At 73.6% G+C, this 56,543-nt stretch carries 49 protein-coding genes and 1 pseudogene (2 of these 50 cut by a window edge); 29 read left to right on the top strand and 21 right to left on the bottom strand.

Annotation, left to right across the window (positions count from 1 at the left end):
• The 7 genes from NQZ70_RS47025 to NQZ70_RS46995 all read right to left on the bottom strand — a co-directional run.
• On the bottom strand, positions 1–177 hold the start of the coding sequence (locus NQZ70_RS47025) for an exo-beta-N-acetylmuramidase NamZ domain-containing protein (protein WP_129580052.1). It extends 1,029 nt beyond the left edge of the window; the window shows 177 of its 1,206 coding nt (coding positions 1–177); it begins with the start codon at positions 175–177; the stop codon falls past the left edge of the window.
• Between the two features lie 79 nt (positions 178–256).
• On the bottom strand, positions 257–1,759 hold the full coding sequence (locus NQZ70_RS47020) for a trypsin-like peptidase domain-containing protein (protein WP_129580051.1): 1,503 nt from the start codon (positions 1,757–1,759) through the stop codon (positions 257–259).
• Positions 1,760–2,121: 362 nt separating this feature from the next.
• Positions 2,122–3,039, bottom strand: a complete 918-nt coding sequence (truA, locus tag NQZ70_RS47015; RefSeq protein ID WP_129580050.1) for a tRNA pseudouridine(38-40) synthase TruA — start codon at positions 3,037–3,039, stop codon at positions 2,122–2,124.
• 21 nt (positions 3,040–3,060) lie between these two features.
• Positions 3,061–3,471, bottom strand: coding sequence for a hypothetical protein (locus NQZ70_RS47010; RefSeq protein WP_272827065.1), 411 nt, complete (start codon positions 3,469–3,471; stop codon positions 3,061–3,063).
• Between the two features lie 10 nt (positions 3,472–3,481).
• A complete protein-coding gene (locus NQZ70_RS47005) occupies positions 3,482–4,099 on the bottom strand; it encodes an AgmX/PglI C-terminal domain-containing protein (protein WP_129580049.1) in 618 nt (205 codons plus the stop codon).
• Between the two features lie 176 nt (positions 4,100–4,275).
• Positions 4,276–4,821, bottom strand: coding sequence for a 16S rRNA (guanine(966)-N(2))-methyltransferase RsmD (gene rsmD / locus NQZ70_RS47000; RefSeq protein ID WP_129580048.1), 546 nt, complete (start codon positions 4,819–4,821; stop codon positions 4,276–4,278).
• Between the two features lie 49 nt (positions 4,822–4,870).
• Positions 4,871–6,019 carry a PEGA domain-containing protein gene (locus NQZ70_RS46995; RefSeq protein WP_237244686.1) on the bottom strand — a complete coding sequence of 383 codons (1,149 nt, stop codon included), beginning with the start codon at positions 6,017–6,019 and terminating at the stop codon, positions 4,871–4,873.
• 200 nt (positions 6,020–6,219) lie between these two features.
• Between NQZ70_RS46995 and NQZ70_RS46990 the strand changes: the two genes are divergently transcribed.
• From NQZ70_RS46990 to NQZ70_RS46975, 4 genes are all read left to right on the top strand, one after another.
• On the top strand, positions 6,220–7,638 hold the full coding sequence (locus tag NQZ70_RS46990; protein ID WP_129580047.1) for a phosphomannomutase/phosphoglucomutase: 1,419 nt from the start codon (positions 6,220–6,222) through the stop codon (positions 7,636–7,638).
• The gene (gene prmC / locus NQZ70_RS46985; RefSeq protein WP_129580046.1) at positions 7,635–8,519 is read left to right on the top strand and encodes a peptide chain release factor N(5)-glutamine methyltransferase; all 885 of its coding nucleotides are present in this window, start codon (positions 7,635–7,637) and stop codon (positions 8,517–8,519) included. Before NQZ70_RS46990 ends, prmC begins: the two co-directional genes overlap by 4 nt.
• A gap of 189 nt (positions 8,520–8,708) precedes the next feature.
• The gene (locus tag NQZ70_RS46980) at positions 8,709–9,092 is read left to right on the top strand and encodes a phage holin family protein (protein ID WP_129580045.1); all 384 of its coding nucleotides are present in this window, start codon (positions 8,709–8,711) and stop codon (positions 9,090–9,092) included.
• A complete protein-coding gene (locus tag NQZ70_RS46975; protein ID WP_129580044.1) occupies positions 9,089–9,547 on the top strand; it encodes a hypothetical protein in 459 nt (152 codons plus the stop codon). The genes NQZ70_RS46980 and NQZ70_RS46975 overlap by 4 nt, the downstream gene beginning before the upstream one ends.
• Before the next feature lie 117 nt (positions 9,548–9,664).
• Here the strand turns inward: NQZ70_RS46975 and NQZ70_RS46970 are convergent, their stop codons facing one another.
• A complete protein-coding gene (locus NQZ70_RS46970; protein WP_129580043.1) occupies positions 9,665–10,474 on the bottom strand; it encodes a hypothetical protein in 810 nt (269 codons plus the stop codon).
• Positions 10,475–10,935: 461 nt separating this feature from the next.
• Between NQZ70_RS46970 and NQZ70_RS46965 the strand changes: the two genes are divergently transcribed.
• The 16 genes and pseudogenes from NQZ70_RS46965 (at position 10,936) to NQZ70_RS46890 (ending at position 33,401) form a co-directional block, all read left to right on the top strand.
• Entirely contained in the window at positions 10,936–13,065 is a 2,130-nt protein-coding gene (locus tag NQZ70_RS46965; protein WP_129580042.1) for a prolyl oligopeptidase family protein, read from the top strand.
• 180 nt (positions 13,066–13,245) lie between these two features.
• Positions 13,246–14,055: a hypothetical protein gene (locus NQZ70_RS46960; RefSeq protein WP_129580041.1), complete on the top strand. Its 810-nt coding sequence runs from the start codon at positions 13,246–13,248 to the stop codon at positions 14,053–14,055.
• 18 nt (positions 14,056–14,073) lie between these two features.
• Complete coding sequence (locus NQZ70_RS46955; RefSeq protein ID WP_129580040.1) at positions 14,074–17,397, top strand: hypothetical protein; 3,324 nt, start codon at positions 14,074–14,076, stop codon at positions 17,395–17,397.
• A 118-nt stretch (positions 17,398–17,515) separates the two neighbouring features.
• Positions 17,516–18,148 carry an OmpA family protein gene (locus NQZ70_RS46950; RefSeq protein WP_129580039.1) on the top strand — a complete coding sequence of 211 codons (633 nt, stop codon included), beginning with the start codon at positions 17,516–17,518 and terminating at the stop codon, positions 18,146–18,148.
• A gap of 378 nt (positions 18,149–18,526) precedes the next feature.
• Positions 18,527–19,339, top strand: a pseudogene (locus NQZ70_RS46945) (DUF2894 domain-containing protein); the annotation flags it as partial.
• Between the two features lie 13 nt (positions 19,340–19,352).
• The gene (locus NQZ70_RS46940) at positions 19,353–19,796 is read left to right on the top strand and encodes a hypothetical protein (RefSeq protein ID WP_129580037.1); all 444 of its coding nucleotides are present in this window, start codon (positions 19,353–19,355) and stop codon (positions 19,794–19,796) included.
• Between the two features lie 334 nt (positions 19,797–20,130).
• Complete coding sequence (locus NQZ70_RS46935; protein WP_129580036.1) at positions 20,131–20,949, top strand: Stp1/IreP family PP2C-type Ser/Thr phosphatase; 819 nt, start codon at positions 20,131–20,133, stop codon at positions 20,947–20,949.
• Positions 20,950–21,064: 115 nt separating this feature from the next.
• Entirely contained in the window at positions 21,065–24,094 is a 3,030-nt protein-coding gene (gene uvrA, locus NQZ70_RS46930; protein WP_207217658.1) for an excinuclease ABC subunit UvrA, read from the top strand.
• Positions 24,095–24,649: 555 nt separating this feature from the next.
• A complete protein-coding gene (locus NQZ70_RS46925; protein WP_237244685.1) occupies positions 24,650–26,332 on the top strand; it encodes an IgGFc-binding protein in 1,683 nt (560 codons plus the stop codon).
• Positions 26,333–26,403: 71 nt separating this feature from the next.
• Positions 26,404–27,318 (top strand): DMT family transporter, encoded by a 915-nt coding sequence (locus NQZ70_RS46920; protein WP_129580034.1) that lies wholly within the window; start codon positions 26,404–26,406, stop codon positions 27,316–27,318.
• A gap of 339 nt (positions 27,319–27,657) precedes the next feature.
• A complete protein-coding gene (locus tag NQZ70_RS46915) occupies positions 27,658–29,028 on the top strand; it encodes a phenylacetate--CoA ligase family protein (RefSeq protein WP_129580033.1) in 1,371 nt (456 codons plus the stop codon).
• Positions 29,029–29,250: 222 nt separating this feature from the next.
• Positions 29,251–29,976, top strand: coding sequence for a ClpXP protease specificity-enhancing factor SspB (locus NQZ70_RS46910; protein WP_129580032.1), 726 nt, complete (start codon positions 29,251–29,253; stop codon positions 29,974–29,976).
• 47 nt (positions 29,977–30,023) lie between these two features.
• A complete protein-coding gene (locus NQZ70_RS46905; protein WP_129580031.1) occupies positions 30,024–31,256 on the top strand; it encodes a branched-chain amino acid ABC transporter permease in 1,233 nt (410 codons plus the stop codon).
• Positions 31,253–32,059 carry an ABC transporter ATP-binding protein gene (locus NQZ70_RS46900; protein ID WP_129580030.1) on the top strand — a complete coding sequence of 269 codons (807 nt, stop codon included), beginning with the start codon at positions 31,253–31,255 and terminating at the stop codon, positions 32,057–32,059. Before NQZ70_RS46905 ends, NQZ70_RS46900 begins: the two co-directional genes overlap by 4 nt.
• A complete protein-coding gene (locus tag NQZ70_RS46895) occupies positions 32,056–32,814 on the top strand; it encodes an ABC transporter ATP-binding protein (protein WP_129580029.1) in 759 nt (252 codons plus the stop codon). Before NQZ70_RS46900 ends, NQZ70_RS46895 begins: the two co-directional genes overlap by 4 nt.
• Positions 32,815–33,026: 212 nt before the next feature.
• On the top strand, positions 33,027–33,401 hold the full coding sequence (locus NQZ70_RS46890; protein WP_129580028.1) for a response regulator: 375 nt from the start codon (positions 33,027–33,029) through the stop codon (positions 33,399–33,401).
• A gap of 92 nt (positions 33,402–33,493) precedes the next feature.
• On the opposite strand, the gene NQZ70_RS46885 is transcribed toward NQZ70_RS46890, so the two are convergent.
• Positions 33,494–34,534 carry a hypothetical protein gene (locus NQZ70_RS46885; RefSeq protein ID WP_129580027.1) on the bottom strand — a complete coding sequence of 347 codons (1,041 nt, stop codon included), beginning with the start codon at positions 34,532–34,534 and terminating at the stop codon, positions 33,494–33,496.
• Positions 34,535–35,025: 491 nt separating this feature from the next.
• Between NQZ70_RS46885 and NQZ70_RS46880 the strand changes: the two genes are divergently transcribed.
• The 4 genes from NQZ70_RS46880 to NQZ70_RS46865 all read left to right on the top strand — a co-directional run bounded on the left by NQZ70_RS46880 (position 35,026) and on the right by NQZ70_RS46865 (position 38,296).
• The gene (locus NQZ70_RS46880) at positions 35,026–36,591 is read left to right on the top strand and encodes a glycosyltransferase (RefSeq protein WP_129580026.1); all 1,566 of its coding nucleotides are present in this window, start codon (positions 35,026–35,028) and stop codon (positions 36,589–36,591) included.
• A gap of 379 nt (positions 36,592–36,970) precedes the next feature.
• The gene (locus NQZ70_RS46875) at positions 36,971–37,276 is read left to right on the top strand and encodes an integration host factor subunit alpha (protein ID WP_012241218.1); all 306 of its coding nucleotides are present in this window, start codon (positions 36,971–36,973) and stop codon (positions 37,274–37,276) included.
• 11 nt (positions 37,277–37,287) lie between these two features.
• Complete coding sequence (locus NQZ70_RS46870; protein ID WP_237244684.1) at positions 37,288–37,653, top strand: MerR family transcriptional regulator; 366 nt, start codon at positions 37,288–37,290, stop codon at positions 37,651–37,653.
• Positions 37,634–38,296 (top strand): hypothetical protein, encoded by a 663-nt coding sequence (locus NQZ70_RS46865; RefSeq protein ID WP_129580025.1) that lies wholly within the window; start codon positions 37,634–37,636, stop codon positions 38,294–38,296. The genes NQZ70_RS46870 and NQZ70_RS46865 overlap by 20 nt, the downstream gene beginning before the upstream one ends.
• 36 nt (positions 38,297–38,332) lie before the next feature.
• Here NQZ70_RS46865 and NQZ70_RS46860 read toward each other — a convergent pair whose 3' ends face one another.
• Entirely contained in the window at positions 38,333–38,956 is a 624-nt protein-coding gene (locus tag NQZ70_RS46860; protein WP_129580024.1) for a single-stranded DNA-binding protein, read from the bottom strand.
• Positions 38,957–39,177: 221 nt separating this feature from the next.
• Complete coding sequence (gene mgtE / locus NQZ70_RS46855; protein WP_129580023.1) at positions 39,178–40,563, bottom strand: magnesium transporter; 1,386 nt, start codon at positions 40,561–40,563, stop codon at positions 39,178–39,180.
• 737 nt (positions 40,564–41,300) lie between these two features.
• Between mgtE and NQZ70_RS46850 the strand changes: the two genes are divergently transcribed.
• Positions 41,301–43,688 (top strand): hypothetical protein, encoded by a 2,388-nt coding sequence (locus tag NQZ70_RS46850; protein ID WP_129580022.1) that lies wholly within the window; start codon positions 41,301–41,303, stop codon positions 43,686–43,688.
• A 147-nt stretch (positions 43,689–43,835) separates the two neighbouring features.
• Entirely contained in the window at positions 43,836–44,528 is a 693-nt protein-coding gene (locus NQZ70_RS46845) for a response regulator transcription factor (RefSeq protein ID WP_020741161.1), read from the top strand.
• Here NQZ70_RS46845 and NQZ70_RS46840 read toward each other — a convergent pair.
• Complete coding sequence (locus tag NQZ70_RS46840; protein ID WP_207217657.1) at positions 44,510–45,451, bottom strand: M23 family metallopeptidase; 942 nt, start codon at positions 45,449–45,451, stop codon at positions 44,510–44,512. The two genes, NQZ70_RS46845 and NQZ70_RS46840, sit on opposite strands and share 19 nt — an antisense overlap.
• Before the next feature lie 157 nt (positions 45,452–45,608).
• Here NQZ70_RS46840 and NQZ70_RS46835 point away from each other — a divergent pair, with 157 nt between their 5' ends.
• Together NQZ70_RS46835 and NQZ70_RS46830 are read left to right on the top strand one after the other, a co-directional pair.
• Complete coding sequence (locus NQZ70_RS46835; protein WP_129580019.1) at positions 45,609–46,289, top strand: HEAT repeat domain-containing protein; 681 nt, start codon at positions 45,609–45,611, stop codon at positions 46,287–46,289.
• Complete coding sequence (locus NQZ70_RS46830) at positions 46,289–47,116, top strand: class I SAM-dependent methyltransferase (protein ID WP_129580018.1); 828 nt, start codon at positions 46,289–46,291, stop codon at positions 47,114–47,116. The genes NQZ70_RS46835 and NQZ70_RS46830 overlap by 1 nt, the downstream gene beginning before the upstream one ends.
• A 55-nt stretch (positions 47,117–47,171) precedes the next feature.
• On the opposite strand, the gene NQZ70_RS46825 is transcribed toward NQZ70_RS46830, so the two are convergent.
• Both NQZ70_RS46825 and queD read right to left on the bottom strand, forming a co-directional pair.
• Positions 47,172–47,456 (bottom strand): (2Fe-2S)-binding protein, encoded by a 285-nt coding sequence (locus tag NQZ70_RS46825; protein ID WP_129580017.1) that lies wholly within the window; start codon positions 47,454–47,456, stop codon positions 47,172–47,174.
• Positions 47,457–47,461: 5 nt separating this feature from the next.
• Positions 47,462–47,824, bottom strand: a complete 363-nt coding sequence (gene queD / locus NQZ70_RS46820; protein WP_061621487.1) for a 6-carboxytetrahydropterin synthase QueD — start codon at positions 47,822–47,824, stop codon at positions 47,462–47,464.
• A gap of 134 nt (positions 47,825–47,958) precedes the next feature.
• On the opposite strand from queD, the gene NQZ70_RS46815 reads away from it, so the two are divergent.
• Positions 47,959–48,084 (top strand): hypothetical protein, encoded by a 126-nt coding sequence (locus NQZ70_RS46815; RefSeq protein ID WP_257792751.1) that lies wholly within the window; start codon positions 47,959–47,961, stop codon positions 48,082–48,084.
• A gap of 27 nt (positions 48,085–48,111) precedes the next feature.
• Here the strand turns inward: NQZ70_RS46815 and NQZ70_RS46810 are convergent, their stop codons facing one another.
• The 7 genes from NQZ70_RS46810 to hemE all read right to left on the bottom strand — a co-directional run.
• On the bottom strand, positions 48,112–49,695 hold the full coding sequence (locus tag NQZ70_RS46810) for a GAF domain-containing protein (protein ID WP_129580016.1): 1,584 nt from the start codon (positions 49,693–49,695) through the stop codon (positions 48,112–48,114).
• A gap of 147 nt (positions 49,696–49,842) precedes the next feature.
• Positions 49,843–50,964 carry an acyl-CoA reductase gene (locus NQZ70_RS46805; RefSeq protein WP_129581996.1) on the bottom strand — a complete coding sequence of 374 codons (1,122 nt, stop codon included), beginning with the start codon at positions 50,962–50,964 and terminating at the stop codon, positions 49,843–49,845.
• Entirely contained in the window at positions 50,964–52,154 is a 1,191-nt protein-coding gene (locus NQZ70_RS46800; RefSeq protein ID WP_237244682.1) for an acyl-protein synthetase, read from the bottom strand. Before NQZ70_RS46800 ends, NQZ70_RS46805 begins: the two co-directional genes overlap by 1 nt.
• A 29-nt stretch (positions 52,155–52,183) precedes the next feature.
• Positions 52,184–53,542 (bottom strand): aspartate aminotransferase family protein, encoded by a 1,359-nt coding sequence (locus tag NQZ70_RS46795; RefSeq protein WP_129580015.1) that lies wholly within the window; start codon positions 53,540–53,542, stop codon positions 52,184–52,186.
• Between the two features lie 43 nt (positions 53,543–53,585).
• Complete coding sequence (locus NQZ70_RS46790; protein WP_020741151.1) at positions 53,586–54,485, bottom strand: GGDEF domain-containing protein; 900 nt, start codon at positions 54,483–54,485, stop codon at positions 53,586–53,588.
• Positions 54,486–55,546: 1,061 nt separating this feature from the next.
• Entirely contained in the window at positions 55,547–56,326 is a 780-nt protein-coding gene (locus NQZ70_RS46785) for a class II glutamine amidotransferase (protein WP_129580014.1), read from the bottom strand.
• 45 nt (positions 56,327–56,371) lie between these two features.
• Positions 56,372–56,543 carry the 3' portion of a uroporphyrinogen decarboxylase gene (gene hemE, locus NQZ70_RS46780; protein WP_129580013.1) on the bottom strand. The gene runs 878 nt beyond the window's last position, so the window shows 172 of its 1,050 coding nt (coding positions 879–1,050); its start codon lies beyond the right edge, outside the window; its stop codon occupies positions 56,372–56,374.

Here is a 56,543-nt window from a genome sequence, read left to right as displayed (position 1 = left end):
GTAGCCGTGCTCCGGGCCGAAGAAGAGGCGCGGGCGCACGCCGAGGCGCTCGAGGACGAACGCGATGTGGGTGAGCTCGCGGTCGACGCTCGCCGGGTGCGCGAGGACCCCCAGGCGAGCCGACCGGATGCGCTGGAGCTGCGAGAGATCCGGGAGACGGTCGAGTCCGACGTGCACGGTACCCTGACTACCAAGGCGAGCGCGGGCAGTCCATTTGTCCGCGTCGGATTTTCCGGGGGCGCTGCGCCGGCGCGGGTCAGCGCTTGAGGGCGGCGTAGAACGCCGCGCCCCGGCGCTGCACCCGGACGAGGAGCTCGCCGTCGCGCGCGGCCTCCTCGACCTCGGCGGCGGTGGGCGCGCGGCGGCCGTCGGCCTCCAGGATTACGTCGCCTGGACGCAGGCCCGCGCGCTCGGCGGGCGAGTCGTCCGCCACGAAGGCCACGCGCGCCAGCGAGCGGCCCTCGCCGCGCTCGCCACGCTCGCCGCGCTCGCCGCGCTCGCCGCGCTCGCCGCGCTCGCCGCGCTCGCCGCGCTCGGCCGGCGCGTCGCGCAGGGTGAGGCCGAGGCCCGCGTGCGGGGCGGGCGCGCGCTGGACCGGCAGCGCCGGCGGCGGCGGCTCGCTCCGCGCGGCGAGCGTCACCCGGGTCTGGTACCGCTGGCCGCCGCGCGCGACCTCGAGCGTGAGCGTCTCGCCGACGTTGTGGTTGAAGAGCTCGCGGATGACGTCCTGCGCGTCGCGCGCCGGCCTGGCCGCGACCGACGTGATCACGTCGCCCGGCTGGAGGTTCGACCTGGCCGCGGGGCCGCTCGGGTTGACGGCGTTGACGAGCGCGCCGGCGCGGGGCGCGTCCGGCATCACCGCCGCGAGCTGGGGCGTGAGATCCTGCAGCCCGACGCCGATCCAGGCGCGCTCGACGCGGCCGTGCCGGAGCAGCTGCTCGGCCACGCGCCGGGCCATGTTCGCCGGTACCGCGAGCCCGATGCCCTGCCCGCGGCTGACGATCATCGTGTTGATGCCGAGCACGCGGCCGTCGAGGTCGACGAGCGGGCCGCCCGAGTTGCCGGGGTTGATGCTCGCGTCGGTCTGGAGGTAGTCCTCGACGTCGTTCACGCCGACGCCGCCGCGCCCCTTGGCGCTGAGCACGCCGGTGGTGACCGTGTGCCCGAGGCCGAAGGGCGAGCCGATCGCGACCACCCAGGCGCCGACGCGGGCGGCGTCGCTGTCGGCGAACGTCGCGGTGGGCAGGCCCTTCGCGTCGATGCGGAGCACGGCGAGATCGGTCGCGGGGTCGCGGCCCGCCACGCGGCCGGCGAACATGCGGCCGTCGCGGAGCCGGACGGTGATCGCGCGGGCGCCGTCGATGACGTGGTTGTTCGTGAGGATGCCGCCGTCCGGGGAGAAGATGACGCCCGAGCCGAGCCCGCGGCGCTGGCCGCCGTCGCGGAACCAGCGCAGCGGCGAGGAGACGTCCTCGCCGACGGCGACCTCGATCTGGACGACCGCGGGGCCGACCTTGTCGGCGACGTCGGCGAACGCCTCGCCGAGGCGGCGCAGATCGGCGGCGCCGGCGGCCGCGGCGGCGCTGGAGGCGGCGGCGCCGGACGGCGCGGGCGAGGGCGCCGCCTTCGGCAGCGCCGAGGGCGCCCGGAGGGTGGGCGCCGGCGCCGGCGCTGCGGACGGCTGGGCGCCCGCGAGCGACGGGAGCGAGAGGGCAGGGACGAGCAGGGCGAGGGATGCAGTCAGCCGACGCGAGTTCATGCTTCCTCCAGCGCGTGGGAGAGGTCCTGTCCGCGGTCCGCGGAGCGGGGGGCCCGGCAGCGAGGCAAGAGGTAAGACGGGAAGCGCTCGCGAACGCAACCTCCTGGCGTGCGAAAGCGCGCGGGTCGCGGATCGGGCCGCAGGGGCGCGCCCGCTCGGGCAGCGCGCCGCCGCGGGCCGTGCGCAGGCCCCAGCTCCGCCCGCTAGAAGTCCGACCAGGGATCCGGGAGAGAGTTCAACGCAAAGGCGCAAAGAGCGCAAAGGCGCAAAAAAACAAATGCATCTTTGCGCCTTTGCGCCTTTGCGTTGAATTTCTCTCCTCTCGCGAGGCAGATTCCTGGCAGGGGTTCTGACCCGCGGTCCTACGTCCCGGCGCCCGCTTCGGGCCGCGCGCCCGCCTCGTCCGCCGCCGGCGAGGCCTCGTCCGCCGCCGGGGCGCCCTCCGGCGCGGCGTCGTCCGTCGAGGGGCCGTCCGATGGCCCGCCGGGCCAGGGATCCTGGCCGTCGTCGCGCAGGTGGATGTGCTCCAGGTAGAGCCCGTCCGGCGGCGCCGTGATCCCGGCGTCGCGCCGGTCGCGCGACGCGAGCGCGCGGGCGATCGCGCCGGGGGCGAGGTGGCCGCGCGCCACGTCCATCAAGGTGCCGACCAGGATGCGCACCATGTTGTGCAGGAACGCGTTCCCCTCGACGTCGATCCGGACGAGGCGCGGATCCGCAGGGTCGAGCGACAGCTCGACGCCGTACAGCGTGCGCACCGTGGTCGTCCGCTCGTCCGCGCTCGTCCGGAACGCGGCGAAGTCGTGGGTGCCCTTCGCGGCGAGCGCCTCGGCGCGCGCCCGCTCGATCGCTTCGTCCGTGAGGCCCTCGACCCGCCACGCGCGCCGGCTGAGGAACGGATCGCGGACCAGATCCCGGAGGATCAGGTAGCGGTAGCGCTTGCGGAGGCTCTCGAAGCGGGGCGAGTACCCGACGCGCACCACGGCGGCGCGACGGATCACGATCTCGTCCGGCAGGTGGCGCGCGGTCGCGAGGACCCAGCCGCGCGGCGGCAGCGGCGCCGCCGTGTCGAAGGCGACGCGCTGGTCGCGCGCGTGGACGCCCGCGTCGGTGCGGCTCGCGCCGCGGATCTCGCGGATGGCCGGATCGATGGCGCGCAGCGCGCCGAGCAGCTCGCCCGCGACCGTGCGCTGGTCGCGCTGACGGGCGAAGCCCGCGAACGGGCGCCCGTCGTAGGCGACCGAGAGCAGGATCCCCCGCGTGGAAGCGGCGCTCCTCGCCACGGCGCGATGGATGCGCGCGGCCTAGCCGCCGCTCCCCCCGCCGCCGCCCGAGCCCCCGGCGCCCGCGCCGCCCGAGCCCCCGGCGCCCGCGCCGCCGCCGCCGCCCGAGCCGCCGTTCCCGCCGTCGCCGCCGCCGGAGCCGCTCGCCGACGTCGTGGTGGCCGAGGAGGTCAGGGACGCATACCCCCTGGCGCACGCCAGGTTGACCATGCCCTCCGCGTTCTTGCAGCACTCCTCGGGGGCCGCCTGCTTACCGTTCACCATGCAGTACGGGAGCTGATGGCACCCGTCGGGGTCCGTCACGATCCCGTGCTCGGGGTCGAGGTTGTCCTTGCAGCTCGGGGTGGTCCCCTCCTCGACGCGGCACGCGGCGCTCGGCAGCGCGAGCGCGAGGAGGAGCAGGCTGGCCATCCGGAGGGGGAGCATTCGCATCGGCTGCTTCCTATTGCTTGATGGTGAAGTTGATCGGAACGTTCACCACGACGCATCCGCTCTGCGGCGGAGGCAGTGATTTGCCGCGGAAACGTCCCAGAACGCAAGACGAGATCTCGCCCGACCCCACCGTGTCGTTGAGAATCGAGGCGCCGCACACCGCGCCCGTCGAGGCGACCTGCACGCTCACCGTCAGCTTGCCGGAGACCTCCGAGGTGCGCAGCGCGCGGTTATAACAACCCTGCGCCGAGCGGGCGAGCGCGAGGACGGCGGAGTCGAGCGCGGGCGAGGTGGCGCCGTCGCCGCACTTGGCGGAGCAAGGCGACTTGCCGGTCGTGGCCGGGCCCTGCCCCGACGCGACCTTGCCAGCGTCCACCCCGGCGTCCTCGACCTCCTCGACCGGCGGCGGCGGCGGGGGCGCGAAGAGCGGCGGCGGCTCCGCCGGCTTCGTCTCGGTGCGGGCAGCAGCGGTGGGCTCCGCGGGCGGCGCCTCCGGCTCCGGGCGCAGCTTCCAGTAGAGCAGGCCCGCCGTGAGCGCGGCGAGGACGACCATTCCTGCGATGTAGATCCCAGAATTGCCGGATTTCCCAGGGATCTGCTGGGACGACGGGGGCATCGATGCGGACACGTTGAGAAGTCCTCCCGGAGAGGCACGCGGGGCCGGCCGCGTCGGCGGGCCCTGTGCGCCGGAGCCGAGACGCGGGCGCGTCCGGCGGGGGGCGAGTCTACAAGGGTGGCCAGGGAAGCGCGCCAGGAAACTGGATGCGCCCTGGATGAACATGTTGGCTCCACGCGGACGGCCGTTCAGCGCTCGTAGAACGACACCGCGGTGTCACCGTAGGTGCGGATGGCGGCGCAGGTGAGCCCGGCGATCTCCGGCGAAGGATCGCGGCGCGCGTGCTCGAGGACGAGGCGCCCGGTCGGGGCGAGCAACCCGAGCGGCCCGGCGAGGCGCGCGGCCGCGGCGGCGGCCTTGGCCAGGGCGGCGTACGGCGGATCGAGCAGCGCGAGATCGAAGGGGCCCTCGTCGGCGAGCAGGTCGAGGGCGCGCTCGACCGGGAGCGGGACGACGCGCGCCGCGTCGGCGAGGCCGAGCGCGGCGAGGTTCTCGCGGAGCGTGGCGAGCGCGGGCCGGCCGCTCTCGACGAAGACCGCGCGCCGCGCGCCGCGCGAGAGCGCCTCGATGCCGAGCGCGCCGGTGCCGGCGTAGAGGTCGCAGACGAGCGCGCCGGTGATGTCGCCGAGCGAGGAGAAGAGCGCCTCGCGCACGCGGTCCGCGGTCGGCCGCGTGCCCTCGCCGCGGGGCGCGGCGAGCCGCCGCCCGCCGAGCCGGCCGGCGATCACCCGCATGATCGTCGCCCTTCCCCGGGCCCCCGGCGCGCGGAACGGGCGGCGCGGCTCACCAGCGGTAGGTCACGTCGAGGCCGCCCGCGCCGAGGCCGACGCTGGGCTGCACGGTCCAGCCGGCGCGGTCCCCGCTCCGGCTGTCGCTCGTCACGAGCAGGTAGGCGCCGAGGCCCGCGGAGACCACGGCCAGCGGGTAGAAGACGTACTGGAGCCCCATGAACGTGTCCGTCTTCTCGCAGAGCCGGATGCCCGCGTCGGCCGTCCTCGCGTCGGCGGTGATGTCGCCCCGGATGGCCTCGCGCTGCTCGAGCGCGCACACGTCGCCGACCTCGGTGGTGAACAGCGCCCGGTAGGCCTTGTACTGCGGGTCGCTCTGGATGCTGGCGACCTGGACGGAGCTGATGACGGCGACGGTCCCGAACGCCGCCCCCGCGCCGAGGCCGATGAACCCGCCGATCCGCCTCCAGTTGGACTGCGACGGCTCGGCGGGCATCTGGCTGAGCGCGAGGTCGGTCGTGGCCACGGGCACGACCACGACCGACGCCTCGGAGTCGAGGAACCCGGCCGATTTCACGCGCACCCGGTGCGGCCCGGCCGTGACCGGGAAGGTCCCCTCGCCGTTCTGCACGTTGCCGGCCGGCTTTCCGTCGATGAGCACGCTCGCCTGCGCGGCGCCCGTCCTCACGCGGAGCGACCCCATCGGCGGTCCGCCGGTCAGCGACGCGATCGCGTCCGCCGCGATCTTCCGGAGCGGCTCGTCGTTGGCCTCGGTGAGGTTCGCGCTGTACTTCACCGGGACGCTCGCGGTCGGCTTCCCGCGGGTCCAGAGGTTCAGCGAGCCCTCCACGTTGGTGTCGCTCTTGCGGAGCACGCCCCAGAGATAGCGGTCGCTCCGGATGTGGTCGGCGATGCGCGTCTGGCAGCCGTCGTCGGGCACATCGGGGCATTGCAGCGAGAGCGTCAGGACCTCGAGCGAGAAATCCCCCTCGCCGACCGACCACCCCCGGGCTTCCTTGATGGCGGAGCGGAGCGCCTGGGTCAGCGCGCCCGCCTGGTCGTACGCGTCGTCGGTCCGGATGGCGACGACCGTGATCGGCAGGGCGGCGGGCGACGGCTCCGCCGCCAGCGCGACCTCGCTGCAGGCGAGGCAGGCGGAGAGGGCCAGCACGGCGGCGAGACCGGTCCTCTGTGCGCGCGTCATCAAGCGGTCCTGGGCTCCCACGGGGCCCAACTTACCCGGCCGGCGGCCAGGAACGCAATCTGGTGGGCCGGCGGGCCGGCGCGCCGGAGGCCCGCGCCGCGGCGAGCGTTTTTCGTTTCACCCACGATCGCGCCGTGTCAGAGCATCCTCCGCGCCGGCCGGCGCTGCAGCGCGTCGCCGAGCGTTCCTCCGCGTGGTCTATGAAGGTCCCCCGAACCATCTTCCGCGAGTACGACATCCGCGGCGACGCCGAGCGCGACCTATCGAGCGAGCTCGCCCGTGAGCTCGGCGCCGCCTTCTCCCTGCTCCTCGGCCGCGAGCTCGCCGCCGGGGCGCCGTCCGGCGGCGCCCGCCCGCGGGTCGCGGTCTGCCGGGACGGCCGCCTCTCGAGCGGCCGGCTGTTCTCCGCCCTCACGGAGGGCCTGCTCGCGGGCGGCGCCGACGTGATCTCGGCCGGCGTCGGGCCGACGCCGCTGCTCTACTTCGCCGCGCACCACCTCCACGCCGATGGCGCGATCATGATCACCGCGAGCCACAACCCGGCGCCGGACAACGGGTTCAAGCTCATGCGCGGCAAGGCGTCGTTCTTCGGCAAGCAGATCCAGGCGCTCGCCGATCTCATCGAGGAGGGCGCCGCGGGCGCGCCGGCGGCGGTAAGGGGCGCGCTCACCGAGGTCGACCTCGCGGCCGACTACATCGAGGCGGTGCGCGCGGCGGCCCGCCTGTCGCGCACCGACGTGCGCTTCGTGGTCGACGCCGGCAACGGCGCGGCCGGCCCGCTCGGCGTCCGCGCGCTCACGGCGCTCGGCTTCTCGCCGGACGCGCTCTTCTGCGACATCGACGGCCGGTTCCCGAACCACCACCCGGACCCGACCGTGCCCGAGAACCTCGAGGCGCTCCGCGCCCGCGTGCTCTCGACCGGCGCCGCGCTCGGCATCGCGTGGGACGGCGACGGCGACCGGATCGGCGTCGTCGACGAGCGCGGCGAGGTGATCTGGGGGGACAAGCTGCTGCTCCTGTTCGCGCGGTCGCTCCTCGCGGAGCGCCCCGGCTCGGCCGTGCTCGGGGAGGTGAAGTGCTCCGAGACGCTCTACGCGGACGTTGCCGCGCGCGGAGGGCGCCCCATCCTCTGGAAGACGGGCCATTCGCTCATCAAGACCAAGATGAAAGAGGAAGGCGCCCTGCTCGCGGGCGAGATGAGCGGGCACATGTTCTTCGCCGACCGGTGGTTCGGGTTCGACGACGCGGTCTACGCGTCGGTCCGCCTGCTCGAGATCGTGGCCCGGGCGCAGCGGCCGCTCGGCGATCTGCTCGCCGACGTGCCGGAGACCTTCGCCACCCCCGAGATCCGGGTCGACTGCCCCGACGCCGTGAAGTTCGAGGTCGTGCGCCGCGTGACCGAGCACTTCCGCCGCGTCCGTCCGGTCGTGGACATCGACGGCGCGCGCATCGACTTCGGCGGCGGGGCCTGGGGCCTCTGCCGCGCTTCGAACACCGGTCCGATCCTCGTGCTGCGCTTCGAGGCCCGGTCGGCCGCGGATCGCGACGCGATCCGCGCCGAGGTCGAGGCCGTCGTCTCCGCCGCCGTCCGCGACGCCGTCGCTGTCCCGCTCCCGTGACCAAGCCCGACGTCGAGCCGCAGAACGAGCCCTGGACGATCCGCCGCGTGATCGCGTGGGCCTCGGGCGATCTGAGGAAGCGCGGCGCGTCCTCGGCGCGCCTCGACGCCGAGCTCCTGCTCGGCAAGGTGCTGGGCATCGATCGCGTCGGGCTGCTCATCGACGCCGAGCGGCCGCTCGACAGGGCCGAGCTCGCCGCTTACCGGGAGCTGCACCAGCGCCGCCGCGCCGGCGAGCCGGTCGCCTACCTGCTCGGTGTGCGGGAGTTCTACGGCCGCCCGTTCCGCGTCGATCCGCGCGTGCTCATCCCGCGCCCCGACACCGAGATCCTGGTCGAGGTCGGCCTCGCCCGGACGAGGCAGCTCGCGCTCTCCGCGCGCGTGCTCGATCTGTGCACCGGCTCCGGCTGCGTCGCGGTGAGCCTCGCCTGCGAGCGGCCCACCAGCCGCGTCCTCGGCATCGACATCTCGGACGGCGCGCTCGCCGTCGCCCGCGAGAACGCGCTCCGCCTCGGCGCCGTCAACGCGGGGTTCCTGCGCTCGGATCTGTTCGCCGGCGTGCCGCCCGGCCTCCGCTTCGACCTGATCACCGCGAACCCGCCGTACATCCCGGACCAGGACGTGGCCGCGCTGCAGATCGACATCCGCGGCTACGAGCCCCACCTCGCGCTCGCGGGGGGCGCGGACGGGCTCGCCTTCACGCGCCGCATCGTCGCGGGCGCGCCGGCGCGGCTCGCCGGCGGCGGCGTGCTGGCGGTGGAGGTCGAGGCCGGCAAGGCGGGCGAGGTCGCCGAGCTCTTCGCGGCGGCGGGGTTCGTCGATGTCGCGAGGCACCTCGACTACGGCGGCCACGAGCGCGTCGTCTCCGGCGTCCTGCCCTGAGCGCCCGCCGCGGCGGGCGGGCGCTGGCCGGCGGCCGCGCAGCGCGCGCGCGCCTGCGCGAGGATGGGGCTGGCGTGCCGTATGCACCGCGTGGCGCGGTCGGAGGCGGGGGCTCCGCGGCGACCGTGCGCTGGCGGCTGCCTGCTCCGCTCCCGAGCGCGTTCATCCTGTGAGGCGGAGAGGTGTCCCATGAGGCAGGTGGATCCCAGGCCCGAGAGCTCGACGGCCGATCTCGTGAAGGAGGCGATCGCCGAGGCCAGGGAGCTGATAGAGGTCGAGGTCGCGCTGGCGCGCGACGAGATCAACCAGGAGATCTCGCGGGCGAAGACGTCGGGCGTCGCGCTCGGCGCGGCGGCGGCCGCGGCGCTGCTCGGGGTGGCGCTGGTGCTCGTCGCGATCGCGCTGGCGATCTCGCCGGGGCCGCTTCCGGCGCTGCTGATCGGGCTCGGGCTCATCGCGCTCGCGGTCGTGGTGGGCGTCGTCGGCTACGGGCGCGCGCCGAGGAGGCCGCTCGAGCGGACGCGCGGCCGCCTCGGGTCGGACGTGCGGCTGGTCCGGGAGCGCGTCGTATGAAGGGGTTGAACGGTCAGCGGGAGGAGTTCGAGCGGAAGGCGGACGAGCTGCGCGACCGGCTGCTGCACACGATCCAGGTGATCGATCGGCGGCGCCACGCGCTCCTCGACGTGAAGACCCAGGTGCGCCGGCACGGGGCCGGGGTGGCGGCCGGAGGGCTGCTGCTCGCGATCCTGGGCGGCGCGGCGGTGATCGCGCTGGTCCGGGGGGCGCGGGCGCGCGACGAGCGGCTGCGGGCCGAGCGCGTCCGCGCGCTCGTGCGCTTCTGGCGGCACCCGGACTGGGTGGCGCCGCGCGGGAAGCCGAGCGTGCCGCGCGAGATCGGGCGGAAGATCCTGGTGGGGGCGGCGTACTTCGCGGCGATGCAGCTCATCCGGCGCGGGATCCGGCTCACGCTGGCGCCGCCGGGGCGGGAGGCGCTGGTGCGGCGGCGGACGCCGGAGCTGCAGGCGTAGACCACGACCAGGTCCCCCGAGGGCCTACGGTTGTCGAGGAGTGCGGACGACGTGCGGACGTGAGCGGTGAGGGGGAGCGCCGACGTGTGATGCGGGGGCGGGGCAGCGGCGATCGGGTCAGGGCCCGGTGTACAGGGCAGTGCGCCAGCCGAGGTAAAGCCCTGGCTGGCGGACGGACGTGCTCCAGGTGTAATCGGCGTAGAGCCACGGGCCCATCGACACCTTCCAGAGCCGGATTCCTTCGTAGAACACGCCGCCGCCGATGCGGGCCGGGAGGGCACCGTCGATGACGTCGGTGTCGCTGCCGTCCGCCGTCGTGTAGGCCACGCCGGTGCCAGCATCGACGATGACACCCACCTCTCTCCAGCGCTCCCCGAGCGAGAAGAGCGGGAATACCTCGGTGTGGAACATGACCCCGCCAGCCAGGGTGCCATGCTCCGCGGCGCTCAGGCCGTGCCCGCCGAACGCCAGGCCGAACGTGAGCCAGTCCGCGAGCACCCCGCCGAGCCAGACGTAACCGCCGCCGCCGATGCCGACGCCGGTCTCGGTGTAGTAGCGCTCGTATCCTATCTTCTGAACATCATTGGGGAATCCGGCGGCGCTCCCGAGCGTGAGGCCTCCCGCGACGCCGGCGGCGAACCCGCTGCGCCGCACCGCCTTCGTTGGCGCGAACAGCGGGTCCGCGGTGGGCGCATCCCCGGCGAGTCGCGGGGCCGTGCCGGGTTGCGGATCCGCGCCGCCGGGGTCGGGGACCGCATTCCCCGGCGGCGGCGCGGCCGCGGCGGCGGCGCTCGCGTCCCTCGCGGGCGGTGGGCTCTCCGCGCCCCCGGGCGCCGCCTCCTGCGCCGATGCGGTGGAATGGAGCAGGCCGAGGCCGAGGAGCGCCGGCAGCGCGGCCGCACGCCGCAGGGGGAGGGACGTCGCCATGGGCTCCCTTTCCTATACGATGACGGGGGCCTCCGGCATCGCAATCCGATGGCCTCTCCCGATCGGCGCGCCCCCCGACGCCGGCGCGGGGCGCGCCAGGACCGCGCGCTCTCGTCGTCGACGCGCGGGCGGGCGCCGCGCGTCGGCGCGGCGCGGCGCTGCCGCAGCATCCAGCCCTGCGACGGATGGCATGTCGGGACAGAACGAGAAGCATGCTTGAAGCGAGTCCATCGGAGATCCGGTTCGCCGGATGACGTGCCGGCGGCACGACGCGGCGCTCGCCAGGGGGCGCGTCGCGCGAGGGGCGCTCGATCCTCGATCGCGCGCGGCGAACTCGCCTGCCCCCGTCGCCTGGGGCACGGTATGCTCGCCGTCCCATGAAGGCCTCTCCCTGCCTGCTCCTCACGGCGCTCCTCGCTGGCGCCTGCGGAGGTGCCAAGGCACATCGAACGGGTCCCACCATGACCGCAAGCTCCTCATCGCACCCCGCTGCGGCCAGCGCCGCGCCGACGCCCGCCGATCCTCTCCGCCCCGCGTACCCGCTCACCCGCGCCGTTTCGGTGAAAGACGCCGTCCAGGGAGTCGAGATCGCCGACCCGTACCGCTGGCTGGAGGACGGCGGCGCGCCGCACGTGAAAGAGTGGATGCAGGCTCAGGACGCGTTCACCCGCGCCGAGCTCGCGCGGCTCCCCGAGCGGGACGCGATCGCGTCGAGGCTCAAGCAGCTCTTCTACATCGATGCGGTGTCCGCGCCGCGCCACCGCCGGGGTCGATATTTCCTGAGCCGGAGGCACGCGACGAAAGAGAAGTCGATCGTCTACTGGAAGGAAGGAAAGAGCGGCGAGGAGCGCCCGCTGCTCGACCCGAACAGCTGGTCTGACGACGGCAGCGTCTCGCTGGGCGGGTGGGAAGTGTCGTGGGACGGCAAGAACGTCGCCTACAAGGTCCAGAAGAACAACTCGGATGAAGCGACCCTCCATGTGATGGATGTCGCGTCCGGCAAGCGCTCCGAGGTGGACGTCATCGAAGGGGGCAAATACGCGTACGCGTCGTGGACGCCCTCCGGCGACGGCTTCTACTACGTCTGGCTCCCCACCGACCCGTCGATCCCGGTCGCCGATCGGCCCGGTTACGCGGAGGTTCGCTTCCACCGGCTCGGCCAGGATCCGAAGCAGGATCGCGTGGTGCGCGGCAGGACGGGCGATCCGAAGACCTTCCTCGGCGCGCTCCTGTCCAAGGACGGCCGCTTCCTGGTGCTCACCGTCGCCCACGGGTGGACCTCGACCGACGTCTACTTTCGCGATCTCCGCAGGCCGGGCGGTCGGGACGTGGACAAGCCGCTCGCCGTGGGGCGCGACGCGCACTACAGCGTCGAGGTCTACAAGGATCGGTTCTACGTCCACACCGACGACGGCGCGCCCCATTACCGCCTCTTCGAGGTCGACCCGGACAGGCCCGAGCGCGCCGCGTGGAAGGAGATCGTCCCGGAGCGCCCCGACGCCATCCTGGACAGCGTCTCCATCCTGGGTGGGCACCTCGCGCTGAGCTACCTCAAGGACGCCTCGAGCCGGGTCGAGGTGCGCACGCTCGACGGCAAGCTGGTCCGCGAGGTCCCGTTGCCCGGCATAGGCACCGTGGGCGGCCCGTCCGGGCTGCCCGACGAGGACGAGGCGTATTTCTCGTTCGAGTCGTTCACCTCACCCCAGGAGATCCACGCGACCTCGATCAAGACGGGCCGGACCGAGCTCTACGCGCGCGTCGAGGTGCCGGTCGACCCGTCGCAGTTCACCGTCGAGCAGACCTTCTTCCCGTCCAAGGACGGCACGAAGATCTCGATGTTCATCGTCCGCCGCAAGGACATGAAGAAGGACGGGAGCTCCCGCGCGCTGCTCTACGGCTACGGCGGCTTCCAGATGTCGCAGACCCCGGCGTTCACCGCCTCGATCTACCCGTGGCTCGAGCGGGGCGGGGTGTACGCGGTGGCCAACCTGCGCGGCGGCGGCGAGTACGGCGAGGCGTGGCACCGGGACGGGATGCTGCTCAAGAAGCAGAACGTCTTCGACGACTTCATCGCCGCGGCAGAGCACCTGGTCCGCGAGGGATACACGCGCCCCGAGCGGCTCGCCATCCAGGGCGGCTCGAACGGCGGCCTGCTCGTCGGCGCCGCGCTCACCCAGCGGCCGGAGCTGTTCGGGGCCGTCCTCTGCGGCGTCCCCCTGCTCGACATGGTGCGATACCACCTGTTCGGCTCCGGCAAGACGTGGATCAGCGAGTATGGGTCCGCCGACGATCCAGCGCAGTTCAGGGCGCTCTACGCCTACTCCCCGTATCACCACGTCAAGCCGGGGACGAGGTATCCGGCCGTCCTCCTGCTGTCGGCCGACAGCGACGATCGGGTCGATCCGATGCACGCGCGCAAGTTCGCCGCCGCGCTCCAGGCGGCGAGCGCGGGCGGCCCGGTCCTGCTCCGCATCGAGCGGAACGCCGGGCACGGCGGCGCGGACCTCATCAAGGCAGCCGTCGCGAAGGGCGCCGACCAGCTCTCCTTCGCGCTGTGGGCCACGAACGGGCAGGCGCCGACCAACAGGTGAGCGGCGCGAGGCGCGAGGGGCGACAGGCGCGGCGGGCGCGAGGGACGACAGGCGCGGCGGGCGCGCAGGCGCGGGGCGCGGGGCGCGACGGACAGGCTTGCGGCTCCGCGCCGCGACGGCTAACAACGCGCGGCCGTGCGAATGCTTCACCCCGGAGCCGGGTCCTCGCGGCCCGGGCCTTTGATCTCGCGTCCCCTCGCTGCCGCCGCCTCGGCGCTGGCGGACGGGACGCGCGCGCCGCTCGCGGAGCTCTCCGATCCGGCGGCGGTCCTCGCCGGGCTCATGGATCTGCACGGGAGCGTCGCGCTCGCGCGCGAGCTCTCGCTCCTCGACCGGCCCGCCGCCCCGCCGCCCGCGGCGGCTTCCGGCGCGCGCGCCGAGGTCCGCGCGCTCGCCGCGGATCGCCTCGGCGAGCTCGCGGCGGCGCTCGACCACGTGTTCGCCACCCCGTTCCACCGGCGCAACAAGCTGCCCGACGCGGCGGCGGTGCTCGCGACGCTGGAGCAGACCGGGGTGCTGGCCGCGCGCGCCGCCCGCGAGCGCGGCGGGCGCCCGCTCGCGTCCGCGGCCGGCCAGCTCTGGGAGCCGTTCGGCGAGCTCGCGAGCCGCCACCTCGGCCGCATCCGGCTCGAGACGCGCGCGCTGCGCGAGGAGCTCGCGCCGTCGCTGCGGGCGCTCGGCCCGGACGCGGCGCGGCTCGAGCGGCTCGACGCCGCGATCGCCGCCGCCACCCAGAAGCGGCGCGAGCGCGCGCTCGCGGAGCTCGTCCCCGGCCTCGCGCGCGCCTTCGCGCGGGGCCTGCGCGCGGCCGTGGGCGCGCTGCCGGAGGCCGTCGACGTCGAGCACGTCGCGGCCTGGTTCGCGCAGGAAGAGTGGCTCCGGCGGGAGCTCCAGCGGATGGAGCTCGTGGTCCAGGCGGTGCTCGCGCACGAGGCGGGCCGGCTCCTCTCGCTGGTCGACGGGGCTGCGGCGGCGGGCGCGCCGGCGTAGCCCGCGAGGGGCTTCACGATGCGGCTCGCGACGGCGCGGCAGTGGACGACGCGGCTCCTGGTGCTCCTCACCGGGGGGATCGGCCTCGCCCTGGTGGGGCGGGCGGCGGTCGTCTACCGCGGGACGGACCCGCTCGCGTACCGCCTCGTTCTGCTGATCGCGCTCGGGCTGGTGTTCGGCACGCTCGAGCTGTTCGCGCGCGCGGGGCGGGCCGCCCGGATCGAGCGCGAGCTCGCCGCGCTGCCGCGGCCGGCGACGCGCGCCGCGATCGAGCAGAGCAGCGCGCCGCTCCGGGCGCTGCTCGAGGCGCGGATCGCCGGCGCGGCGCTGCCTCCGGCCGGCGCGACGTTCGCGTCGTACCTCGTCGGGCTGCTCGTGATGATCGGGCTGCTCGGCACGTTCCTCGGCCTGTTCGAGACGCTGCGGGGGGCGCGCGAGGCGCTGACCCTGAGCGCCGACGTCGACGCGCTCCGGGAGAGCCTGGCCGCGCCGATGCAGGGCCTGTCGCGCGCGTTCGGCACCTCGGCGGCGGGCGTGTCGGCGTCGGCGATGCTGGGGCTCGGCGCGGTGCTCGTGCGGCGCGCCGAGGCGGCGGCCGCGGCCGCGCTCCACGCCTACGCGGCGGGCCCGCTCGCGGCGCTGACGGTGGCGGGGCGGCAGCTCGCGGCGCTGGAGGCGCTCGCGCGGCAGGGCGAGGCGCTCCCTGCCGCGGCGGCGTCGCTGCGCGAGGCCACCTCCCGGCTCGAGCGCCTCGAGGAGCGGCTCGTGGCCGTGCAGGTCGAGGGCGCGCGCCAGGCCGCCGCCTCGTTCGCGGCGGCAGCGGCCGAGATCCGCGGCGACATCGCGGCGGGCCTCCGGCAGACCGCCGACGTGGCGGCCGGCGTGGTGAAGCCCCTCCTGGCCGAGGCGGTGGAGCGCGCCGGCGCGGTCGCGGGCGGCGCGCTGCAGGCGGTCGAGCGGCGCCTCGACGAGGAGTCGCGCGCGCGGCGGGAGGCGGACGCCGCGTCGTCGGCGCGGCTGGAAGGCCAGGCGGAGCGGCTGGCCGGGGTGGTGGGGGAGGCGATCGAGCGGCTGGAGCAGGCGCAGTCGGCGCGCGCGGCGGAGGCGGCGGCGCGGCAGGCGGAGCAGGACGCGGCGCGAGCGGCGCACCTGACGGCGCTGGGCGAGGCGCTGTCGGGCCCGCTGACGGAGGCGGCGCGGGCGGCGCAGGCGGCGCCGGAGGCGGCGGCGCGGCTGATCGGGGAGGCGTCGGAGCGGCTGTCGGCGCGCGCGGAAGCGGACGCGGCGCGGGACGGGCGGCTGGACGCGCTGCTGGAGAAGCTGTCGGAGGCGACGGCGGCGATGGCGGGCAGCGCGCGGGAGCAGGCCGGGCGGGTGGCGGCGCTGGCGGAAGCTGCGGAGCGGAGCGCGGCGGAGCGGGAGGAGCGGGCGGAGGCGCGGGTGGCGGCGCTTGGCGAGGCGGCGCGGGCGCTGCTGGAGGAGCAAGCGGCGCGGCTGCTGTCGTTCGAGGAGCGGCTGGAGGGGGCGCGGCGGGAGGCGGCCGACGGGCTGGCCGAGCGGCTCAGCGCCCACGCCCGCGGGCTCGGCGAGCGGCTGGAGCGGATGGAGGAGGGGGTCGCGTCGCGGCTGGGGCGGATGGAGGAGGGGGTCGCGTCGCGGCTGGAGCGGATGGAGGAGGGCGCGGCGAAGCGCCTGGAGCGGCTCGACCGGGAGGCCGCGGTGCGCCGGCGCGAGCTCGAGACCGAGTCGGCGGCGCGGCTGGAAGGTCAGGCGGAGCGGCTGGCCGGGGTGGTGGGGGAGGCGATCGAGCGGCTGGAGCAGGCGCAGTCGGCGCGCGCGGCGGAGGCGGCGGCGCGGCAGGCGGAGCAGGACGCGGCGCGAGCGGCGCACCTGACGGCGCTGGGCGAGGCGCTGTCGGGCCCGCTGGCGGAGGCGGCGCGGGCGGCGCAGGCGGCGCCGGAGGCGGCGGCGCGGCTGATCGGGGAGGCGTCGGAGCGGCTGTCGGCGCGCGCGGAAGCGGACGCGGCGCGGGACGGGCGGCTGGACGCGCTGCTGGAGAAGCTGTCGGAGGCGACGGCGGCGATGGCGGGCAGCGCGCGGGAGCAGGCCGGGCGAGTGGCGGCGCTGGCGGAAGCTGCGGAGCGGAGCGCGGCGGAGCGGGAGGAGCGGGCGGAGGCGCGGGTGGCGGCGCTTGGCGAGGCGGCGCGGGCGCTGCTGGAGGAGCAAGCGGCGCGGCTGCTGTCGTTCGAGGAGCGGCTGGAGGGGGCGCGGCGGGAGGCGGCCGACGGGTTGGCCGAGCGGCTCAGCGCCCACGCCCGCGGGCTCGGCGAGCGGCTGGAGCGGATGGAGGAGGGGGTCGCGTCGCGGCTGGAGCGGATGGAGGAGGGCGCGGCGAAGCGCCTGGAGCGGCTCGACCGGGAGGCCGCGGTGCGCCGGCGCGAGCTCGAGACCGAGTCGTCGGCGCGGCTGGAAGGCCAGGCGGAGCGGCTGGCCGGGGTGGTGGGGGAGGCGATCGAGCGGCTGGAGCAGGCGCAGTCGGCGCGCGCGGCGGAGGCGGCGGCGCGGCAGGCGGAGCAGGACGCGGCGCGAGCGGCGCACCTGACGGCGCTGGGCGAGGCGCTGTCGGGCCCGCTGGCGGAGGCGGCGCGGGCGGCGCAGGCGGCGCCGGAGGCGGCGGCGCGGCTGATCGGGGAGGCGTCGGAGCGGCTGTCGGCGCGGGCGGAGGCGGACGCGGCGCGGGACGGGCGGCTGGACGCGCTGCTGGAGAAGCTGTCGGAGGCGACGGCGGCGATGGCGGGCAGCGCGCGGGAGCAGGCCGGGCGGGTGGCGGCGCTGGCGGAGGCGGCGGAGCGGAGCGCGGCGGAGCGGGAGGAGCGAGCGGAAGCACGGGTGGCGGCGCTGGGCGAGGCGGCGCGGGCGCTGCTGGAGGAGCAGGCGGCGCGGCTGCTGTCGTTCGAGGAGCGGCTGGAGGGGGCGCGGCGGGAGGCGGCCGACGGGCTGGCCGAGCGGCTCAGCGCCCATGCCCGCGGGCTCGGGGAGAGCCTCGAGGCGACCGCGGCGGTGGTGCGCGAGGCATCGGAGCTCGTGCGCGCCGGCGGCGCCGAGATGACGGCGGTGGCCGAGATGTTCACCGTCGCGGTCGATCGTTACCGCGACGCCAGCGATCGATGGCTGAACAGCCTCGGCGCGATCGAGGACGCGATCGAGCGCCGTGAGCACGGGGAGGCGACGGACCTCCTCGGCGCCTACCTCGACCAGACCCGCGAGGTCTTCGATCACTCGCTGCAGTTTCAGCGCGAGCTCTTCTCGGAGCTGCGGGCGCTGAGGAGCAGGACGAGCTGATGCGCCGCTCCTCGCCTCCGTCGGCGCCCGGCACGTCGCGCCCCGAGGTCGCCTGCTCCATGGGGGGCCGCGAGGGCGCGCCGGTATCCGCGGCGCCCGCCGCGAGGAGAGCTCGGTCATGTCCCTGATGCCGGCCGAGGACGAGGCGCCCGAGCAGGCCGCGGTGTGGCCGGTCTTCGGCGACCTCATGGCCTGCCTCTTCGGCCTGTTCGTGCTCTTTTTCGTGTGGGCGATCTCGTTCCAGGTCGATCTGGCCCGCGATCTCGCCGCCGAGCGCGCCACCCGCGCCGCGGAGAGCGCGCGCCTGGAGGCGCTCGAGCGCGCGCTGGCCGGACCGCTCGCCGAGGGGAGGATCACGCTGACGGAGGGGCGCATCGGGATCCGCGGGAGCATCCTGTTCGAGCTCAACTCGGCCGAGCTTCAGCCGGAGGGGATCGCGCTGCTCCGTGCGCTGGCCGATCCGCTGAAGGCGTACCTTGAGCATCATGACGAACTGATCATGGTGAGCGGCTTCACGGACGACCGGCCGCTCACGAGCTCGTCCCGTGGCTATGCGGACAACTGGGAGCTCTCGGCGCAGCGCGCGCTCACGGTGACGCGCGCGCTCGCCGCGGCGGGCGTTCCCGACACGGCGCTGTTCGCGGCCGGCTTCGGCGAGCGGCACCCGGTGGCGCCCAACGATACAAGCGAGAACCGGGCGAAGAACCGTCGCGTGGAGATCTCGCCCATTCCACGGCGGAGCGCGCCCTGATGGCGTCCACGTCGGATTTTTCTCCGGCGGCGGTGGAGCCCGAGGACCGCCAGCGGCGTCTTCAATCGCAACCTCGGTCGGTCGACGGGTCTGAGCCGCAACCTCGGTCGGGGCGCCGCCAACCGCAACCACGTCCACCGCAACCCCGGTTGGCAACCGTGATGCCTCAACCCGGGTCGGCCGCGGCGCCTCAACCCGGGTCGGCCGCCGCCCCCCAACCCGGGTCGGCCGCCGCCCCCAACCCGGGTCGGCCGCCGCCCCCAACCCGGGTCGGCCGCGGCGCCTCAACCCGGGTCGGCCGCGGCGCCTCAACCCGGGTCGGCCGCCGCCCCCCAACCCGGGCCTCCCGCCCCCGCCGCCGCGCGCCTCGCCGCCCTCCGCGCCTCCGGCGCCCACCGCTTCGATCCAGCCAGCTACCGCTTCATCGAGGCGCTCCTCGAGCGCGCCCGCGCCCTCGACGGCGGCGCCCGCGCGCGCCTCGACGCCCGCGCCTCGGCGCGGCTCACCGCCCTCGAGGCCGCCTTCCACCGCGCCCGCGCCGACGCCGAGGCCCAGCTCCGCGCCCTCGCCGACGCCGGCATCCCCGACGACGGCGCGCTCGCCGCGGCGCTCTCGCTCGGCGACCTCCCCGCCGTCGCGCGGGCCGCGCGCCGCCGCCTGCGCGCGCTCGCCGCCGAGCGGCAGACGACCGCCGTGCCCTCGCTCGCGCGCCTCCGCGGCGAGGCCGCCGCGCGCGACGTCCGCCTGCCCGCGCCGCTCGCGCGCGACCTCGCCGAGCTCCCGTGCGACGGCGATGTCGTCGAGCGCCGGGTGAAGCGGCAAGCCCAGGCGCTCAGCAACGCCCTCTCCACGGCGCTGTTCCACGAGTCGCTGGTGAGCGCCCGCGCGACGCTCGCCGTCGCCCGCGCCGCCGACAACGTGCCCGAGGACGCCGGCCCCTACAACGCCCAGGTGCTCGCCGCCCGGGCGCTCTGCGCCGCCGAGCGGCTCTCCGCGCACTACCTGCGCGCGCTCGTCGCCAGCCTCCAGGACCTCGGCGCCCTCTCCGCCGCGCTCGAGCCGCAGCCCGCCAAGCCCGCCAAGCCCGCCCGAAAGAAGGCCGCCCCGCGGACCGCCGCCGACGCCGCCCCGCGCCGCGGGTCCGGCCGGTCCGTCCGAAAAAAAGAATCCCTTTTTCGCGGATCGCGTTAGGTAAGGAGTCGCCATGCCCCGCTCGCCAGGCCGACTGCTCGCCGCCCTCGCGCTGTCCCTGCTCGCCGCCTCCTGCTCCTCCGCGCCCGAAAAGGCGCCGAGCGGGCCGGCGACGCCGCCCCTCAAGCAGTGCGGCACCGAGGTCGTCAAGCACGGCAACGGCTACAACGGCGCGGCGCGCGAGTGCATCTGGCAAGCGTACAAGACCCGCGAGCCGTCGGAGTTCACGACGACGCGGTACACCATCGAAGGCGACCCCGTCACCTACCACCTCGAGGTCACGCTCACCGGCGTCGTGGTCGTCGTGGACAGCAAGGATCGCTACGCCCTCCAGGGCGTCTTCCGCCACACCTGCCGCAACCTCGAGCGCATCATGCAGGAGGGCTCCGAGGACCGGTTCGGCTTCGCGCTCAGCGCGTGCTCCGGCGGCGGCGCCGAGCGGCTCGCGGTCCCGTGACGCGCCCGCCCCGCCCCGCGGCCGCCGCGCCGCGGCAGCGCCAGACGTTGGAAACGGAACGGCGACCCGCGCGCCGCGCGAGGCGCCGCCGACCCCCGCGCGGACAGCCGCGGGCGGGCGCCGCCCGAGGCCCGATCTGGTGGACGCGACCGATCCTTGCCGCGTAGGCTCGCTCGAAGCAGTTGAAGCGGGCAGCCACATGAGCAGACGATGCGTTCTGTGTCGCGCGATCGGTTCGATCCAGGCGCCGGAAGGGCGCGGATGACGGAGGATGCGCGCCCGTCGTTCGGCAGTTCGGCAAGGCGCGCCTGCGAGCACGCTGGAGGGAAGCGCCGTGCAGCGTCACCTCATTTTTGAAGCCGCCGGGATCACCCACCCTGGCATGGTCCGGGACACGAACGAGGACAGCTTCGCGATCCTCGAGTCGCGGGGGCTGTTCCTCGTGGCCGACGGCATGGGGGGGCGCGCCGCCGGGGAGGTCGCCTCGCGGATGGCGATCGACACCGTGCGTGATTTCTTCGACGACCCGGACTCCACCTGGCCTGTCTCGGTCAGCGTGGGGCCGCCCACGACGCGGGCCGCCGAGGCCCGCTACGTCGATCAGGGGCTCCCGCTGCTCGTCGCGGGCATCCAGCTCGCGAACGGCCGCATCTTCTCCGCGGCGCGGCGCGACCGGGAGAAGCGCGGCATGGGCACCACCTTCGCCGCCGCGCTCGCGCGCGACGGCTTCATCGCCATCGCGCACGTCGGCGACAGCCGCGTCTACCGCCTCCGCGATCACCGCCTCGAGCAGCTCACCCGGGACCACTCGCTGGTCAACGAGTGCATCCGGCTCGGCCACCTCCTCCCCGAGCAGGCCAGCTCGTTCCCGCTCCAGCACGTGATCACCCGCGCGCTCGGCACCGACGAGGCGGTCGAGGTGGAGACGCGCATCGACGCCGTCGAGAGCGGCGACGTCCTACTGCTCTGCTCGGACGGCCTGTCCGGCGTGGTGCCGGCGCAAGATATCGCAAGTATTTTGGAGGAGCGCGCCGACCTCGCCGAGATCACCATGCGGCTCGTCAGGCGCGCCAATGAGAACGGCGGCCCCGATAACGTCACCTGCGTTGTCGTGCGCTGGCGCCCCGCTCCAGGCGGCCCGGCCAGGCGCTGAGCTGCGCGCCACCTGACATGTGACGCCGCGCGCATTGCGCGCTCCTTGCCCGCTTTTCCACGGAACATCGAGTGCCGGACAGCGCGTCACCGTGTTAATGGCGGTGGGCAATCCAATGGGCGCGCGAACGAACGGATCCACACAGCCGCAGACCATCGCATCCACCCCCCGGGGCGGGGCGCTGGCCAGGTCCGGCAACGGCGGCGCAAAGGCAGCGCCGCGCGCCGAGCCGCCCGCGCAGGTCGAGGCGCGGCCGGCGCTCAAGCTCCTCGAGGCCGCGCGCGAGCCGGATTTCATCGAGGTGCTCGGCTCGCGGGAGCACAACCTCCGCATCGACCGGCTGGAGGTGCCGAAGCGGAAGCTCGTGGTGTTCACGGGGGTGAGCGGCTCGGGCAAATCGAGCCTGGCGTTCGACACCCTCTACGCCGAGGGGCAGCGGCGTTACGTCGAGACGCTGAGCTCGTATGCCCGCCAGTTCCTCGGTCAGCTCGATCGCCCGCAGGTCGAGCACCTGCGCGGCCTGTCGCCGACGATTGCCATCGAGCAGAAGAGCGCGTCGAGCAACCCGCGCTCCACGGTCGGCACGATCACCGAGGTCTACGATTACCTGCGCGTCCTCTATGCGCGCGCCGGCGAGCAGCATTGTCACCTCTGCGGCAAGCCGGTGAAGGCGCAGAGCTCGGAGCAGATCGTCGACGAGCTCCTCGCGATGCCGGAGGGCACGAAGTTCGTGCTGCTCGCGCCGCTCGTGACGCACCGGAAGGGGGAGTTCAAGGACCTGTTCGAGGAGCTCCGCGGCCGCGGCTTCGTGCGGGTCGAGATCGACGGGGCGCAGCACCGGCTCGACGAGGTGCCGCGGCTCGACAAGAAGCTCAAGCACACGATCGCGCTCGTGGTCGACCGGCTGGCCGTGCGGGCGGACGAGCGCCAGCGCATCACCGAGGGGGTCGAGCTCGCGCTCCAGGAGGGGCGCGGCGAGCTCCGGGTCGAGCTCCAGGCCGACGACGGGCCGGCCGCGCGGCGACGGCGCCCGGACGCCCCGCTGCTGTTCAGCGCCGCGCGCTCCTGCTGCGGCCAGAGCTTCCCCGAGCTCTCGCCGCAGAGCTTCTCGTTCAACAGCCCGCTCGGCATGTGCGGCGCCTGCAACGGCCTCGGCACCCGCCTGGAGATCGACCCGGCCCTCGTGATCCCGGACCCTTCGCTGTCGATCCGGGAGGGCGCGATCGCCCCCTGGGCGTCGGCCATGGCGCGCGGCGAGGGCTGGACGTTCCGCATCATCGACGCCGTGGCCAAGGCGTGCTCCGTCGACCTCGACGTGCCCTGGCGCAAGCTCGGGGCGAAGAAGCAGGAGACGGTGCTCTACGGCCTCTCGGGCAAGCGCATCGCCGTGACGTGGGGGAAGGAGGGGACCGAGACCCACGGCACCTGGGGCATGAAGTTCGAGGGCGTGATCCCGAGCCTGATGCGCAGGTTCCAGCAGTCGTCGTCCGAGTCGGCGCGGGACGCCTACCGCAAGTTCATGAGCGAGCGGCCGTGCGACGCCTGCGGCTCCAAGCGGATGCGCCCGGAGTCGCTCGCGGTGCGCGTCGCGGGCAAGAGCATCGCCGACGTCACCGGCATGACGGTGAAGGACGCATTCGAGCATTTCGCCCGGCTGGAGCTCCCGGGCAACCGGCAGAAGATCACCGAGGGGGTGCGGCGGGAGATCACGAGCCGGCTAAGCTTCCTCCTGAACGTGGGCCTCGACTACCTGACGCTCGATCGCTCGGGGCCGACGCTGAGCGGCGGCGAGGCGCAGCGCATCCGGCTGGCGAGCCAGCTCGGGAGCGAGCTGTCGGGGGTGATGTACGTGCTCGACGAGCCGAGCATCGGCCTGCACCAGCGGGACAACCAGCGCCTCATCGAGACGCTGCGGCGCCTCAGGGATCTGGGCAACACGGTGCTTGTGGTGGAGCACGACGAGGAGACGATCCGGGCCGCCGATTACGTCGTGGATTTCGGCCCCGGGGCGGGGCACCTCGGCGGGCGGGTGATGGCCGCGGGGACGCCCGAGGAGATCGCGCGCGACCCGGAGAGCCTGACGGGCGCGTACCTCGCGGGGCGCGCGCGCATCGAGGTGCCCGAGGCGCGGCGCGCGCCGCGCGGGTGGCTCGAGGTCCTGGGCGCGTCCGAGCACAACCTGAAGAACATCGATGTCCGGTTCCCGCTCGGGGTGCTGCTCGCGGTGACCGGGGTGAGCGGCGCGGGCAAGAGCTCGCTGGTGAACGGCATCCTCCTGCCGGCGCTCGGCCGGGCGCTCCACAACAGCACCGAGCCGGTCGGGGCGCACCGCGCGATCAAGGGGCTCAAGGCGCTCGACAAGGTGATCGCGATCGACCAGAAGCCGATCGGCCGCACGCCGCGCTCGAACCCCGGGACGTACACGAAGGCGTTCGACCAGATCCGCGAGATCTTCGCCGAGCTGCCGGAGTCGCGCGCGCGGGGCTATGGCCCCGGGCGGTTCAGCTTCAACGTGAAGGGCGGGCGCTGCGAGGCGTGCAGCGGCGACGGCGTGGTGAAGGTGGAGATGCACTTCCTCGCCGACGTCTACGTCCCGTGCGAGGTGTGCGCCGGCAAGCGGTACAGCGCGCAGACGCTGGCGGTGCGGTACAAGGGCAAGAGCATCGCCGACATCCTGGACACGAGCATCGAGGATTGCGTGCGGCTCTTCGAGCACCACGTGGCGCTGCGGCGGGTGCTCGACACGCTGGTCGAGGTGGGCCTCGGGTACATGAAGATCGGCCAGAGCGCGCCGACGATGAGCGGCGGCGAGGCGCAGCGCGTGAAGCTGAGCCGCGAGCTCGGCAAGAGCCAGACGGGGCGCACGCTCTACGTGCTCGACGAGCCCACGACGGGCCTGCATTTCGAGGACATCCGCAAGCTCCTCGGCGTGCTCCACCGGCTGGTCGAGGCGGGGAACACGGTGGTGGTCATCGAGCACAGCCTCGACGTCATCAAGTGCGCCGACTGGGTGGTCGATCTCGGGCCCGAGGGCGGCGCCGGCGGCGGCCGGGTCATCGCCGAGGGGACGCCGGAGGACGTCGCGAAGGTGCCTGCGTCGTACACGGGGCAGTTCCTGCGCCCGCTGCTCACGGCTCCGCGGTAGTACCGCGTCGGGCAGGGGCGTCAGGGAGCTCCGAGGCGCCCGGCCCCCGGGGAAGGGAGCTCGTCGCGCGGGGCGCGGGCGGGCTGAACTCGCCTGGGACGTCCTGTGCCCGACGTGCTGCGCACGCCGGACACAGGACGTCAATTGGGCTCGGACACCAGCCCGCCCGCGCCCCGCGCGACGAGCTCCCTCCCCGGGGGCCTACGGCAGGCACAACCAGGAACGAGAGCGGGTGACGCGGTATTGGTAGGATCTGTCCCGTCTGTGACCTTTGCTTCTTGTCGGTCGTTGCTCCAGAATTTCCTTGGTGTTCCGCGATGATGATCGCGAGATATGGGCTCGGCGTGCTTGCGCCGCGGCACAAAAACGCGTAGCCGGGATCGATGGACACCAACGTGTCCAGGGGTGCGAAAGCGCTCGACCATTTACTTCAGCAATCCACTGGAAGTCTCATTCCAGCCGGGCTGTCGCACAGGCCCCTGTGCTCGAAGTCCGTTGACGGGAGGGCCCATGCAGTACTCGAAGCACACTCTGTTTCTCGGCCTAGGACTGTTGGTGGCCGCCGCCTCCGCGGCCGCATGCTCCGCCAGCGGCTCGTCCGCGGGCCCCCCTCGGCCTGGAAACACCTCCGGCGGCGGCTCGGGCGACGGCGGATCCTCCACGAACACCAGCGCCAGCGGCAACGCCGGCACCACCAGCACCGGCGACGACATCGGCACCGGCACCGGCGGCAGCGACCCCGGCCCCGATCTGCTGGGCGACCCGAAGACGTGCGCGGAGGCCGCCGCGAACAAATCCTATATCGGGTGCGACTTCTGGCCCACGGTCACCGCGAACATCGTGTGGTCGATCTTCGACTACGCGGTCGTCGTCGCCAACGCGGGCGACGAGGTGGCCGAGGTCGAGGTGACGCGCGACGGCGCCTCGGTGGCGCGCGCCGAGGTCCAGCCCAACAGCCTGACCAAGGTCTACCTCCCCTGGGTCCGCGAGCTGAAGGGGCCCGACGCCGGCGTGTGCGCCTCGGGCGAATCGCTCAGCGGCTCCGTTCGCGTGGACGGCGGCGCTTACCACCTCGTCTCGACCCGGCCGGTCACGGTCTATCAATTCAACGCGCTCGAGTACAAGGGCGCTGGGGGCCCGGACGGGAAGGACTGGTCCTCCTGTCCCGGCCTCCGCTCGTGTCCCTCCAGCGGGCGCCCCTACGGCTGCTACTCCTTCACCAACGACGCCTCGCTGCTCCTGCCGAGCACCGCGATGACCGGCAACTACCGCATCACCGGCCAGCAGGGCTGGAGGAGCGCGGCGGTGGGCGCCTACGCGGTCATCACCGGCATCCAGGACGGCACCAGCGTCACGGTGAGCCTCGCCCAGGGCGCCTCGGTGATCGCCGGCGACGGCATCCCTGCGACGACCGGCGGAGGCAGCTTCATCGTCGACCTCGACGCGGGCGATGTCGTCGAGATCCTCGGGAGCCCGAGCAGCGATCTCAGCGGCAGCCTCGTCACCGCCACGAACCCCGTCCAGGTGCTGACCGGCATGCCGTGCGTACAGTCGCCGGCCGGCTACAAGGCCTGCGACCACATCGAGGAGTCGGTGTTCCCGGCCGAGACCCTGGGCAAGCGTTACTTCGTCACCGTCCCGACCTCGCCCGGCGGCGAGGTCTTCGGTCACGTCGTGCGCCTCTACGGCAACGTCGACGGCACGGCGCTGACCTATCCGTCCGGCCGGCCGGACGGCGCGCCGACCTCGATCGACGCCGGCCAGGTCGTCGACCTCAGCGTCGTGAGGAGGGATTTCGAGATCGTGGGAGATCACGAGTTCGCGGTCAGCACGTTCATGCTGGGCGCCGAGATCGTCGACCGCGACACCCCCCCTCCCGACCAGAAGGGCGACCCGTCGCAGAGCCACGCCACCGCGGTGGAGCAGTACCGCACCAAGTACGTCTTCCTCGCCCCCAGCGATTACGACGAGAGCTACGTCGACGTCATCCAGCCGCTCGACGCCACGATCACGCTCGACGACGACCCCGTCGACGTCGAGCCGACCCCGATCGGCAACGGCTCCGGGTTCGGCGTCGCGCGCGTCCCGCTCGGCCCGGGCAACGACGGCGCTCACGTGCTGACCGCCTCGGCCCCCGTCGGCATCCAGGTGATCGGCTACGGCTCCTACACGAGCTACCAGTACCCGGGCGGGCTCAACCTCGTCCTCATCGCGCCCCCTCCGCCCCCGCCCAACTGACCCCGCCGCGGCGCGCCTCGCTGCGCGCCTCGCTGATTGTCTTTCCCGGCCGGCTGACCTAGCAGCATCGCATGGCGGCCAAGCAGCGCGTCACGGCCCGGAGCGCCGCCCTCTTCGTCGTCCTAGCCAGCCTCGCCTTCGCCTCGAGCGGCCCCCTCGCCCGGTACGCGCGCCCGGTCCACCCGCTCGTCGTCGCCTTCGGCCGCGTCGCCCTCGCCGCGGTCGCGCTCTCCCTGCTCGATCTGCGCGCGATCGCCCGCTCGGCGGCCGGCCTCTCGCTGCGCCAGCGCGCCGCCGTCCTCTGCGCGGGCCTGCTGCTCGCCGTCCACTTCGCGCTCTTCCTCTGGGGGCTCGACCGCACCTCCATCGCCGCGGCGCTCTCGCTCATCTCCCTCGAGCCGCTCGCCGTCGTGCTCTGCGCGTGGGCGTTCTTCCGTGTCCGCCCCACGCGCGCCGAGCAGGCCGGCGTGCTCCTCGCCACCGCCGGCGCGGTCGTCATCGCGAGCGCGGCCGGCGCCGGCGAGCACCGGCTCTCGGGCGACCTCATGGTCGTCGGCGCCGCCGTCCTCTACGGCCTCTACGTGTCCTTCGCCCGGGCGCTCCGCGACGCCCTGCCGGCGCGGAGCTACGCGGCGCTCGTCTACGCGAGCGCCGCCGTCTTCCTCGCGGCGGCGCTCCCCGCCGCGCCCGGCGCGCTCGAGGGCGTCGCCCCGCCGCCGGCCCACGCCGCCGTCGCCATCGTCGCGCTCGCGCTCGTCCCCACCCTCGTCGGCCACACCGCGGTGCAGGCCGCCGCGCGCCGCATGTCCCCGTCGATCATCGCGCTCGTCTCCCCCGGCGAGACGCTGGGCGGGATCCTGATCGGCGCCCTGTGGCTCGGCGCCATCCCCACGGCCACGGAGATCGCCGGCGCCGCGATCATCCTCGCCGGCGCCATCGTCGCCATCTTCGGGTCGAGCCCGCCCGCGGCCAGCAGCGCGGGCTGACGCGCGCTCCGGGCCGACGCCGCCGCGCCTCCCGCCCGGATCGCGGCGGCGTCGGCCCGGAGCGCTCACGGCGAGGCGGGAGCCGCGAAGCCCGTCGAACCGCTCTCCCCGCCTCCTCGTTCAACCCCGGTCACGACCCCGAGCCGCGTCCGACGGAACACCGCTCGTCCGATGGAAGCGTGCCTGTGCGGCGATCGATTCAAGCGCTCCCCGCCCCGCCGGGACGGAAGCCGCCGGCGCGCGCCGCTCCGGTCGGATTCCTCGCCACGAAGATGCGGATTCGCGGGAGAGCCGCCGGCGCGCGCTTGACGGCGGATGATTCGAAAGAACGCTCTCCCCATGTACGGTGAGCTGTTTCGAAACATCCTGTTTCCGCTCTACGAGACCCGTTTGCGGGGCAGGGAGACCCTGAAGCATTTGGAGGAGCTCGAGCGCTCTCAGTGGCTGCCGGAAGACGAGATTCGCGATCTCGCCTTCCGGCGGATGCTCGCCGCCCTCCATTTCGCCGAGCAGAACGTCCCGTTCTACCGCGCCAGGTTCGCCGAGCACGGGGTGCGCGTCGCCTCGGTGAAGGCGCCGGAGGACCTCGTGCGGCTCCCCGTCCTCACGCGGGCCGACCTCCGCGCCCACGGGCCGGAGCTCCTCGCCGAGGGCTTCGTCGGCAAGCTCTACTCGAGCGGCACCGGGGGCTCCACGGGCGAGCCGGTGCGGTTCCGCTTCGACCACCGCACCTACGAGCGCCGCGTCGCGGCCGCGATGCGGTCCGACGGGTGGGCGGGCGCCCGGCTCGGCGACAGGGAGCTCCACCTGTGGAGCACCCAGTTCGGCGAGACGCTCGCGAAGAAGGCCAAGCGCGCCCTGCACGAGGCCATCCTCCGCAAGAAGATGATCAGCGCCTTCGATCTGTCCGAGGCCCGGTTCGCCGCGCTGCTCGACGAGATCGCGCGGTACCGGCCGCAGCTCATCGTCGGCTACACGAGCGCGCTGTACCACGCGGCGCGCTACGCGCTCGCGGAGGGGCGCGCGCTCCCCCCGCCGCGCGGCGTCGTCACCAGCGCGGAGCGGCTCTTCGCGCACCAGCGCGAGGCGATCGAGCGCGCGTTCGGCGCCCCGGTCTTCGACCGGTACGGCTGCCGCGAGCTCATGCTGATCGCGGCCGAGTGCGAGCGGCACGAGGGCAAGCACATCCACATGGAGGGCGTGTTCGTCGAGCTGCTCCGCGACGGGCGGCACGCCGTCCCGGGCGAGCCGGGCGAGGTCGTCGTGACCGACCTCGTCTGCCGATCGATGCCGCTCATCCGCTACAAGAACCAGGACGTCGCGATCGCCGCCGGCGCGCCGTGCGCGTGCGGCCGCGGCCTGCCGATGCTCGCCTCGGTGGAGGGCCGCGTCCTCGACCTCCTCGTCGGCCCCGACGGCCAGCTGCTCGCCGGGGAGCTTTTCCCGCACCTCATCAAGGACCAGCCGACGATCGCCCGCTACCAGGTCTACCAGGACCGGCGGCGCGCGATCACCGTCCGGCTCGTGCCCGGCAAGGGCTTCCAGCCCGAGACCGCGCGGCTCATCGAGCGCACCGTCCGGCAGCACCTCGGCGAGCGCGCGGAGATCTGCGTCCAGATCGTCGACCAGATCCCCCTCACGCCCGGCGGCAAGCACCGGGTCACCCTCTCGGAGGTCCCCGTCGAGCTGAGCCGGCGACCCGCGGCGTGAGGTGCGCCCTGGTGCGCGGGTGTGCCGCGGGGCTCGAGCGCCTCCGCGCCCGCGCGCGCGGGCGCCGGCGCGGACGCGGACTACGGCGAGCTTTCTACAGAGCTGCTGGAGTCGCCTGACGGCTCTCGCGCTGCGGCCCGCTCACCGGCGCGCCGCCGTTCGCCCGAGGGCCCGAAGCGCTGGCGGAGCCGCGCGGTCCGGGGTATTGGGCAGAGCAGTACGATGTCCGACGTGCAGAGACCGCTCCCGCCGAAAAAGGACGTCGCGCTGGCCCTCCTCGAGCGAGAGCCGAGCGTGTTCATCCACCTCGACCCGCGCCGGCCCGGTGTCTCCGTCCCCAAGTGGTTCACGGGCCAGCCGCAGCTGATCCTCCAGGTCGGCATGAACATGGCGATCCCCATCCCCGACCTGAAGGTGGACGACGATGGGATCAGCTGCACCCTCTCGTTCAACCGCGCGCCGTTCTGGTGCCGCTTGCCGTGGCACGCGATCTGGGCGCTCGTGAGCGAGGACCAGCGCGGCATGGTCTGGCCCGAGGACATCCCGGCCGATCTCGCCGCGCAGAAGCAGCAGCGGCCCGGCGCGGCCCCGCAGAAGCCCCAGAAGAGGCCGCGCCCCCGGCTCGCCGCCGTGGCGCCCCCGAGCAGCGACGAGGAGCGGAGCGACGACGAGGCGGACGAGGCACGCGCGCGCGACAAGGCGCGCCGCCCCGAGCTCGAGGCCGTGGAGCCCGCCGAGCGCCGCAGCGCGGGCGAGCCGCCGGTGCGCGACGCCGGCGCGGCCGTGAGGCCGCTCGCGCCGGTGCCCGCCCCGGCCCTCGCGCCGGCGCGGTCGACCGAGGCGGAAGACGACGATTCTGGCAGCTCCGGTGAGCCCGAGCCCAGACCGCAACCAGGGACGGGCAAGCCGAAGCGCGAGCTGCCCCCCTATTTGCGCGTTATCAAGTAACGCTCCCGCTTGACGGTGCGGCCCGGCCAAATCAACTGTGGCCGGCCATGCCTCGACCGTTGAAGCGCGTCATCACGGCGCTCGTGCTCCTCGGCGCCTTCGTCGCCCTCGAGTTCGGCTTCGAGACCCTCTTGCCGGACGCCGCCTGGCGGCAGCTCGCCCTGTTCGCGATGGTCAACGTCATCGCGGCGCTCTCGCTCAACGTCATCAACGGCATGGCCGGCCAGTTCTCGATCGGCCACGCCGGCTTCGTCGGCATCGGCGCGTACACCGGGGCCATCGTCGCCGGCAACCTGCACCAGATGCTCGGCGGCGGCGATCCGCTCTTCGGCAACTCGTTCCTCGTGATGCCCCCGGCGCTGCTCGCGTCCGGGCTCGTCGCGGCCCTGTTCGGCCTCGTGGTCGGCCTGCCGAGCCTCCGGCTCCGCGGCGACTACCTCGCGATCGTGACCCTCGGGTTCGCCGAGATCTTCCGCCTGACGATCGCCACGGCGACGACCGGCGCCGCCGACCAGGGGCCGATCGGCAAGCTGCTCGCCGCGCTCGGCGGCCCGATCGGCTACGCCGGCCCCGACGACACCGGCGTCCCGCAGTACGCCGGCCCGTTCTGGATCTTCGGCGCCGTCGCGCTCGCGACCATCGTCGCCTGGCGGCTCAAGTTCTCCGGCTGGGGCCGCGCGCTGCGCGCGCTCCGCGAGGACGAGATCGCCTCCGCCGCGGTGGGCGTCGATCCGACGCGCTACAAGGTCACCTCGTTCGTCATCTCCGCCGCCGGCGGCGGCATCGCCGGCGGCCTGCTCGCCTCGATGCGCGACGGCAACCCCACGGTCCAGCCGGACCAGTTCACGTTCAACTACTCGTTCGACGCGATCACGATGGTGATCCTCGGCGGCTCGGGCAGCGTCACCGGGTCGATCGTGGGCGGCGTGCTCGTGACCTTCACGGTCAAGCTCATCGAGCAGCTCCAGGGCCTCGACAGCGTCCTCGCGCTGAAGGCGGCCTACCCCGCGCTCGATCTGAACGCCCTCAGGATGGTGCTCTACGCGTCCATCCTCATCGGGCTGATGATCCTGCGCCCCGAGGGGCTCTTCGGCGAGCGCGAGCTCTTCGGCCGGCGCGCACAGCGCGCGCCGCGCGCGCCGGTCGGGCCGGCCGAGCCCGTCCCCGCGACGACCGGCGCCGAGGCGGCCGCCGGGCGCGCGGACGCGCCGCAAGAGGAGAGGCCGCCCGGCACCGCCATCGAGCGCGAGGCCAAGCCGGCCGGGAGGGAGTTCGAGTGAACCTCGATCTGAAGGGTGTGACCAAGCGGTTCGGCGGCCTCAAGGCCGTGGGCGGCGTCTCGTTCACCGTGCCGGAGCGCTCGATCTTCGGGCTCATCGGCCCGAACGGCGCCGGCAAGACGACGGTGTTCAACCTGATCACCGGCGTCTACAAGCACGACGAGGGCTCGATCCGCTTCGGCGGGACCGACCTCGCGCCGCTCAAGCCGAGCCAGATCGCGCACCTCGGCATCGCCCGCACGTTCCAGAACATCCGCCTCTTCGGCCAGCTCACCGTGCTCGAGAACGTGCTCGTCGCCTGCGAGAACCTGCGCAAGGCGACGCTCGCCTCCGCCCTGCTCCGCTCGCCGTTCTTCTACAAGGACGAGCAGGAGATGACCGAGCGCGCGCTCTCGCTGCTGTCGGTGTTCAAGCTCGAGGACATGGCCGACGAGATCTCGACGTCGCTCTCGTACGGCAACCAGCGCCGCCTCGAGATCGCCCGGGCGATGATGCTCAAGCCGAAGCTGCTCCTGCTCGACGAGCCGGCGGCCGGCATGAACTACGGCGAGGCCGAGGGGCTCAAGCAGCAGATCCGCTGGCTGCGCGACACCTTCGACGTCACGGTCGTGCTGGTCGAGCACAACATGCAGGTCGTGATGGGCGTGTGCGAGGAGATCCACGTCCTCGACCACGGCGAGACGATCTCGCACGGCACCCCGGAGGTCGTGCGCAGGGACCCGAAGGTCCTCGCCGCCTACCTCGGCGAGGAGGTCGACGAGGACGCCGCCGAGGCCGGCGCCGCGGCAGAGGAGCCGGCATGAAGACATCGCACCCGACGCGGCAGCCCCCCTCGGTGGCGCCCGGCGAGCCCCTGCTCGTCGTCGACGATCTCGCGGTCAGCTACGGCGGCATCCGGGCGCTCAAGGGCGTGAGCCTCGAGGTCCGGCGCGGCGAGATCGTCGCGATGATCGGCGCGAACGGCGCCGGCAAGACGACCACGCTGAAGACGATCGTCCGCCTCCTGCCGATCGCCGCCGGCCGCATCCGCTACGACGGCAAGGACCTCGCGTCCGTCTCGACCGAGGAGCTCGTCGGCGCCGGCGTCTCGCTCGTCCCCGAGGGGCGCGCGATCTTCTCGAACCTCACCGTCCGCGAGAACCTCGAGCTCGGCGCGTGGTGCCACAAGCACGGCCCCACCATGGGGGAGACCGTCGACGACGTGGTGAAGCTCTTCCCCCGCCTCGGCGAGCGCATGCACCAGCACGGCGGCACGCTCTCCGGCGGCGAGCAGCAGATGCTCGCGATCGGCCGCGCCATGATGGCGCGCCCCGCCATGCTGCTCCTCGACGAGCCCTCGCTCGGCATCGCCCCGCGGCTCGTCGCGGACATCTTCGAGTCGATCGCCAAGATCGCGGCGTCAGGAACCACCGTACTCCTCGTTGAGCAAAACACCCGACTCGCGCTCAAGTATTCGACGCGCGCCTACGTGCTCCGTACTGGGCAGATCGCCATGAGCGGCGACTCCAAGGATCTCGCGGCGAACGAAGAGATCCGCGCGGCCTACCTCGGCGGCTGAGCGCCTGCCGGGCCCGGCGGTCGTCCGCGCATCGCGGAGACGACGGGGAGAAAGCGTCGCTGTTTCAGGCCCGTATCAACGCGTCGCGCGATGCGATGAGGCGCGATTGACATCGCGCTTTGCCGCCGATGGAGTATGGTTTCGGTGAGCCAGGCGATGAAGATCCGGTCTTCGGCGCTTCGGCCAGACCCAGCCGCCAACGGGGGATACTTATGGAGATTGAGAGCACGACCCGCGTTCTGGTGATCGACGACGACGCCAGCAACACCCAGCCGCTCGTCCACTTCCTCTCGTCCCGGGACTACACGGTGGAGACGTGCTGCGGGCTCGGCCATGCGCGTGACGTGCTTGCCCGCTGGCGTCCTCACGTGATGGTGCTCGTGCCCCGGGAGGAGGCGGAGCTCCACAGCGAGATGGAAGAGCTCCGCCGCATGTCGCCGCGCGTGCCCGTCGTGGTGCTCACGCTCGCGGGCGGCCCCGAGCTCATCCTGGACATGGAGGCGTTCGCGCCCACGGTGCCCGCGTGCCCGTCGCGCGGCCTCGCGTACATCGAGTCGGCGGTGGCGGACGCCTCGGCCATGGGCTGAGCGGCCGCTGCCGGGCGAGCCCGCGCGGGGCGCGGGCGCCCCGGCGCGGATCGCACCACCCGGGGGCGGGCCGTGCCGCGACCCGCCGCGCGTCAGGCGGACGGCTCGATGCCCTCCGGCAGCCCGTCGAAGAACTCCTCCACCACGGACGCGAGCCAGGCGCGCACCGGCCCGGTCGCGCACGCGCTCCGCACGAGCGGCCAGAGCGCGGCAGCGAGCGCGTCGACGTCGAGCGCGGGCGCGATCCCGAAGCGCCCCAGCACCTCGCCGAGCGGCTCGCGCGCGTGCGCGGCGACGAACGCCGCGATCGCCTCGCGGGTGCGCGCGCGGACCGGCCGGTCCCGCAGCACCTGCGCGGCGACGTCGGCCCCGAGCTCCTCGGCGAGCGCCGAGCTCTTCGCGTCGAGCTGGCCGACGAGCGCGCAGATCTCCTGCTCCAGCACCCACGCCGCGACGTGCTTGCGCAGGCCGACGAACTCGGGCGTGTCGCCCCTGGCGACGAGGATGTCGTGCACCTGGCGCATCGCCGTGCGCGAGAACCCCTGCAAGAAGCGGCGGATCTCGGGCTCGAGCCGCCGCTCGAACTCGCCCTGCAGGGTGCCCATCGCCTTGCCGACCCCGCCGAGGCCGAAGGGGGCGATCCGCTTGAGCAGCGCCGGCAGGCCCCACTCGGCGAAGAACGGGTTCACCTTCTCGGAGAACTCCTTCAGCGTGTCGTAGAGGACGTCGCGCATCACCGCGTCGAGCGCCGCGCTCTCGAGCACCTCGCGCACGAGCCGCTCCGGGACGAGCTTCGGCTGCTCCAGGATGCGGTCGAGCTTGTCGCGCGCCCCCTCCGGCAGGAGCTCCCTGGCGCGCCGCCGCTCGGCGCGCGCCGCCTCGACCAGCGCCGCGAGCGCCGCGGCGGCCGCGGGCCGGACCGCCCGCCGGAGCGACTCCTCCGCCGCCAGCGCGTCGAGCGCCCGCGCGACCGCCCCCGCATCGATGAGCTCGCCGAGCGGCGTCGCGAGCAGCGCCGCGACGCCGGCGGGCAGGCGCTCCCGGAAGTCCCGCGCCGCGGCCTCCGAGACGAGCCGCGCCTCGAGGAACGCGATCTGGCGGGCCTTCAGTTCATTAAGTAGCGCGCGGCTCATCGGCAACGGATAGCCCCGGGCTCCCGCGGGCGCCAGGCGCAGATGACCCCGGACCCCCGGCGGCGGCGCCCCTGGAGAGGACTCCAGAACCCACAACACTGTGAATCTGCCCATCAGGTCAGCGCCGTACTTATCGAACCCTTCCTCGGAGGGTCCTTACGAAATACACCTTATTTAGTGCATCGGTATCGGGGGAACACCTTACCTCGTGCGTCGCTCGCGCACGCGCGTTCGTGCGCCGAACCTGCGGGAAGCGCCGCGTGACCGGGCGAAGCGGGATTGTCGGTGATTGTCATTTTCCAGGGGGAAGGACTCGAGCCCAAGTCAACTTTCCACGCCTCGTGACAGAGAGTTGCAACGAATTACAAGTGCATGACAACTTCGGATTCGGCGGGTGGTACGCGTTCGTTACCCGCCAGCACCGCAGGCGTGGAGACCGGGGTTCGCCCGGTCCCACCCGCCCGAAAGCCCGCTGGCGGCAGGTGCTCCCGATGCTCTCCATGCTGCTCTGCGTGCTCTACTTCGGCGTGCTGCTCGGTCTCAGCGCCTACGGCCTGCACCGACTGCACCTCGTGGTCCTCTGTCGCCTCCACCGCGCGAAGATCGCGCGCGCGCAGGAGGTCGCGGCCCTGACCGATCGCGATCTGCCGCCGGTGACGATCCAGCTGCCGCTCTTCAACGAGTCGACGGTCGCGGCGCGGCTGCTCGATGCGGTCGCGCGGATGGACTACCCGCGCGACAAGCTCGAGATCCAGGTGCTCGACGACTCGACGGACGAGACGCAGGCCCTCGTCCGCGCGCACGTCGAGCGGCTGCGCGCGGAGGGCATCGACGCGGTGTACCTGCACCGCACGAACCGCGTCGGCTACAAGGCGGGGGCGCTCGACGAGGGCCTCAAGGTCGCGAAGGGCGAGCTCGTCGCGATCTTCGACGCCGACTTCATCCCGCAGCCGGGCTTCGTCCGGTCGATCGTCGGCCACTTCGAGGATCCGACGGTCGGCATGGTCCAGACGCGGTGGGGGCACCTGAACCGCGACGTCTCGATCCTCACGCAGGTGCAGGCGCTCATGCTCGACGGCCACCACCTCGTCGAGAACCGCGCGCGCTACGGCGCCGGCCTCCTGTTCAACTTCTCGGGCACCGGCGGGATGTGGCGCAAGGACGCCATCATCGAGGCCGGCGGCTGGCAGCACGACACGCTGACCGAGGACCTCGACCTGTCGTACCGGGCGCAGCTCGCGGGCTACCGCTTCGTCTACCGCGAGGATGTGGTCTCGCCGGCGGAGCTCCCCGAGGACATCTCGGCGCTGCGCGCGCAGCAGTACCGCTGGGCCAAGGGGACGGTGCAGACCGCGCGCAAGCTGATGGCGACGGTGCTGAACGCGAAGCTCTCGCGCGGGCAGCGGTTCGAGGCGTTCTTCCACCTCACGCCGCACTTCGCCTACCCGCTCCTGGTGCTCCTGAGCGTCCTGCTCCTGCCGGCGCTCGTGCTGTTCCCCGCCGCCGACACGCTGACGATGTTCGCCATCGACCTGCCGCTCTGCACGGCGACGACCGGGTCGCTCGCGGCGTTCTACATGCTGGCCGAGACGGCGCAGGGCCGCTCGCGCTGGGGCGCGGTCGTGCGCTTGCCGATGCTCATCGCGCTCGGGACGGGGCTCGCGCCGCACCTGTCCAAGGCCGTGATCGAGGGGCTCCGCAGCATGGCGGGCGAGTTCGTTCGGACCCCGAAGCAGGGCGACAACAAGGGCCGGTACAGGGTGCGCACGGACCTGCCGCTCACCGAGGCGATGCTCGCCGTGCTCTCGGGCGGCGCGGTGGTCGCGTCCGTCCAGACGGGCCACTACTTCGCCACCCCGTTCGCGGTGCTCTTCGCCGTCGGCTACCTCTACGTCGCGGCCATGGTCGCCCAGGAGCAGATCGGGCGCCGCCGCGAGGCGGTCTCGAGCGCGCCGGTCGTCGGCTGGAGCGACGCGCGGCCGGGCGATGCGGCCGTGGTCGGCGCCTGGTCCAGGCAGGCGACGAAGGAGCGGCCCCTCGGCGATCTCGCCGCCTGAGCGGTTCGCCGCTGGCGAGCCGCGCCTCGCCAGCGGCCGCGCCGGAATCCCTCCGGATCTCCGGCCGCGGCCTCGGGGCGGGCGGGGCGCCGGTCTGCGGTGGCGGGCGGGGCGGGGGCCCTGCGGTGGCGGGGTGGCTCCGATCCCCTGGTGCGGCTGGGTTTCCGGGTTCCTGGCGGGCTGGCCCCGACGTTCGCGTCCGCGGGAGGGCTGCACGAAGCGGGCCCGGCCCTATCGGGCGAAGCCTGCGTACCCCCTAGACCTACCCGACGCAGGCTGGCATCCTGCCACAGGCCGGTCGGGGGACCGCACGCGGCTTCCTGAACGGTCTTCAGGGGTTGCGGCGCGCCCCCCCTTCTGTAAGGGCGATGGGGGTCTCATGACGAAAGCCGAAATCGTTCAGGCGGTCTACTCCCGCCTCGGCGGGTTCTCGAAGAAGGAATCTGCCGATCTGGTGGATCTCGTGTTCGAGACCATGAAGGAAACCCTGGGGCGCGGGGAGAAGATCAAGATCTCTGGCTTCGGCAACTTCGTGCTGCGCGACAAGCGCCAGCGGCAGGGCCGCAATCCCCAGACCGGCGACCCGATCCTGATCACCGAGCGCCGGGTCCTGAACTTCAAGGCGAGCCAGATCTTGAAGCAGGCCCTCAACCCGCGCGAGACGGCCTCGGCGGCCGAGGAGTAGACCGCTTGGCGGTGCGCCAACAGCTTCCGGCGAAGCTGTACTACCGGATCGGCGAGGTGGCCGGCATCGTCGGGGTCGAGCCGCACGTGCTCCGGTACTGGGAGACGGAGTTCCGCTCCATCCGCCCGCAGAAATCGGCGAAGGGGCAGCGGGTCTACAGCCGTCGCGACGTCGAGACGCTCCTCAAGGTGAAGGAGCTCCTCTACTCGCATCGCTTCACGATCGCCGGGGCGCGGCGCAAGCTGCGCGAGGGCGGGATCGAGCCGCCGGCCCCCGACGCGGGCGCGAGCCACGAGGAGGTGCAGCGGATGCGCGCGGCGCTGGTCGAGATCCGCAGCGAGGTGCTCGCGTTGATGGATGAGCTCGAGCGCGTCTGAGCTGCACGGCGTGGCGCCGGGCCTCTCGCTGCGCCTCTCGCTGCCCGCCGGGGGGCGCGACGCGCCGCCGGACGCGTTGCCCGCGATCGACGTGTCGTCGATCGCGGGGGCGAAGGTGACGCTGCGGCGCGGCGTCGAAGCGGACGATGTGTCGCTGCGCGCGGTCTGCGCGACGGCCCCGTCGCGGCGGTGGGTCACCGGCCTGGAGGAGCTGGTGCTCGATCGGGCGTCGGGGCTCGTGCGCGGGGCGCTCGGGGTGACGATCGAGCGGTGGGAGGCAGGGCCGATCCGATCGCTCGAGCAGCGGTTCGAGCAGCCGTTCGAGGCGGCGGGGAGGGCGGGCGAGCGCGCGGTGGCGATCCGTGGGCGGCACGTGCTCGGCTTCGCGGGGAGCGAGCACGACGCGGCGCTCTGCAGCGTGGTCTGCCTGGAGCCGGCGCAGGGGGCGGGCGCCCGATGCGGGGCGCTGCTCGGCGCGACGGAGATCGAGGGTGCGTTCGTGGCGCCGCCGGCGCCGGGGTTGCTCGTGCGGGCGATCTTCCTCGCCGCGGAGGAGCCGCTCGCGGCGGCCGCGGGGCTCGGGGTGCTCGCGGCGGCGGGCGTGGCCGTGGTGCTGGCGAGGCGGCCGCGGCCGCGGCCCTAGCCGACCCCTCGGCCCGGAACCCGGAAGCGAGAGCGATCAGAACGGGATGTCGTCGTCGTTGCCGCCGCCGTAGCCGCCGCCGAAATCGTCCGGAGGGGGACCGGGATCCGGCGCCGCAGGCGCCGGGCGACCGCCGCCGCCGCCGCCACCGCCACCGCCGCGGTTGTAGCCGCCGCCGGCCGGGCGACCGCCGCCGCCGCCACCACCGCCGTAGCCGCCGCCGCCACCGCCACCGCCGTAGCCGCCGCCACCACCGCCGTAGCTGCCGCCACCGCCGCCGGGATCAGCGCCGAACCCGGCGTCGTCGTTGGCGACGCCGCGGCCGCGGCCCCCGCCCGTCAGCAGGACGTTGTTCGCGATCACCTCGGTCTTGTAACGCTTGTTGCCATCCCGATCGTCGTAGCTCGACGTGCGGAGCGAGCCTTCGATGAAGATCGAGGAGCCTTTGCTGAGGATCTTGCCCAAGGCCTCGGCGCGCTTGCCCCAGATCACGACATTGTGCCAGTCCGTCCGTTCTTTCCGGACCTTGTCGCGATCCAGGTACGATTCGGTCGTCGCGAGCCGCAGGTTCAGGACTGCCTGCCCTCCCTGGGTGAACCGGAGCTCGGGGTCGGCGCCCAGGTTGCCGAGCAGCATCACGCGATTCAAGCCTTCGGCCATCTTGACTCCTTCCCTAGGAGCGGTTCAGCGCACGTTGCGCCGAACGAAAATCGACAGTTTCACTCCCCCATGGGGGCCGACGCGTCAAGGGCTCACGGCGCGTCGAGGGGCGCGCGGCGCGTCGAGGGGCGCGCGGCGCGTCGAGCGGCGCGCCGCGCGCGGCGCGTCGAGCGGGGGAGCCGGCGCCTCGTCGGTCCGGACGGCGCGGCAGAAGGGGCTGCTCACCCGCCCGCCCCGGCCTGCGCGAGCAAATCGGACAGGAAGAGGCGGGCGATCGTGAAGTAGAGCAGGATCCCGAGGACGTCCACGAGGCTCGCGATGAACGGCGTGGAGCTGGTCGCCGGATCGAGGCCGAGGCGCCGGAGCAGGAGGGGGAGCATCGCGCCCACGGTGCAGCCCATGAGGACGATCGCCATCAGCGTCACGCCGATCGTCAGGACGAAGCCGGTGCCGTCGCCCCAGAGCCAGACGCGGAGCATGCCGATGACCGAGAGGATGAGGCCGAGCACGACCGCCTGTCCGAGCTCGCGGGCGAGGACGCTCGCCCAGTCGCCGACGCGCAGGTCGCCGACGGCGAGGCCGCGGATGATGAGCGACGACGACTGCGAGCCGGAGTTGCCGCCCGTCGAGATGAGCAGGGGCACGTAGTAGGCGAGCGTCGCGACGGCCTCGAGGTCGTGCTCGAAACGCCGGAGCACCTCGCCGGTCATGAACTCGCCGACGAACAGCACGGCGAGCCAGGGGGCGCGCTTCTGGATGAACGTCCAGAAGCTCGTCTTGAAGTAGCTGTCCTCGATGGGGCCGACCGCGCCGAGCCGCTGCATGTCCTCGGACTGCTCCTCGGTGAGGACATCCATCACGTCGTCGACGGTGATGACGCCGAGCAGCTTCCGGTCCGCGGAGAGCACGGGCAGCGCGCTGAAGTCGTACTTCGCCATGGTGCGCGCGACCTCTTCCTGGTCGGTCTCGGGGCTGACGGCGAAGACGTTCTCGGTCATCACGTTCGAGAGCTTCTCGGACGGCGAGGCGAGCAGCAGATCGCGCAGCGAGACGACGCCGATGAGGTGCCCGCGATCGGAGACGATGTACACGTAGTAGATGGTCTCGGCGTCCTCGCCGACGGCGCGGATGCGCTCGATCACGTCGGCGACCGTGAGGTGGATGCCCACCGACACGTAGTCGGTGGTCATGAGGCCGCCGGCGCTGTCCTCGGGCCACTTGGCGAGCTCCTCGACCTCGGCGGCGGCCTCGGGGTCGACCTTCTCCAGCGTGGAGAGCAGCGTGCCGCTGACCTGGTCGGGGAGGGCCTCGATGAGGTCGGTGCGGTCGTCGGCCGCCATCTCGGAGACGATCGGCGCGATGCTCTCGACGCCCATCTGCTCGACGAGCGCCTCCTGGGTCTCGCCGTCGAGGCGCTCGAAGATGGGCGCGGCCTCCTCGGCCTTGAGCGCCATGAGGACCTTCGCGGCCTCGGCGTCGTCCAGCAGGCCGATGAGATCGGCGAGGTCCTCGTCGTGGATCTCGTCCAGCAGCTCGGAGAGCTGCGCCGGATCCTCGGCGAGGAGCTGCCGGACCTCCGGGACCATGGCGAGGGCGACGCGCAACATGCTCGGGCACTGACCACAACTCCGCCCTGCTGGGAAGCGGCAACCCGTCGCGGCGCGGGTGGCGCGATCGAGCCAGCCGCCCCTTTTGACCGAGGTCGAGGTGCGGCGACGGCGACGGCCGACCCGGGTTGAGCTGCCGTGCCACCCGTCGAGGCCGACCGAGGTTGAGGCCGCCAGGACGACGAGGCCGACCGACCGGGGTTGAGGTGGGGCCGACCCGACCGGGGTTGAGGTGGAGCCGACCCGACCGGGGTTGAGGTGGGGCCGACCCGACCGGGGGGCCGACCCGACCGGGGTTGAGGTGGAGCCGACCCGACCGGGGTTGAGGTGGAGCCGACCCGACCGGGGTTGAGGTGGAGCCGATCGATCTGCGGCTAGGTGGGACAATGTGCCCAACCAGGCGGATCGCCTACAGAGTTGGCGTTACGCAATCAAGTTGACGGCGCGACCGAGCGCGGCGATGGAGCCCCTCGAAGCGCGGCGGCGGCACCTCCTTTGCTACGGCGCCCTCAGGCGGGTCCGGGCGGGGCCGACGGGTCGAATTGACAGCATTCCGGTCGGGTCCTTAGCATCGGGCTCCCGTCGAGCCGCGGATCGCCTGCGGAAGTCGGTCATGGGCCCGCGGACGAAGGGCCCGTTCAGTGGCTTGACCGCCGCGCAACTGGATCGGTGGTCGAAAGGAAAGTCCAATGATGACGCGGATTGAGCGTGAGAGGAGGCGCCCGTGGAGGGGCGCGGTGAGGCTCGCCATGGCGGGCCTCCTGGTCGCGGGCACAGGCAGCGCCTTCGGATGTCTGAACCGCCCCATCGCCACGAACGAGCCCCGCACGACGTCGACGATCGTCGAGCGGCTGACCCAGAGCTCGGTCGACAAGATCGACCTCCTCCTGGCCATCGACAACTCGGGCTCGATGGCCGACAAGCAGGACATCCTCTCCACCGCCATCCCCGACCTCGTGCAGGGCCTCGTCAACCCGCGCTGCATCCACAAGAGCGGCACGCGGCCGCCCGAGACCGTCTCGTCGCCGAACGAAGACTGCCCGACGGACTTCAAGCGCGAGTTCGAGCCGGTCAAGGACATCCACATCGGCATCATCAGCTCGAGCCTCGGCGGCCACGGCTCGGGCGCCTGCCCGGAGATGACGAGCGCCTCGAACGTGGACATGGCGCACCTCCTCGCGCGCACCGACGAGAACTCCCACGTCAACGACATCCCGACCTACCTCAACAAGGGCTTCCTGGCCTGGGACCCCGATCAGAAGCGCGACGAGAACGGAGAGCCGGGGAGGGCCGACCCGGAAGACGGCGAGGCGGACATCGAGAGCGACTCGAACGCCGATCTCAACGACACGTCGCTCGTCGGGCAGCTCAGGGCGATGGTCAAGGGCACCGGGCAGTCCGGCTGCGGCTTCGAGGCGCAGCTCGAGAGCGTGTACCGCTTCCTCGTCGACCCCGAGCCCTACGAGCGGATCGAGATCCAGGGCGACGCCGCCGTGCCGATCGGCCTGGACGGCACCGTCATCCAGCAACGCGAAGCCTTCCTCCGGCCGAGCTCCCTCCTCGCGATCATCATGCTCAGCGACGAGAACGACTGCTCGATCCGCGAGGAGGGCCGCAACTACCTCGTCGCTGAGACCAGGAATGGCTTCCGCCTGTGGCGGCCGCGCTCCGAGTGCGCCACCGACCCGGGCAACAAGTGCTGCAGGTCGTGCAGCCAGAACCAGGATGGCTGCCCGGTCGACGAGGCCTGCACGGGCTCGGACGGCTTCCCCGCCCGGCTGAGCGCCGCCGAGGATCCGGTGAACTCCCGCTGCTGGGATCAGAAGCGCCGGTTCGGCTTCGACTTCCTCTACCCGATCGAGCGCTACCGGCGCGCCTTCACCGAGGCGCAGATCCCGAACCGCCAGGGCGATCTCGTCCCGAACCCGATCTTCAGCGATCTGGTCACGGACGACGAGGACTCCATCATCCGCGATCCCGGGCTCGTCTTCTTCGCCGGCATCGTCGGCGTGCCCTGGCAGGACATCGCGCGCCTGAACGCGGCGGGCGAGCCGGACCTCCTGCAGGGCCTCAACGAGGACGGCGAGCCGGTCGGCGGGTTCAAGAACGCGACCGAGCTCGGCTCCCCGCTGCTCGACAACGCGTTCAGCAGCACCTGGGAGCTCATCCTCGGCGACCCCGCGAAGTACCAGGCGCCGAAGGATCCCTTCATGGTCGAGTCGACGGCGCCGCGCTCGGGCTCGAACCCGATCACCGGCGACACGATCATCCAGCCGGACCAGACGGGCTGGAACACCATCAACGGCCGCGAGTACACGATCCCGCAGGGGAGCACCGGCGATCTCCAGTACGCGTGCATCTTCGATCTCCCCCAGTCGAAATCCTGCGAGGGCAACGCGCAGAGCTGCGACTGCAGGGAGCTCCAGGGCGCGCCGAACGACAACCCGCTGTGCCGGCCGGAAGCCGGGAGCAGCCAGGAAGCCCCGGGGGCCAGGACGACGACGCAGATCAAGGCGAAGGCCTACCCGGGCCTCCGCGAGCTGCAGCTCATCCGCGAGCTCGGACCCCAGGGCATCGTCGGCTCGGTGTGCCCGGCGCAGCTCGAACGCACTAACGACGCCGACTACGGCTACCGGCCGGCGATCGGCGCCATCATCGACCGCCTGAAGACGGTGCTCGGCGGCCAGTGCCTGCCGCGCACCTTGACCCCCGACGACCAAAAGCAGGTCTCCTGCCTGATCCTCGAGGCGCGCAACTCGCAGGGCCAGTGCGGCTGCGACCCTGCGACGGGGCGCGCCGCGGTGCCGCCGGACGCGACTCGCTTCGCCGCGGTCGAGGAGGTGCTCGCCCTCGACATCGCGAAGGTCTCCGGCTGGGACTGCGTGTGCGAGATCCAGCAGCTCAAGGAAGGTGCGGCCGAAGCGTGCAGGACCAACGTCAACGACAACGTCGAGGCCGACGGCCAGCCGGTGCACGGGTGGTGCTACGTCGATCCCTCGATCAAGGTCGGCGACCCGGCCATCGTCGCCGACTGCCCGTCGACCGAGCGGCGCAAGATCCGGTTCACGGGCAAGGGCGAAGCCCAGCAGGGCTCCACGCTGTTCATCACCTGCTCCGGCGAGTAGGCTGACGGCGGGCTGACCCGGCGCGCGGGGCCGATCGCGAGATCGCGCCCCGCGCCGCTTTTTGTGGCCCCGGACGGGCTCCGGCGCCGCCGGCCGGCAGGGCCCTCGCGGGGCCCGGCGGGTTTTGTGCTAAGACCGCACTCCGTCGTGGCGGCACGCAAGAAGATCCTGATCATCGAGGACGAGCCCCACATCGTGCTGGGGCTGACGGATGCCCTCGAGTTCGAGGGCTTCTCGGTGGCGTCGGCGTCGAAGGGGAAGGACGGCGTGCTGCTCGCCCGGCAGGAGAAGCCGGACGCGATCCTGCTCGACCTCATGCTCCCCGACACCAACGGCTTCAAGGTCTGCGAGGACCTGCGCCGCTGGGACGCGTTCGTGCCGATCATTATGCTGACGGCCCGCGGCCAGGAGATCGACAAGATCCGCGGCCTCGACGCGGGCGCCGACGACTACGTGACCAAGCCGTTCAGCGTGGGCGAGCTCATCGCCCGGCTGCGCGCCCTCTTCCGCCGCGCCGCCCGGCCCGCCGAGGCGCCGGTCGAGGTGTTCACCATCGGCAACGTGCAGGTCAACATGACCGCCCACACGGTCTCGCGGGGCTCGCGGTCGGATCAGCTGTCGTTCTACGAGGTCGAGCTCCTGCGCCTCTTGCACGAGCGCCTGGGCCAGCCGGTCTCGCGCGAGGAGATCCTCCAGAAGATCTGGGGGATCGAGGCGGGGCCGTCGAACCGCACGGTCGACAACTTCATCGTCAAGCTGCGCAAGAAGATCGAGCGCTCGCCCGACAAGCCGGAGCACATCCTCACGGTGTACGGCTTCGGCTACAAGCTCGCGCCCTGACGGAGCGGCAGCACGTTGCGGAGGTCGCACGGCACCGTCACCGCGGCGTCGATGATGCGCTTCGGATCGAGATCCGAGAGCCGCGCGCCCTCGCGGAGCTGCCGCGCCTCGAGGCGCAGCCGGACGAGGCCCGGGCTGCCGGTGTCGCCGGCGTACCCGACCACGTCGCCCGCGTCGAGGCGCGCGCCCGCCACGACGCCGGGGCCGGGGCGGTCGAGGTGGCCGTGGAGCAGGACGTACCTGCGCACGCGATCCACGTCGCGCGCCTCGCGCACGTCGTGCGCCGTGGCGACCGTGATCCCGGACAGCTCGCCGACGAAGACGACCTCGGCCTTCCCCTCCTGCCCCTCGAGCCGCAGCGACACCACGCGCTCGCCCCGCGCCGCCGCGAGGTCGACCCCGCCGGCCCAGGACGGCGGCTCGGGTCGCGCGGCGCCGATGGCGGCGACGGGGCCCGCCGGAGGCGGCGCGCCCGGCTGCGCTGGAGCGCCCTCGACGAGGAGGAACCCGGGCGCCTGATCCGGCGCGCCGATCGGGAACGCATACGCGGCGGCGCTCGCCGGACGTTCCGGGCGGCGGGGGATGTGCTCGTAGGCCTGCCCGCGCGCGCCCGCCCCGGCGGGACGCGCGCCGCCCGGGCCGGAGAGCGCCGCGGCGCCGCCCTCGGGGAGCGGCGCGCCCGGCGCCGGCAGCGGGACGCACGCGGCGCCCTCCGGCACGGTGCGCGGGCCGCAGAGCGCCGCCGCGCCCGCGGCGCCGCGCGCCGCGGCCGCCGGAGGGACGACCGCGGGCGGCGGCGGCGCGGGGTCGTCGAGGCCCCCGAGCGCAAGGACGAGGGCGGACGCCGCGGCGCCGCGCACGAGCGGGGAAGGGGAGACCGCCGCCCTCGTCGGGCGGGCTTGCGATGAGCCGGACGCGCGCATGCCATGAACGGTCTACCGCATCGCGCGCGGCTGGCGAGCGCGATGCGGTAGCGCCGGGCCGGCGTGGCCGCGCCCGCCGTGGACGGGAATCCGCGGGGAACAGGCCCTTGCTGCCTGCCGGCTTGCGGAGGCGGCGCGCTGTTGATAGCTCCTCTTCGTGCAAAATCGCCAAGCTATCGAGACGACCCTGAACAAGCTGTTCGACGCGGAGCGCACGGCTCGCCGGCTCCACGACGATCTGGCGGCCATGCCCGGCGATGCGTTGCTGGACGTCCTCACGGACGCGATCGCGAGCGCGGCGCGCGAGACCGACGAGGACGAGGCGGCGCTCCGGCTGGTGCGCATCGCGTCGCTGCTCGGCGAGCACGAGGGCCCGCGCGCGCTCGACGCGCTCATCGACGTGCTCGCCTCGGAGCACCCCGAGGCGCGGCAGGCGGCGGGCGAGGAGATCGAGTCGCTCGCCTACGACCGCTTCAAGGAGGTCGCGCAGGCGATCGAGCGGGCGCTCAAGCGGCTGCCGGTCGGGTCGTCCGCGCTGCCGGAGCTGCCGTACCTCATCGCCGAGGTTCCGGAGCCGGGCGTGCCGAAGCTGCTCGGCCAGTTCCTCGGCCACAAGGATCCGGACGCGGTGGCGGCGGCGATCGAGACCCTGGTCGAGATCGGCGACCCGGCGCACGCGCCGCTGATCCAGCCGCTGATCGGCGACATGCGCACGGTCGAGCTGGCCGACGACGGCGGCGACGACGCGACGTCGGAGGTCACGATCGGTGAGCTCGCCGAAGAGGCGCTCGGCCTCCTCGCGCCCTACGACGAGGAGGAAGAGGACGGGGTCGCCTGATGATCGGCCCGCCGCTGAGCGCGGCGGACGCCGTGTTGTTCGAGCACGCGGTCGTCCCGCGCTACATCTCGTTCTTCGCCTCGCTGGCGGTGGACATGCTGCTGCCCTCGGAGGCGGCGCGCATCGCCCACCTCGGCTGTCGGAGCGGCTTCCCCGACGCGATCGTGGCCGACAAGCTGCCCGGCGCGACCCTCGTGGGGATCGACGGGTCCGCCGCCGCGCTCGATCTCGCGCGCGCCAAGGCGGCGCTGTTCTCCGGGATGAACGCGAGCTACGTGCTCGCCGACGCCCTGCCCACGCCGCTGCCGGACGCGAGCTTCACCCACGCGTTCACGCTGCACCCGGTCTGCCGCCCGGACGAGCGGGCGCAGCTCCTCGCCGAGCTGCGCCGGGTGCTGGTCCCCGGCGGCCAGGCGCTCATCGCGCTGCCGCTGCGCGGCTCGTTCCCGGAGGTGGCCGACATCGCGCGGGAGTGCGCGCTCAAGCAGGACCTGTCGGAGCTCGGCGCGGCGGTCGACGCCGCCTCCGCCAGCCGCCCGACGCTCGAGACCATCGCCGAGGAGATCGAGGACGCCGGGTTCGACGAGGTCGAGGTCGACGTCCAGCTCATCGCGGTGTCGTTCGACAGCGGGCGCGAGTTCCTCGAGGACCCCATCTCGCGGCTGATGGTGATCCCCGACGCGACGGCGATGCTCGACCTCGAGCCGCAGATCATCGACTCGATGCTCACGTACCTGCACCACGCGGTCTCGAAGTACTGGTCCGAGGGCGTCTTCGAGCTGACCGTGAACGTCGGGTGCGCGAGCGCCCGGCGGCCGCTCGGCTGACGACGGGGCCGGGGCGCCGGCGACGGGCGCGCGCGCGGAGGCGGCGCGGCCGGCGCTAGCGCTCGTGCCCGCCGCCGCGGAGGCCGAGCTCGTCGAGCCCGGCGAGCGCCGCGAGCGAGACCGGGTGGTACGGGGGTCGCGGCGTGATCGGCTTCTGGACGTCGCCCCCGCGCTCCTCGATGAGCCGCGCGCAGAGCGCGAGGCACCACTTGCCCTGGCACCAGCCGGTGCCGAAGCCCGTGTAGCGCTTGACGGACTCGATGTCCTTGTAGCCGCGCTCCATCGCGGCCTCGAGCTCGTGCAGGGTGACGTCCTCGCAGCGGCAGACGAGCGTCTTCATCGGAGCTAGTCGCCCTCGTACTCGCAGCGGGCGTCGCAGGTCTCGAAGACGGTGACCCGGTTCAAGGACGGCAGCGACGGCGCGAGGCGGTTCCAGATCCACCGGGCGAGCACCTCGCTCGTCGGGTTCTCCAGCCCCGGGACCTCGTTCAGGTAGTTGTGATCGAGCAGGTCGTGGAGGGGCGCCCAGGCTTCGTAGAGGTGGCTGTAATCGATGAACCACCCCGTCTCCTCGTTCACGGGGCCTCGGATCGCGACCTCGATTTTGAAGCTGTGACCGTGGAGGCGCGCGCACTTGTGCCCCTGCGGCACCTTGGGGAGGCGGTGGGCGGCCTCGAAGCGGAACTCATGCACGAGACGGACGTTCATTGGACGAGCGGTCATGGGGCGGGCGCCGTGAGGCGTCAACGCCCGGCGGCCCGCCGGAGGTGCGGCGGCCGAGGTACGGGGTTCCCTCGAGGGGCTCGAGCGGCTATACCCCGGCCATGCCGCAGAAGCCCGCAGTGAGAGCCAAGAAGAAGCGACGCGACACGAAGCGCCTGGCGAACTGGCGCGCCAAGAAGGAGCTGCAGAGCGCCCAGGGAACGCCGCCGGCCGACCCGGCCGCCGCCGCGCAGCCCAGCCGCTGAGCCGCGAGCACCGGCCCCGGCCGGTGCTCAGTTCGTCGGCTCGTCCTCTCCGTCGTCGTCCGGCGTCGGCCCGGGCAGCGGCGGCCCCTTGCGCCGCGCCGCGCGGACCGTCGCGACCTCGGCCCGCGACGGGTTGATCACCAGAAAGCCATGGTCCGCGTCGAGGAGCGCGACGTCGCCCGGCGACGCCCAGCGGAACGCGCCCGCCACATCCACGATCGACGGCACGCCGAGCAGCTGGAGGAGCACGTGCGAGCGCGGCCCGGACCGCTCGCTGAGCGCGACGCCGACGGGGTTGGCGCGGGCGGAGATCAGGAGATCGAACACGGTCAGCTGGTCGCCGACGAGGACCGCCTTCGACGGGAGCTCGGCCCGGGCGTCCGGGGTCGCCAGCATCAGGATCGCGTCGCAGAGGTCCTCGATGTCGCGGGCGCGGTCCTGCAAGAACGGGTCGCCGACGATCCCGTTGGCGGCCCGCGCCACCTCGCGGGCGACCGTCCCGAGCGCTTGCGCGACGGTGCGCCCGCCGGCCGCGAGCTCGAAGGCGCGCGCGCGCAGGCGGCCGTCGCCGATCATCAGGAGGTAGGTCGAGAGGAACGCCGCGTCCTGCGCGATCCCCCGCTCCGCCGCGCGGGCGTGGAGCTCGACGAGCGCCTTCTCGGCGATGTCGAAGGCGAGCCGCAGGAGCTTCGGATCGCCGCGGCCCCGCTGCGGGCCGAGCGACGAGCTGGCCGGCCGCCGCAGGGCCGCGATGGCGCCGAGCGCGCGACCCGGGACCACGGGCAGCCCCGGCAGCGTGACCTTGCGCGTGCCCCCGCCGGTGCGCCGCCGCCGCTCGCGCAGCTCGTCGAGCACCTGCGCGTGGCGCGCGCCGGCCGCGATCGGCGCCGTCAGGGCCATGAGGAGCTCGACGTCCCGCGCCGTGAAGGCGCGATCCCCCGCCCGCTGCACGACCAGGGCGCCGAGCGGGCGGCCGCTGCCGAGGATCGGGGCCGCCAGGAAGACCGGGAACCGCTCCTCGCGGAGCTCCGGGAACGCGCGGTAGCGCTCGTGCTCCGTCGCCTGGACGACCGAGATCGGGCGCAAGCACTCGACCGCCATGCCCGTGATGCCCTGCCCGACCGAGAGCCGCACCGTGCCGCGCGCCTCGCGCGGGAAGCCGACGTTGCCGCGCAGCACGAGCTCGTCGCCGTCGCCCTCGAGGAGGTACAGCGACGCCACGTCGGCGCCGAGGATGGCGGCGATCCGCTGCGGCGCCTCGTCGAGGAGGAGCGACAGCGGCATCGGCTTCGCCACGAAGGCCAGGTACTCGATGACGAGATCCAGGCGCTCGTCGCGGCGCACGTGGATCCTGGCGGAGGTGACCGACGGCGGCGCGTCCTCGCCCTCGGGCTCCGTCTCGCCGCCGGCCTGCGCAGCGCGGGCCGAGCTGCCGGCCGGATCGCTCGGCGCGGGGGAGCCCGCGCCCGCGTGGCGCTCGTCCGGCGGTCCACCGTCCACGAGCCCCTCCCGTGCGCCCTCCACGTCGAGCGGCGCCGCGGGCGGGCTCGCGATCGCCTCGAGCTCCGTGGGCGGGTGGGTCGCCTTCGGATCATCGGTGCGCGACGACATACGACGATCGCTATCACACACCGTCGCTCGAGCGCACCTCGCACGCGAGCGCGCCCGGATCGCGCCGCCGCCGAGGCCGCGCCCGCGGCGCGACGCGCGCGCTGCCGGCGCGCCGTCCGCCCGCCGCCGCGCGGCCGGTCACGGAGATCAGCGCGCCCGCAGGTCGACCGGGCCATCCAGGGGCGGGCGCTGCATCCACCCCAGCGCCGAGACCCGGGCGCGCGGGGCCGCGGCGGACACGGCGCGCGCGAGCTCGCCGCCGCCGCCGGCGCCGATCGCGGTGATCGCGCCGCGGATCGGCGCGAGCAGCGCCGGAGCCGCGCCGGCGCCGCTCGCCGCCACGTGGACGACGCGCGCCGCGGGCGGCAGCAGCAGCGACCGCGGCGCCGGATCCACGCCGACCCCGTGCCCTTCGCCCTCCCAGAACGAGCCCACGGCCTCGAGGGTGGCCCGGTACATCGCCACTTCGGCGCGCGCGGCGCCGTCGAGCTGCCCGCGCGGGACGCGCGCGCCCGCGGCCGCGAGCGCCTCGTGCAGGGCGCGCGCGAGCGCCTCGGCGCGCTCGGCCGGGCCCTCCACCAGCACGAAGCGCGGCGACAGGCAGCCGCGCTGATCGAACGGCACGACGTCGTCCGCGATGTCGCGCGCCGCCTCGGCGAGGCGCGCGTCGGGGCCGACGACGGCGAGCCCGAGGCCGGCGCCGTGCCCGCGCACGAGCACGCCGCGCCCGGCCTGGGCGCGCAGCGTCGCCACGGTCTGGTCCGAGCCGTAGACGTGCAGCTCGGCGCGCGGCGCGCTGTCGCGGGGCTCCTCGCCCGCCGCCTGCGCCCCGGCGTCGCCGAGCGCCACGTCCGCGACAAGGGCGATGGCGCCGCCGTCGCGCGCGAAGCCCTCGTCGGCCGAGAGCGCGCGCACGAGGAGCTCCGCGACGACGGGATCGCGGCGCGACGGGCGCACGAGGACCTCCGGCGCCGTCGCCGCCGCGACGGCGATGGCCCGCAGCGGCGCCGTGCAGACGTTCGCGGCGAGCACCACGTGGCAGCGGCGCGCGCGCCCCGCGGTCGCCACGAGCGCGTCGAGCTCGCCGCTGCTCGGCGCGACCTCGAGGTGGCGGCCGAGCGCGAGCTCCACGCCCTCCGGGGAGAGGCCGCTCGTGGCGGGCAGCCGCCGCCGCGCCTCCTGGCCGAGCGGGTCGCGCGCGTCCGCGATCCGCGCCGCCGCGGCGACCGCGCGCTCCACCCGGCGGCGCCGCGCCGCGCCGTCGTCCATCACGGGCCGCCGCCGAGCATCTGGTCGATCGCGATCGAGCAGCCGCGCGGCGGCGCCCCGGACGCGCGGCCCAAGAGCTCGACGCCCTCCTCGGTGACGCGCACGCGATCGGCCGTCTGGATGGCCACCGCCGAGTCGACGTTCGCGAGATCGACGATCCGCGCGAGCCCGATCTCGCCGGCGGGGAGCGGCGCGAGCGTCTCGGGGTCGACCGCGGTGACGCGCGTCCAGGGCGGCGCGAGGTAGATCCCCGGCGCGGGGCCCGGCCTGCCGGCGAGCGCCGCCGCGAGCGTGCCCTCGTAGAGCTGGCTCGAGAGCTCCGTCATGCCGTACTCGCCCACGACGTGCGAGAGGGGCACCCCGAGCGATCGCGCGATCGACGCCCGCAGCTCCTCCGCGGGCACCTCGCGCGAGCGGCCCTTGTAGCCGCCGGTCTGCATCGCGCGGCTCCCTCCGGGCAGCAGCGTCGCGCCCTCGGGCAGCCCGGCCTCGAGCAGGTGGACGAACGCGAACGAGGTGCCGAGCACGATGGCCGGCTCGCCCGCGGCGCGCGCCTCGGCGCACGCGCGGGCGAACCCCGCGGCGTCGAGCTCGCCGCCGCGCACGTGCCAGCTCGCCGGCCCCGAGAGGCGCGCGGCGAAGCGATCGATCATGAACCCGAGCGACGAGTCCGGGACCTCGTCGAGCGGCGGCGCCAGGACGATCGCGCGGAGCCGCGCGCTGTCGGGCCACAGGAGGCGCGCGCCCCAGGCGACCGCGGCGAGCTCGTACGTCGCGGTGGTGCGGAACGGGTGCTCGCCGCGGGACGCCGCGCCGAGGGAGGTCCCGCTCGTGCGGAAGACGCGCTCGTTCGCCTCGGGCGGGTGGGCCGCGACGCGCGCGAACCGGAAGACGTCGCACGGCACCGCGGGGATCTGCGCCGCGCGCTGCATCGTGTCGACGTCCACGCCGCGCGCCTTGAAGAGGCGGGCGACCGGCGCGCACCGCGCGGCCTGGTGCCGGGCGAGGGCGATCGCGAGCGCGTCGAACGTGTCCGGGAGCGCGGCGTCCGCCGCGCCCTCGCCCTGCTGAAGCGAGGCCGCCGCCGCTCGGCCGGCGCCGGGCGACCCCGCGCTGTCCGGGAGGAGCGACGCCTCGATGAACGCCTGCGCGCGGCGGTGCAGCGCCTCGCTCTGATCGATCGATCCCACGCGACCGGGATAGCACGCGCCGCGCGCGCCTAGGACGAAAGCACGCGCGCCAGCGCGCCGGCCGCGGCCGACAGCAGCGCCTCGGGGATGGTGAGCGCCGGCGTCAGCGTCAGCGTCTCGCCGCGCACCCCGCCCGTGAGGACCAGGTAGCCCTCGGCCAGCATCCCGCGCATCGCCCGCAGCCCGAGCTCGGCGCTCTCGAGCTCCACGCCGACCATGAGCCCGGCGCCGCGCACGTCGACGACGCCCGCTCGGCCCCGCAGCGCCTCCCGGAGCGCCGCCTGGAAGCGCGCGCCCACGTCGCGCGAGCGCGCGGCCAGCTGGCCTGCGTCCAGGGCGTCGAGCGTCGCGAGCGCGGCGCTCGACGCGAGGGGCGAGCCGGAGTGCGTCGAGGTGTGGACCACCTCGGCCTCGCGCGCCCACGCGCGCATGATCGGCTCCGGCGCCACGCACGCGGAGATGGGGAGCCCGCCGCCGAGCCCCTTGCCGAAGCAGAGGATGTCCGCGGGCGCCCCGATCGCCCCGGTGCGCGTCATCGCCCCCGACCGACCGAGGCCGGTCCAGATCTCGTCCGCGATCACGAGCGCCCCGCGCCGGTGCGCCGCGTCGCAGACCGCGCCCAGGAACGCGTCGGGCGGGACGACGCAGCCGCCCCGCCCGAGGATCGGCTCGAGCAGGATCGCGCCGATCTCGCCGCCGCGCAGCGCCGCCTCGACCGCGTCGAGCGCGCGCGCCGCGCCCGCCTCGTCGCGCGGGTACGGCGCGAACGTCACGCGTGGGTTGAGCTGCTCCGCGAACGGCGACCGGTAGCTCTCGCGCAGCCCGCACGCCGCGAGCGGCGCGTACCCGAGGCCGTGGTACGCGCCCTCGAAGGCGACTAGCCCCGGCCGCCCGGTCGCGAGCGCCGCCGTCTTGATGGCCGCCGTGATCGCGTCGCTGCCGCTCTGGCCGAGCAGCGCCATCGGCGACGGTCCGGGGTGCAGCGCCGCGAGGCGCTCCAGGAGGGCGATCTTCACGTCGGCCGAGTACACGTCGCCGAGGGCGAGCGTCAGCCGCGACATCTGCTCCTCCGCCGCGCGCCGCACCGGCGCCGCCGCGTGGCCGAGCAGCAGCGCGCCGAAGCCCGCGCACAGGTCGACGTAGCGGTTGCCGTCGACGTCGCAGACGTTGGCGCCGCGCCCGTGCGACAGCACGATCGGGAGCATCTCGGCGCCGCTCTTCTGCGCCCGCGCCTCGCGGCGCCGGCCGAACGCCGGGCACTCGACGCGCTCGAGCCGCTCGAGGGCGCTCCGCGACCTTGGACCAGGCGGCGGCACCATGATCTCGGGCAGCGCCTCGCCGCCGTCCGGGTCCAGCGCCGCCGGCAGCGGCAGCTCGCTGTTCGGCATCGTCGTTCCTCCGCCGGGATCTAGCGCGCCCGTGGCCCCGAGCTCAGGCGCAGACGCGGTTTCTCCCGCTGTTCTTCGCGTGGTAGAGGCGCTCGTCGGCGCGCTTGATGAGGTCGTTCGCGGTGCGATCGCCCTCCTGCAGCAGCGCCACGCCGACGCTGATCGTCACGCGGATGCTGTCGGCCTGGAAGACGAAGAGGTGCTCCGCGACCTTCTGCCGCAGCGTCTCGCCGAGCGCCGCGGCGCCCTCGATCGACGTCTCGGGCAGGATGATGGCGAACTCCTCGCCGCCGTACCGCGCAAAGACCTCATCGCGGCGGATGCGGCTCTGCACGATGCGCGCGACCTCCTTCAACACGAAATCGCCGGCCAGGTGGCCGTGGACGTCGTTGATGCGCTTGAAGTGGTCGATGTCGAACAGGAGGATCGCGAGGTCGCGCTCGTGGCGGCGGCCGCGGATGATCTCGCGCTCGAGCGCCTCGTAGAGGTAGCGCTTGTTGTGGATCTGCGTGAGACCATCGATGATGGTCATCCGGTAGATCTCTTCGTGGTATTGCGCCTCCACGTCGGCGCCGGACAGGAACTTGAAGATCGTCGGGCCGATCTTCACCCGGTCTCCGTTCTTCAGCACCACCTCGCGGGAGATCTGCTCATCGTTGCAGTACGTCCCGTTGGTGCTGCCATCGTCGACGACCATCCAGGCGCTCGGCCGCTGCTCGAAATGGGCGTGCCGCCGTGAAACGGAGTCGCCGTCGAGCACGATGTGGTTGTCCGCCCCCCGGCCGACCCGCGTCGGGTTGTGCTCCAGCACGAACCGCTTGCCGAGCAGCGTGGGCTCCTTCGTGTAGATCACGACCAGGCAGTCGGTCGTGTTCTTGCTGCCGCCGCCCGGTGGGGGCTGGACCACCTGCGTTACACGAGTCTTTTCGTCGAAGTCACTCACGCGCGCTCAGCCCAACCCGTCGTGCGACCTAGCCTCGACATCGTTCGAGCTCTTCCCGAGACGGAACCTACCCGGGCGCGGCTCTTCGGTCGCGATCCAACGGCTCGATATGCCCTAGCTCGCCCAGCGTCAAAGCGTACTGACATGCCCCGACTCCCGTCAAGACGGCCATCCGGGCGGAGCCGTCTTCGGTGATTCCTCCGCCTTCCCGACCCGACAGCGGCACACGTCGCCCGCCGCGCTCCGTCGTGCCCTTCCACGCTCTCGGCTTGTTCCTCGCACGCCGTCCGCCCCTCACCGTCGCTTGCTCTGCACCGCATCGCCTGTGCTCGCTGAAGCGCCTTGTGGGGCATTGTGCGCTTGTATCGCAGTGGATGCGCCGCCCCGTTCTCTCGTGCAGCTCGCGCTGCCGTCGATGCGGCTCTCTCTATGCGTTTCCCGGGCGCGCCGCCACCCGTCCGGCGAGCGGTCGAGCCGGCAGGGGAGAGAATGGTTCGCTGGAGCACGATGTGTTGGTTCGGCTGGCAAGCCCGCGTTCTGCGGGCATGAGGCTCTGTGAGTTCTGCCTCAAAACCAGGGCGCATCACAACGCTGAACTGAGCGGAACGAGCAGAGCTGAGCGGAACTGAACGGAGCCGAACGGAACCGAACGGAACCGAACGGAACCGAACGCCGCGCGCGCCGCGGCCGCGCAGCCCGCGGCCGCCTTCCGAGCAGCGCCGGTTGGTTGACTTGGCACACGGGGTGCGTAGAGTAGACCTGCGTCGCGGCGGAGACCTTCCCCCCCCAGGTCCGCCGCGGCGTTTTTCATTTCAGGTTGCTCCGTGGCCATCTCCACCCCTGGCGCGGTCGCGTATTTCCTCCTGGGATGATTCCCGGAGCAGCGCGTTCCTCGCCAAGCAGCCATGCTCCGTCGCTGCTGGAACCGTTTGCCTCGAAAGGCATCAACAGGCCCAGCCGGAGCAGGTGCCGAGAAACCGACCTCGGCTGCAAGGAGGGTATTGACGACCCGAGCCCTGCTGGGCGGGTGGAGGCCGGCGCGGGAGCCCGGCCGCCGTCGTTCACGACCGGAGCGTCGCGCGCAGCTCGCCGCCGTCGAATACCCAGAGCTCGCCCGGCCGCCCTTGGGTCCAGGTCTCGTTGACGGTGAGCGGGGTCGTCGCGACCACGGCGACGCGATCCTTCGGGGTCGTGACGGCGGAGAAGTCGACGCGGACGTCGTCGTCCGCGAGCGTCGCGACGCCGAACGGGGCTTTGCGCACGATGTAGCAGAGCCGGGTCCCGCAGCGGGCGAAGAGGTGGCGCCCGTCGCCGAGCAGGAAGTTGAACGTGCCGTCCCGGCCGAGCTCGCCGCCGAGCGCCGCGACCGCCGCCCACAGCTCGCTGGGCCGGCGCGGGTAGCTGGGGAACGCGCTGCGGAGCCCCTCCAGGAGGTAGCAGAACGCGTGCTCGCTGTCGGTCGTGCCGATGGGGTTGAAGCGGCCCAGCGCGCGGCGCCGGACGCGGCGCAGCGTGCCGTTGTGCGCGAAGACCCAGTGGCGTCCCCAGAGCTCGCGCACGAATGGGTGCGTGTTGGCGAGCAGGACGTCGCCGCGGGTGCGGCGCCGGATGTGGCCGATCGCGAGCAGCGTCTTGATCGGGGTCTCGCCGAGGAACCGCGCCAGCGGGCTATCGCACGCGGGGCTCGGGTCGAGGAAGACGCGCGCGGCGCGCCCCTCGAAGAACGCGAGGCCCCACCCGTCGGCGTGCGGTCCGGTGCGACCGCCCCGGTGCCGGAGGCCGTTGAACGAAAAGACGATGTCGGTGGGGACGTTGCACTCCATCCCGAGGAGCTCGCACATGCTCGCGGCGGCACCATATCACCCCGGGAGGGGCGAGGCGCAGCGTCAACGATCGGGCTCGCCCTGCAGCGACGCGCGCGGGATGGAGTGGACGAGATCGATCACCGCCTTGACCGTGTCGACCGGCGTCTCCGGGATGATGCCGTGGCCGAGGTTGAAGATGTGCCCCGCGCGCCCGCCGGCCTCGGCGAGCACCGCCCGCGCGCGGCGCTCGGCG

The organism is Sorangium sp. So ce836 (assembly GCF_028553905.1).
Classification (GTDB): Bacteria; Myxococcota_A; Polyangia; order Polyangiales; family Polyangiaceae; genus Sorangium; species Sorangium cellulosum_D.
The sequence above is the reverse complement of the archived record's forward strand: the minus strand, read 5'-3'. Positions and strand labels throughout refer to the sequence as shown.

What these genes read in the sequence shown, in the direction of transcription:
- NQZ70_RS47020 (WP_129580051.1), bottom strand. Translation starts at nt 1,759, where the DNA reads ATGAACTCGCGTCGGCTGACTGCATCCCTCGCCCTGCTCGTCCCTGCC.
- NQZ70_RS47010 (WP_272827065.1), bottom strand. Translation starts at nt 3,471, where the DNA reads ATGCGAATGCTCCCCCTCCGGATGGCCAGCCTGCTCCTCCTCGCGCTC.
- rsmD (WP_129580048.1), bottom strand. Translation starts at nt 4,821, where the DNA reads ATGCGGGTGATCGCCGGCCGGCTCGGCGGGCGGCGGCTCGCCGCGCCC.
- NQZ70_RS46995 (WP_237244686.1), bottom strand. Translation starts at nt 6,019, where the DNA reads ATGACGCGCGCACAGAGGACCGGTCTCGCCGCCGTGCTGGCCCTCTCC.
- NQZ70_RS46990 (WP_129580047.1), top strand. Translation starts at nt 6,220, where the DNA reads ATGAAGGTCCCCCGAACCATCTTCCGCGAGTACGACATCCGCGGCGAC.
- NQZ70_RS46980 (WP_129580045.1), top strand. Translation starts at nt 8,709, where the DNA reads ATGAGGCAGGTGGATCCCAGGCCCGAGAGCTCGACGGCCGATCTCGTG.
- NQZ70_RS46975 (WP_129580044.1), top strand. Translation starts at nt 9,089, where the DNA reads ATGAAGGGGTTGAACGGTCAGCGGGAGGAGTTCGAGCGGAAGGCGGAC.
- NQZ70_RS46970 (WP_129580043.1), bottom strand. Translation starts at nt 10,474, where the DNA reads ATGGCGACGTCCCTCCCCCTGCGGCGTGCGGCCGCGCTGCCGGCGCTC.
- NQZ70_RS46965 (WP_129580042.1), top strand. Translation starts at nt 10,936, where the DNA reads ATGACCGCAAGCTCCTCATCGCACCCCGCTGCGGCCAGCGCCGCGCCG.
- NQZ70_RS46955 (WP_129580040.1), top strand. Translation starts at nt 14,074, where the DNA reads ATGCGGCTCGCGACGGCGCGGCAGTGGACGACGCGGCTCCTGGTGCTC.
- NQZ70_RS46950 (WP_129580039.1), top strand. Translation starts at nt 17,516, where the DNA reads ATGTCCCTGATGCCGGCCGAGGACGAGGCGCCCGAGCAGGCCGCGGTG.
- NQZ70_RS46940 (WP_129580037.1), top strand. Translation starts at nt 19,353, where the DNA reads ATGCCCCGCTCGCCAGGCCGACTGCTCGCCGCCCTCGCGCTGTCCCTG.
- uvrA (WP_207217658.1), top strand. Translation starts at nt 21,065, where the DNA reads ATGGGCGCGCGAACGAACGGATCCACACAGCCGCAGACCATCGCATCC.
- NQZ70_RS46920 (WP_129580034.1), top strand. Translation starts at nt 26,404, where the DNA reads ATGGCGGCCAAGCAGCGCGTCACGGCCCGGAGCGCCGCCCTCTTCGTC.
- NQZ70_RS46915 (WP_129580033.1), top strand. Translation starts at nt 27,658, where the DNA reads ATGTACGGTGAGCTGTTTCGAAACATCCTGTTTCCGCTCTACGAGACC.
- NQZ70_RS46910 (WP_129580032.1), top strand. Translation starts at nt 29,251, where the DNA reads ATGTCCGACGTGCAGAGACCGCTCCCGCCGAAAAAGGACGTCGCGCTG.
- NQZ70_RS46905 (WP_129580031.1), top strand. Translation starts at nt 30,024, where the DNA reads ATGCCTCGACCGTTGAAGCGCGTCATCACGGCGCTCGTGCTCCTCGGC.
- NQZ70_RS46895 (WP_129580029.1), top strand. Translation starts at nt 32,056, where the DNA reads ATGAAGACATCGCACCCGACGCGGCAGCCCCCCTCGGTGGCGCCCGGC.
- NQZ70_RS46890 (WP_129580028.1), top strand. Translation starts at nt 33,027, where the DNA reads ATGGAGATTGAGAGCACGACCCGCGTTCTGGTGATCGACGACGACGCC.
- NQZ70_RS46885 (WP_129580027.1), bottom strand. Translation starts at nt 34,534, where the DNA reads ATGAGCCGCGCGCTACTTAATGAACTGAAGGCCCGCCAGATCGCGTTC.
- NQZ70_RS46880 (WP_129580026.1), top strand. Translation starts at nt 35,026, where the DNA reads ATGCTCTCCATGCTGCTCTGCGTGCTCTACTTCGGCGTGCTGCTCGGT.
- NQZ70_RS46875 (WP_012241218.1), top strand. Translation starts at nt 36,971, where the DNA reads ATGACGAAAGCCGAAATCGTTCAGGCGGTCTACTCCCGCCTCGGCGGG.
- NQZ70_RS46865 (WP_129580025.1), top strand. Translation starts at nt 37,634, where the DNA reads ATGAGCTCGAGCGCGTCTGAGCTGCACGGCGTGGCGCCGGGCCTCTCG.
- NQZ70_RS46860 (WP_129580024.1), bottom strand. Translation starts at nt 38,956, where the DNA reads ATGGCCGAAGGCTTGAATCGCGTGATGCTGCTCGGCAACCTGGGCGCC.
- mgtE (WP_129580023.1), bottom strand. Translation starts at nt 40,563, where the DNA reads ATGTTGCGCGTCGCCCTCGCCATGGTCCCGGAGGTCCGGCAGCTCCTC.
- NQZ70_RS46840 (WP_207217657.1), bottom strand. Translation starts at nt 45,451, where the DNA reads ATGCGCGCGTCCGGCTCATCGCAAGCCCGCCCGACGAGGGCGGCGGTC.
- NQZ70_RS46830 (WP_129580018.1), top strand. Translation starts at nt 46,289, where the DNA reads ATGATCGGCCCGCCGCTGAGCGCGGCGGACGCCGTGTTGTTCGAGCAC.
- NQZ70_RS46825 (WP_129580017.1), bottom strand. Translation starts at nt 47,456, where the DNA reads ATGAAGACGCTCGTCTGCCGCTGCGAGGACGTCACCCTGCACGAGCTC.
- queD (WP_061621487.1), bottom strand. Translation starts at nt 47,824, where the DNA reads ATGAACGTCCGTCTCGTGCATGAGTTCCGCTTCGAGGCCGCCCACCGC.
- NQZ70_RS46810 (WP_129580016.1), bottom strand. Translation starts at nt 49,695, where the DNA reads ATGTCGTCGCGCACCGATGATCCGAAGGCGACCCACCCGCCCACGGAG.
- NQZ70_RS46805 (WP_129581996.1), bottom strand. Translation starts at nt 50,964, where the DNA reads ATGGACGACGGCGCGGCGCGGCGCCGCCGGGTGGAGCGCGCGGTCGCC.
- NQZ70_RS46795 (WP_129580015.1), bottom strand. Translation starts at nt 53,542, where the DNA reads ATGCCGAACAGCGAGCTGCCGCTGCCGGCGGCGCTGGACCCGGACGGC.
- NQZ70_RS46785 (WP_129580014.1), bottom strand. Translation starts at nt 56,326, where the DNA reads ATGTGCGAGCTCCTCGGGATGGAGTGCAACGTCCCCACCGACATCGTC.